At 60.2% G+C, this 57,671-nt stretch carries 49 protein-coding genes and 2 pseudogenes (2 of these 51 running past the window's edge); 27 read left to right on the top strand and 24 right to left on the bottom strand.

The genetic code is table 11. The features are described from left to right. Positions 1-690, top strand: the 3' portion of a protein-coding gene (gene pncB, locus L598_RS13550; protein ID WP_144863232.1) for a nicotinate phosphoribosyltransferase. Its footprint begins 615 nt before the window's first position; the window shows 690 of its 1,305 coding nt (coding positions 616-1,305); the start codon falls outside the window, past its left edge; the stop codon is at positions 688-690. Between the two features lie 49 nt (positions 691-739). Here pncB and L598_RS13545 read toward each other — a convergent pair whose 3' ends face one another. Next, the gene (locus tag L598_RS13545; RefSeq protein WP_144863230.1) at positions 740-3,337 is read right to left on the bottom strand and encodes a PAS domain-containing sensor histidine kinase; all 2,598 of its coding nucleotides are present in this window, start codon (positions 3,335-3,337) and stop codon (positions 740-742) included. A 238-nt stretch (positions 3,338-3,575) separates the two neighbouring features. Here L598_RS13545 and L598_RS13540 point away from each other — a divergent pair, with 238 nt between their 5' ends. After that, the gene (locus L598_RS13540) at positions 3,576-4,529 is read left to right on the top strand and encodes a flagellar biosynthetic protein FliO (protein ID WP_144863228.1); all 954 of its coding nucleotides are present in this window, start codon (positions 3,576-3,578) and stop codon (positions 4,527-4,529) included. A gap of 41 nt (positions 4,530-4,570) precedes the next feature. Here the strand turns inward: L598_RS13540 and dksA are convergent, their stop codons facing one another. Continuing rightward, positions 4,571-4,987, bottom strand: a complete 417-nt coding sequence (dksA, locus tag L598_RS13535; protein WP_144863226.1) for an RNA polymerase-binding protein DksA — start codon at positions 4,985-4,987, stop codon at positions 4,571-4,573. A 280-nt stretch (positions 4,988-5,267) separates the two neighbouring features. Here dksA and L598_RS13530 point away from each other — a divergent pair, with 280 nt between their 5' ends. The 5 genes from L598_RS13530 (at position 5,268) to L598_RS13510 (ending at position 11,035) form a co-directional block, all read left to right on the top strand. Further along, positions 5,268-5,777 (top strand): histidine phosphatase family protein, encoded by a 510-nt coding sequence (locus tag L598_RS13530; RefSeq protein WP_144863225.1) that lies wholly within the window; start codon positions 5,268-5,270, stop codon positions 5,775-5,777. Positions 5,778-5,843: 66 nt separating this feature from the next. Next, on the top strand, positions 5,844-7,313 hold the full coding sequence (locus L598_RS13525; RefSeq protein ID WP_144863223.1) for a YcjX family protein: 1,470 nt from the start codon (positions 5,844-5,846) through the stop codon (positions 7,311-7,313). Continuing rightward, positions 7,310-8,395 (top strand): TIGR01620 family protein, encoded by a 1,086-nt coding sequence (locus L598_RS13520; protein WP_144863222.1) that lies wholly within the window; start codon positions 7,310-7,312, stop codon positions 8,393-8,395. Before L598_RS13525 ends, L598_RS13520 begins: the two co-directional genes overlap by 4 nt. A 118-nt stretch (positions 8,396-8,513) precedes the next feature. Next, entirely contained in the window at positions 8,514-9,068 is a 555-nt protein-coding gene (locus L598_RS13515) for a hypothetical protein (protein WP_144863220.1), read from the top strand. 131 nt (positions 9,069-9,199) lie between these two features. After that, positions 9,200-11,035 (top strand): monovalent cation:proton antiporter-2 (CPA2) family protein, encoded by a 1,836-nt coding sequence (locus L598_RS13510; RefSeq protein ID WP_144863218.1) that lies wholly within the window; start codon positions 9,200-9,202, stop codon positions 11,033-11,035. A 3-nt stretch (positions 11,036-11,038) separates the two neighbouring features. On the opposite strand, the gene folK is transcribed toward L598_RS13510, so the two are convergent. Then, complete coding sequence (folK, locus tag L598_RS13505) at positions 11,039-11,554, bottom strand: 2-amino-4-hydroxy-6-hydroxymethyldihydropteridine diphosphokinase (protein WP_144863216.1); 516 nt, start codon at positions 11,552-11,554, stop codon at positions 11,039-11,041. 22 nt (positions 11,555-11,576) lie between these two features. After that, entirely contained in the window at positions 11,577-12,413 is an 837-nt protein-coding gene (gene folP, locus L598_RS13500; RefSeq protein WP_144863214.1) for a dihydropteroate synthase, read from the bottom strand. Between the two features lie 152 nt (positions 12,414-12,565). Between folP and L598_RS13495 the strand changes: the two genes are divergently transcribed. Beyond that, the gene (locus L598_RS13495; RefSeq protein WP_246658752.1) at positions 12,566-13,180 is read left to right on the top strand and encodes a DUF922 domain-containing protein; all 615 of its coding nucleotides are present in this window, start codon (positions 12,566-12,568) and stop codon (positions 13,178-13,180) included. Here L598_RS13495 and L598_RS13490 read toward each other — a convergent pair whose 3' ends face one another. Next, complete coding sequence (locus L598_RS13490) at positions 13,181-14,212, bottom strand: NAD(P)/FAD-dependent oxidoreductase (RefSeq protein WP_144863210.1); 1,032 nt, start codon at positions 14,210-14,212, stop codon at positions 13,181-13,183. 89 nt (positions 14,213-14,301) lie between these two features. Continuing rightward, a complete protein-coding gene (locus tag L598_RS13485) occupies positions 14,302-14,622 on the bottom strand; it encodes a 2Fe-2S iron-sulfur cluster-binding protein (RefSeq protein ID WP_144863208.1) in 321 nt (106 codons plus the stop codon). A 203-nt stretch (positions 14,623-14,825) separates the two neighbouring features. Between L598_RS13485 and L598_RS13480 the strand changes: the two genes are divergently transcribed. Both L598_RS13480 and L598_RS13475 read left to right on the top strand, forming a co-directional pair. Continuing rightward, the gene (locus L598_RS13480; RefSeq protein ID WP_144863206.1) at positions 14,826-14,987 is read left to right on the top strand and encodes a Thivi_2564 family membrane protein; all 162 of its coding nucleotides are present in this window, start codon (positions 14,826-14,828) and stop codon (positions 14,985-14,987) included. A gap of 376 nt (positions 14,988-15,363) precedes the next feature. Further along, positions 15,364-20,520 (top strand): kinesin, encoded by a 5,157-nt coding sequence (locus L598_RS13475; RefSeq protein ID WP_144863204.1) that lies wholly within the window; start codon positions 15,364-15,366, stop codon positions 20,518-20,520. A 142-nt stretch (positions 20,521-20,662) separates the two neighbouring features. Here L598_RS13475 and L598_RS13470 read toward each other — a convergent pair whose 3' ends face one another. The 4 genes from L598_RS13470 to L598_RS13455 all read right to left on the bottom strand — a co-directional run bounded on the left by L598_RS13470 (position 20,663) and on the right by L598_RS13455 (position 24,780). Further along, positions 20,663-21,262, bottom strand: a complete 600-nt coding sequence (locus L598_RS13470; RefSeq protein WP_144863345.1) for an ABC-type transport auxiliary lipoprotein family protein — start codon at positions 21,260-21,262, stop codon at positions 20,663-20,665. Positions 21,263-21,342: 80 nt separating this feature from the next. Beyond that, positions 21,343-22,737, bottom strand: a complete 1,395-nt coding sequence (locus L598_RS13465) for an MlaD family protein (RefSeq protein ID WP_144863202.1) — start codon at positions 22,735-22,737, stop codon at positions 21,343-21,345. Positions 22,738-22,755: 18 nt separating this feature from the next. After that, complete coding sequence (locus tag L598_RS13460) at positions 22,756-23,586, bottom strand: ABC transporter ATP-binding protein (protein ID WP_144863200.1); 831 nt, start codon at positions 23,584-23,586, stop codon at positions 22,756-22,758. A gap of 9 nt (positions 23,587-23,595) precedes the next feature. Beyond that, positions 23,596-24,780 (bottom strand): MlaE family lipid ABC transporter permease subunit, encoded by a 1,185-nt coding sequence (locus tag L598_RS13455; RefSeq protein ID WP_246658753.1) that lies wholly within the window; start codon positions 24,778-24,780, stop codon positions 23,596-23,598. A gap of 149 nt (positions 24,781-24,929) precedes the next feature. Here L598_RS13455 and dgcA point away from each other — a divergent pair, with 149 nt between their 5' ends. After that, positions 24,930-25,913, top strand: coding sequence for an N-acetyl-D-Glu racemase DgcA (gene dgcA, locus L598_RS13450; protein ID WP_144863196.1), 984 nt, complete (start codon positions 24,930-24,932; stop codon positions 25,911-25,913). 18 nt (positions 25,914-25,931) lie between these two features. Here dgcA and L598_RS13445 read toward each other — a convergent pair whose 3' ends face one another. Both L598_RS13445 and L598_RS13440 read right to left on the bottom strand, forming a co-directional pair. Next, positions 25,932-26,186, bottom strand: a complete 255-nt coding sequence (locus L598_RS13445) for a hypothetical protein (protein WP_144863194.1) — start codon at positions 26,184-26,186, stop codon at positions 25,932-25,934. A 60-nt stretch (positions 26,187-26,246) separates the two neighbouring features. After that, entirely contained in the window at positions 26,247-27,071 is an 825-nt protein-coding gene (locus tag L598_RS13440; protein ID WP_144863192.1) for a UDP-2,3-diacylglucosamine diphosphatase, read from the bottom strand. 257 nt (positions 27,072-27,328) lie between these two features. On the opposite strand from L598_RS13440, the gene L598_RS13435 reads away from it, so the two are divergent. After that, positions 27,329-28,171, top strand: coding sequence for a fumarylacetoacetate hydrolase family protein (locus tag L598_RS13435; protein WP_144863190.1), 843 nt, complete (start codon positions 27,329-27,331; stop codon positions 28,169-28,171). Positions 28,172-28,193: 22 nt separating this feature from the next. Beyond that, entirely contained in the window at positions 28,194-30,518 is a 2,325-nt protein-coding gene (locus L598_RS13430; RefSeq protein WP_144863188.1) for an NADP-dependent malic enzyme, read from the top strand. 9 nt (positions 30,519-30,527) lie between these two features. On the opposite strand, the gene gltX is transcribed toward L598_RS13430, so the two are convergent. From gltX to L598_RS13410, 4 genes are all read right to left on the bottom strand, one after another. Beyond that, positions 30,528-31,901, bottom strand: coding sequence for a glutamate--tRNA ligase (gene gltX / locus L598_RS13425; protein WP_144863186.1), 1,374 nt, complete (start codon positions 31,899-31,901; stop codon positions 30,528-30,530). A gap of 173 nt (positions 31,902-32,074) precedes the next feature. Beyond that, the gene (gene aspS / locus L598_RS13420) at positions 32,075-33,865 is read right to left on the bottom strand and encodes an aspartate--tRNA ligase (RefSeq protein ID WP_144863184.1); all 1,791 of its coding nucleotides are present in this window, start codon (positions 33,863-33,865) and stop codon (positions 32,075-32,077) included. Positions 33,866-34,031: 166 nt separating this feature from the next. Further along, positions 34,032-34,841, bottom strand: coding sequence for an enoyl-CoA hydratase-related protein (locus tag L598_RS13415; protein WP_144863183.1), 810 nt, complete (start codon positions 34,839-34,841; stop codon positions 34,032-34,034). An 18-nt stretch (positions 34,842-34,859) separates the two neighbouring features. Beyond that, positions 34,860-35,546, bottom strand: a complete 687-nt coding sequence (locus L598_RS13410; protein ID WP_144863182.1) for a TetR/AcrR family transcriptional regulator — start codon at positions 35,544-35,546, stop codon at positions 34,860-34,862. Between the two features lie 149 nt (positions 35,547-35,695). Between L598_RS13410 and L598_RS13405 the strand changes: the two genes are divergently transcribed. Both L598_RS13405 and rnd read left to right on the top strand, forming a co-directional pair. Further along, on the top strand, positions 35,696-36,925 hold the full coding sequence (locus L598_RS13405) for an MFS transporter (RefSeq protein WP_144863181.1): 1,230 nt from the start codon (positions 35,696-35,698) through the stop codon (positions 36,923-36,925). Positions 36,926-36,975: 50 nt separating this feature from the next. Continuing rightward, positions 36,976-38,154 (top strand): ribonuclease D, encoded by a 1,179-nt coding sequence (gene rnd, locus L598_RS13400; protein ID WP_144863180.1) that lies wholly within the window; start codon positions 36,976-36,978, stop codon positions 38,152-38,154. Here the strand turns inward: rnd and ppx are convergent, their stop codons facing one another. After that, a complete protein-coding gene (gene ppx / locus L598_RS13395) occupies positions 38,155-39,675 on the bottom strand; it encodes an exopolyphosphatase (protein WP_144863178.1) in 1,521 nt (506 codons plus the stop codon). Positions 39,676-39,680: 5 nt separating this feature from the next. After that, on the bottom strand, positions 39,681-41,888 hold the full coding sequence (locus L598_RS13390; protein ID WP_144863176.1) for an RNA degradosome polyphosphate kinase: 2,208 nt from the start codon (positions 41,886-41,888) through the stop codon (positions 39,681-39,683). A gap of 140 nt (positions 41,889-42,028) precedes the next feature. On the opposite strand from L598_RS13390, the gene L598_RS13385 reads away from it, so the two are divergent. Next, entirely contained in the window at positions 42,029-42,271 is a 243-nt protein-coding gene (locus L598_RS13385; protein WP_144863175.1) for a zinc-finger domain-containing protein, read from the top strand. Between the two features lie 16 nt (positions 42,272-42,287). Continuing rightward, positions 42,288-43,505: an FAD-dependent monooxygenase gene (locus L598_RS13380; RefSeq protein WP_144863173.1), complete on the top strand. Its 1,218-nt coding sequence runs from the start codon at positions 42,288-42,290 to the stop codon at positions 43,503-43,505. A gap of 23 nt (positions 43,506-43,528) precedes the next feature. On the opposite strand, the gene L598_RS13375 is transcribed toward L598_RS13380, so the two are convergent. The 4 genes from L598_RS13375 to L598_RS13360 all read right to left on the bottom strand — a co-directional run bounded on the left by L598_RS13375 (position 43,529) and on the right by L598_RS13360 (position 48,166). After that, positions 43,529-44,332 (bottom strand): amino acid ABC transporter ATP-binding protein, encoded by an 804-nt coding sequence (locus L598_RS13375; RefSeq protein WP_144863171.1) that lies wholly within the window; start codon positions 44,330-44,332, stop codon positions 43,529-43,531. A gap of 19 nt (positions 44,333-44,351) precedes the next feature. Continuing rightward, the gene (locus L598_RS13370) at positions 44,352-45,845 is read right to left on the bottom strand and encodes an amino acid ABC transporter permease (RefSeq protein WP_144863169.1); all 1,494 of its coding nucleotides are present in this window, start codon (positions 45,843-45,845) and stop codon (positions 44,352-44,354) included. Between the two features lie 9 nt (positions 45,846-45,854). Beyond that, entirely contained in the window at positions 45,855-47,039 is a 1,185-nt protein-coding gene (locus tag L598_RS13365; RefSeq protein WP_144863167.1) for an amino acid ABC transporter permease, read from the bottom strand. A 104-nt stretch (positions 47,040-47,143) separates the two neighbouring features. Next, positions 47,144-48,166 (bottom strand): amino acid ABC transporter substrate-binding protein, encoded by a 1,023-nt coding sequence (locus L598_RS13360; protein WP_144863165.1) that lies wholly within the window; start codon positions 48,164-48,166, stop codon positions 47,144-47,146. A 292-nt stretch (positions 48,167-48,458) separates the two neighbouring features. Between L598_RS13360 and L598_RS13355 the strand changes: the two genes are divergently transcribed. Continuing rightward, the gene (locus tag L598_RS13355) at positions 48,459-49,628 is read left to right on the top strand and encodes a cystathionine beta-lyase (protein WP_144863163.1); all 1,170 of its coding nucleotides are present in this window, start codon (positions 48,459-48,461) and stop codon (positions 49,626-49,628) included. A gap of 30 nt (positions 49,629-49,658) precedes the next feature. On the opposite strand, the gene L598_RS13350 is transcribed toward L598_RS13355, so the two are convergent. Then, positions 49,659-49,895: a hypothetical protein gene (locus L598_RS13350; RefSeq protein ID WP_144863162.1), complete on the bottom strand. Its 237-nt coding sequence runs from the start codon at positions 49,893-49,895 to the stop codon at positions 49,659-49,661. Between the two features lie 125 nt (positions 49,896-50,020). Here L598_RS13350 and L598_RS13345 point away from each other — a divergent pair, with 125 nt between their 5' ends. The 6 genes from L598_RS13345 to L598_RS13320 all read left to right on the top strand — a co-directional run bounded on the left by L598_RS13345 (position 50,021) and on the right by L598_RS13320 (position 55,445). Continuing rightward, positions 50,021-50,401 carry a hypothetical protein gene (locus tag L598_RS13345; RefSeq protein ID WP_144863160.1) on the top strand — a complete coding sequence of 127 codons (381 nt, stop codon included), beginning with the start codon at positions 50,021-50,023 and terminating at the stop codon, positions 50,399-50,401. Positions 50,402-50,659: 258 nt separating this feature from the next. Next, positions 50,660-50,962: a DUF982 domain-containing protein gene (locus tag L598_RS13340; RefSeq protein WP_144863158.1), complete on the top strand. Its 303-nt coding sequence runs from the start codon at positions 50,660-50,662 to the stop codon at positions 50,960-50,962. A gap of 110 nt (positions 50,963-51,072) precedes the next feature. Further along, positions 51,073-51,357, top strand: a complete 285-nt coding sequence (locus tag L598_RS13335) for a DUF982 domain-containing protein (protein WP_144863156.1) — start codon at positions 51,073-51,075, stop codon at positions 51,355-51,357. A 25-nt stretch (positions 51,358-51,382) separates the two neighbouring features. Beyond that, on the top strand, positions 51,383-51,763 hold the full coding sequence (locus L598_RS13330) for a DUF982 domain-containing protein (protein WP_186445038.1): 381 nt from the start codon (positions 51,383-51,385) through the stop codon (positions 51,761-51,763). Between the two features lie 330 nt (positions 51,764-52,093). After that, positions 52,094-54,337 carry a glycosyltransferase family 2 protein gene (locus tag L598_RS13325; protein WP_210244997.1) on the top strand — a complete coding sequence of 748 codons (2,244 nt, stop codon included), beginning with the start codon at positions 52,094-52,096 and terminating at the stop codon, positions 54,335-54,337. Positions 54,338-54,626: 289 nt separating this feature from the next. Then, entirely contained in the window at positions 54,627-55,445 is an 819-nt protein-coding gene (locus tag L598_RS13320) for a sulfotransferase family 2 domain-containing protein (RefSeq protein ID WP_144863152.1), read from the top strand. A gap of 175 nt (positions 55,446-55,620) precedes the next feature. Here the strand turns inward: L598_RS13320 and L598_RS21615 are convergent. Further along, positions 55,621-55,834: pseudogene (locus L598_RS21615) on the bottom strand (transposase); the annotation flags it as partial. 62 nt (positions 55,835-55,896) lie between these two features. Between L598_RS21615 and L598_RS13305 the strand changes: the two are divergent. The 3 genes and pseudogenes from L598_RS13305 to L598_RS13295 all read left to right on the top strand — a co-directional run. Beyond that, positions 55,897-56,031 (top strand): annotated as a pseudogene (locus L598_RS13305) (transposase domain-containing protein); the annotation flags it as partial. A gap of 91 nt (positions 56,032-56,122) precedes the next feature. Beyond that, positions 56,123-57,043, top strand: a complete 921-nt coding sequence (locus L598_RS13300; protein WP_144863150.1) for a methyltransferase domain-containing protein — start codon at positions 56,123-56,125, stop codon at positions 57,041-57,043. Positions 57,044-57,202: 159 nt separating this feature from the next. Next, positions 57,203-57,671, top strand: partial view of a sulfotransferase family protein gene (locus tag L598_RS13295; protein ID WP_144863148.1) — the 5' portion only. It continues 1,148 nt past the right edge of the window; only the first 469 of its 1,617 coding nucleotides appear in the window; the start codon lies at positions 57,203-57,205; its stop codon lies off the right edge, out of view.

Below are 57,671 nucleotides of genomic sequence, written 5' to 3'. Positions count from 1 at the left end.
CGCTGGTGCGTGGAGGCGTTGAAGGAAGGTATTGGCGATGCCTTCACCGGCACGTCCAATGTGCTGCTCGCCATGGATACCGATCTGGAGGCCCTGGGCACCAATGCCCACGAACTTCCGATGGTCCTGGCGGCGCTGGCGAATGATGAAAAAGAACTGAAGGCCGCCCCCTATAAGGTGCTGCAGGATTGGCAAAGCTATTATGGCGGCAACCTGCTGATCGTGCTTCCCGACGCATTCGGCACCGAAGCTTTCCTGCGTTCGGCACCCAACTGGGTTGCGGACTGGACGGGCTTCCGTCCGGACAGCTCTCCGCCGATAGAGGGTGGCGAGCGCATCCTCCGCTGGTGGCGCGAGAAGGGCAAGGACCCGCGCGAGAAACTGCTTATTTTCTCGGACGCTCTGGACGTCGACTCGATCGAAAAGACCTACCGGCATTTCGAGGGCCGCGTGCGGATGTCCTTCGGCTGGGGCACCAATCTTACCAACGATTTCGAGGATTGCGCCCCACGCGAAATCGACCGGCTGAAAGCGATCTCGGTCGTCTGCAAGGTGACGAGCGCCAACGGCCGGCCCGCCGTAAAGCTTTCCGACAACCCGGAAAAGGCAACCGGAGACCCGAAGGAGATCGAGCGTTATCTCAAGATCTTTGGCACGGAGAAACGCGTCCGCCAGCCTGTCACCGTATAGCGATGCGAGTTCCTTCGTAGTCCTCGGTGCCGCGGGAAGGGCCTGCTCGCTACTCCTTCTCCAGCATCTCCTTCACGACGGTCGCCAATTGCTTGAGGGAGAAGGGTTTCGGAAGGAAGCCGAATTGCGCATCAGAGGGCAGGTTCTTTGCAAAGGCATCCTCGGCGTAGCCGGAAACGAAGATGAACTTGATGTCCGGCTGAATCTTGCGCAATTCGCTGAGCAGGGTTGGACCATCCATTTCCGGCATGACCACGTCGGAGACCACGATATCGATCTTGCCGTCGAGCTCGCGGAAAATCTCAAGCGCCTCGACGCCGGATGAGGCCTCGTGCACCTCATAGCCGCGGGAGGATAGCGCCCGGACGCCGCCCATACGGACCGCATCCTCATCCTCGACAAGGAGCACCCGGGCGGAGCCGGAAAGGTCGCGATTGACCTCCTTGGTCTTTGCTGCGGGTACGGCATCGCCATTGATCCCGTTTTCGGAAGGCTGGCCATCCTCGGCCGCCGGCTTCACGTCGATCATGTGGCGCGGCAGGAAGATGCGGAAGACGGTGCCTTTGCCCACTTCCGAATCACAGAAGATGAAGCCACCGGTCTGCTTGATGATACCGTAGACCATCGACAGCCCCAGACCCGTGCCCTTGCCCACCTCCTTGGTGGTGAAGAAGGGCTCGAATATCTTCTTCAGCGTTTCGGGGGCGATGCCGGAGCCCGTATCCTCGACCTCGACCAGCACGTAATCCGCCGGCGCGAGCTCACGATAATGGAAGTCTGCGCATGCGTCCGCCGGCACATTGCGGGTGCGGATCGTCAGATCACCGCCGCCCGGCATGGCGTCGCGCGCATTGACCGCCAGATTGACGATGACCTGCTCGAACTGGCCGATATCCGCCTTCACCTGCCAGAGATCCCGGCCATGCTCGATATTGAGCGTCACGTCGTTACCGACCAGGCGTGCAAGCAGCATGCGCAGGTCCGCAAGCACATCGGTAAGGTTGAGCACTTCCGGCCGCAGCGTCTGACGCCGCGAGAAAGCCAATAGCTGCCGCACCAGAGAGGCGGCGCGGTTGGCATTCTGCTTGATGTTCATGATGTCCTGGAAGGACGGGTCGGATGGCCGGTGATTGGTCAGCAGGAGGTCGGAGGCCATTATGATGGCGGTCAGCACATTGTTGAAGTCGTGCGCGATGCCTCCGGCGAGTTGGCCTACGGCCTGCATTTTCTGGCTCTGCGCCATTTGCGCCTCGAGCGCCTTCTGCTCGGTCGTCTCGACGGCATAGACGATCGCCGCCTCTTCCGCCTCCTCGCCGCCGGCATCGGTGACAGCGCTGACATAGAAGCGCACATGGCGCTCCTCATTATCGGGGAGCACGGTGTCGATGGGCAGGATATCGGCCTGGTGCTGCTTGGCCTTTTCGATCGCCGCTGCAAAGGTTTCACGGTCACGCGGGTGGATGACGCTGTCCAGCCGCACATGCCTGTCGACGCCGTCCTGATCCACCAAGCTTGAAAACAGCGACAGGAAGGGCGCGTTGGTACGCAATATGCGCCCTTCTCCATCCACGCCGGCGATCGCCATGGGTGTCGAGTTGAAGAAACGTGTAAAGCGGATCTCCGAAGCGCGCAGATCGGCTGAGGCATCCTCGCCCAGCGTCCTGTTGAGGACGATGGTGCGTGTCTGGCCCGGCGCGCCGTCGCGGGTCGCCGTGACGCGATGCATGAAGCGCACGGGCAGCACTTCGCCCTTTATGGTCGCAAGATCGAGGTCGATGACGGCATTGCGGGCCGTTCCCGGGTCGGCCTTGACGGCGCGCAGCAGCGCCATTCCGTCGCCGGCAACGATCTCGGGCAGCGTCACGGCGCCGGGCACGAAATTGGCGAGATCGATGCCAAGCCATTCGGCAAGGGTGGCATTGACATAAGTGACACGACCGTCTGGATCGGCGGCAAAGAAGCCGGCGGGCGCGTGGTCGAGATGGTCGATCGCCTTCTGCAGATCGAGAAAAAAACGTTCCTGTTCGGCCCGTTCCCCGGAAATATCCGCTATCGACCATGCCGACAACGGGTGGCGGCGACCCGGCACCTTGAAGATGCGTACCCAGACCCGATACCAACGGGCTCCCGGCTCCCCGCCCGGCCGAATCGCTTGCGAAAGACGAAATTCGCCGTCATCGGGCTGGCCGTCCCGCAGGCGGGCGGCGAGTTGTTCGATGATCGGAGCCGCCTCGGAATTGTCCGAAAGCAGATCCTCGACAGTCTTCACATCGGCAGCCGAGGTCGCACCTGTCATCTCCGCATAGGCGCGATTGGCGTAGAGCACCCGCCCTTTCGCATCCGTCACGACCAGACCTTCCGTCATGGAATCCACGAAGGCCTTGGAAAGGTCGTCGCCAGTGGAGCGCGGCGTGATCTGGATGAAGCCTATGGCGGTGGCGAACAGGTAGCCGACACCGATCATGGCCAGTATGCCCAGCATTCCGAGCAGGAAAGGGTCACCCAGCCTCTCGCGGAAGATCGCGAAGACGATCGCGGCCCCCGTCAGCACTATGATGAATATGATGAGCCTGGTGATGGCACCGGGCCGCGAATTCTGGTCGACGATCGGGGCAGTGTGGATTTCGCCGCCGGTATCCTTGGCCATTCGTTTGCTGCCTGTCATGCCGAATAGACGGCGCATCCGCCATTACTGGGTATCCGGCATATATCAAGGCCGCCGATCTCCGCAAGGTTGCCATGAAGTTCGTCCATGGGATTCGCAAAGCGGTTGGTGTCTGATTTGCAAACGGGTTTGTTCGCCTTGGTCGGATTGCCAACTTGAAGGCTCCGGCCCAGGTGCCTAGTTTGACCGGCTAACGAGAATAGCGAGGTGGAGTGACGGAATGCGCGAATGGTTTGTCAACATAGCAGGCGAAAGCTATGCCTCCGCATTGATGTGGACCGTTGCTGCGCTGATCCTGCTCCTGATCCTTCTGATTCTCATCCGAATCGTGCGCAGCTTTACCTTCGGCACCTTCGKGGCGGGRGGCCGCAACCGTCGGCCGCGGCTTGCCGTGACCGATGCAACGGCTGTGGACAGTCACCGCAGGCTGGTATTGGTCCGCCGCGACGATGTCGAGCATCTGATCCTGATTGGTGGCCCGAGCGACATTGTCATCGAACAGAATATCCGGGAAATTTCCGAGGAACCGGCTTTTCGGACAGAAGAGGAGAAGCCGAGACAGGAGCCTGCGCCCGTCCCCGCTCCCGTAGACACGCCAGCCCCTGCAACGCGCGAAGCCCCGCGCGAAGAAATCCGCCCAGTCTCACCATCTGCTCCGGCTCCGGCCCCCGCACCTACCGTTTCCGCACCATCAACCGCGCCCACGGCGCAAAGTGCCACGGTGGTTCCCTTGAAATCAGAACCCGTCCTCGCCGCTCAGACCAAACAGGACAGCCTCAAGCCTCAGGCAGCAAACGTCGCGACCGCAGCGGCGATGACCGCCGCGCCGCGCAGCACCGCACCGGATGATCGCGGTGACGTGGAAATCGACGAATCTGTTTTCGAGCTGGCGGAAGCTGAGATTGCCGCCCCTGCCCGGGAGGGCGTTGCGCAGGGCCGGCAGGTTTCTTCCGAGCCTGTGATCCGGGCGGCACCGGCTGCGGCAAGCGCAGTTGCAGCGCCTGCCGTGGAAGCGGGCCCGGCCCAATCCGACGAGACCGCATATTCCGAACCGATGCTCGACGATATCGATATAGGGACCGAGGAAGCTCGCGAATCGCGGAAGCAATCCGACGAATCGCTGGAAGACGAGATGAGCAGGCTTCTGGAAGAACTCTCGGACAACCGGCGGTGAAGCCGGAAACCCGGGCATCCGGAAAAGGATGCCCTCCTTTCTCAGTCGTCGCGATAGACCTTTTCGCGGCGCTCGTGACGCTCTTGTGCCTCGATTGACAAAGTAGCGATCGGGCGGGCGTCGAGACGCTTGAGCGAGATCGGCTCTCCCGTCTCCTCGCAGAAGCCGTAAGTGCCGTCTTCGATCCGCTGCAGTGCAGCATCGATCTTGGCGATCAGCTTGCGCTGGCGGTCGCGCGCTCTCAGTTCTATGGCGCGGTCGGTTTCCGACGAGGCCCGGTCAGCAAGGTCGGGGTGATTTGCATTTTCGCGCTGCAGTGCTTCCAGCGTCTCGCGAGCTTCCTTGAGGATCTCGTTCTTCCAAGCAGTCAGCTTGGCGCGGAAATATGCCCTTTGCCGCTCATTCATGAAGGGTTCAGTTTCGGAGGGAACATAATCGGCATCAACGAGATCGTTCATCGACTCACCCCAACAACTGACAAGTCGGCGCCTATATATTCGGGCGCCACTGGTCCTACAAGCACAAAGGGCCCAACGCTCACGTTTTTGTTAGCGCCTCCCCTCAACCCTGCGTCGAGAGAAGCACCTCGTCGGCTGTGCTGATAGAACGCAGTTCGTGTCAGAAATTCGACAGAGACGATCTTTCTTGTTGAATTCTGCCTCCCGGCGCCGCGTTGCGCCGCTCCGATTCTGGGGTTAGACGGACAGAACCGACCGTGGAACCCAAGGGAATCTCGCGATGAACCGTCTGTTCCTCCTTCGTCATGCGCAGGCCGGGTGGGCACAGGCGGGAATGCGCGACCATGACCGCCCGCTGACCGCCTCGGGCCGTTCCGATGCCGAGGCCATGGGAAGGCAGATGCAAACAGCAGGCTATCTTCCCGATCTCGTGCTTTGCTCGACCGCCGTAAGAGCCCAGCAGACCTGGGAATGCGTGGCTCCCGCTCTGACTGCCGGTGAGCCCAAGGTGGATTACCTGGAGGCGCTTTACAGCACCGACGCCGCGGGGCATGTGCGTCTCATCAGGGAATTTGCAGACTCGGCAGCTGCGCTTCTGCTCGTCGGCCACAATCCGATGGTGGAGGATCTGGCAATTGCCCTGCCCGCCGGAAAAGGCACAGCCACGGAAGCCATCGCTTCCGGCTTCCCCACATCCGGACTGGCAGTGCTGACATTCAGCGGCGATTGGCAGTCATTGGGTCCGGGAACCGGCACGCTTGAGGCCTTTGTCACTCCTGCCGATCTGTAAGCTGCGGTTTCAAAACGGCAAACAACCCCCTATATCGGAAATTTCCGAAAGCGGGGAATTTCGTAATTGGCTTCGCTGACAACCTTTACCGACGAGGCGCGAATCGCCCTGGATACGCTCGCCGGGCGCGCAGCCGGGCTGGTATCGCCTTCCGTGAGACTGGGGGTGACGGGCCTTTCGCGAGCAGGCAAGACGGTGTTCATCTCTGCTCTCGTCCACAATCTGGTCCATGGSGGCAGGCTGCCGCTGTTCGAGGCGCAGAAATCCGGCCGCATCGCCCGTGCCTTCCTCGAGCATCAGCCGGACGACGCGGTGCCGCGCTTCCAGTACGAAGACCACATCGCCGCCCTTGTCGATGAACGCATATGGCCGGAATCGACCCGTGCTATCTCCGAGCTGCGCCTGACGATTGAATTCGAATCCGCTTCCGGCTGGAGTCGGCTCTTCTCCCGCGGGCGCATATCGCTGGATATCGTGGATTATCCCGGCGAATGGCTGCTCGACCTGCCTCTTCTCGGCAAGGACTACGCGGAATTCTCCCGCGACGCCTTCGAACTGGCCGATCTGCCGGTGCGGCGGGAGCTTTCGGCCGATTGGCGGAAGCTGGCCGCCGAAATCAATCCGGACGCCGATGCGGACGAGATGACGGCGCGTCGCCTGGCGGAGGGTTTTACCGCCTATCTGCGGGCCTGCAAGACGGATTCGACTGCGCTGTCCACGCTTCCGCCCGGCCGTTTCCTGATGCCGGGCGATCTGGAAGGCTCGCCCGCACTAACCTTCGCGCCCTTGCCCGGCCTCGGCGACAAGCATGCCCGCCGGGGATCGCTTCACGCGATGATGGAGCGGCGCTACGAGGCCTATAAGACTCATGTGGTCAAACCGTTCTTCCACGAGCACATCACCAGGCTTGACCGGCAGATCGTGCTGATCGATGCCATGCAGGCCCTCAATGCCGGACCGGCGGCTGTCGCCGATCTCGAAAGGGCGCTGACCGAAATTCTCGCCTGCTTCCGGCCGGGCCGCGGCAATTTTCTGACCGATCTCGTATCGCGCCGGATCGACCGGATCCTGATCGCCGCGACCAAGGCGGATCACCTGCACCATGAAAGCCATGACCGCTTGCAGGCAATCGTACGCAGGCTGACGGAGCGGGCGATTGCCCGCGCCGATTTCTCCGGTGCGACGGTGGATGTCGTCGCAATGGCCGCGGTACGCGCCACCCGCGAAGGCACCGTCAAGCAAGGACGGGAGATTTTGCCGGTCATTATTGGCACCCCATTGGCAGGCGAGACGATCAATGGCGAGACATTCGATGGAAAGACTGAAACTGCCATATTTCCCGGTGACTTGCCGGAAAAACCTCACATGATCTTCAAAGGTGGTGAAGAACCGTCGAAACCCGACGAGCAGATGATCCGCTTCGTACGCTTTCGCCCTCCCAAGCTCGAGCGAACGGCCGAGGGCATCACCCTCTCACTGCCGCATATCCGCCTGGACCGAGCCCTCCAGTTCCTTCTCGGAGACTATCTGGCATGACGGAAAAGCGCCGCCCAGCCGCCTTCCGCCTCGATAAGCCGAAGCCCGAGGCCGAGCCTGAAAAATCCAGGCCGGAAGCTTCCACGCCCCGCAAGCCGCGCGCCGTCCGGGCCGACGACGCGGCCGTGGTCACTCCGGCTGCCTTCGACGTCTTCGACGAAGAGGAACTGGCACTGGCGGAGCCGCCGCCGGCTTCGCCTCGCCGCCGGCCTTCGCGCCTTGGCACGGTCTTCACGGCCGCTTTGGGCATTCTGATCTCGCTTGCAATAGGGCTGTGGGTCGACCAGCTCATCCGCGACCTGTTTGCCCGCGCCGAATGGCTAGGCTGGCTGGCGGCGGGCATTGCTGCGATCGCCCTTGTCGCGCTCCTCGTCATCCTGGCGCGCGAACTGGCCGGCATTATGCGGCTGGCTTCGGTCGAGAAGCTGCAATTGCGCGCGCTCGACGCCATTGCCCGCGACGACCCAGGGGCGGCGCGCAGTCTCGTGGACGATCTCTCCGGTTTCCTGGCTGGGAAACCGGAAACCGCGGCGGGACGTAGAACTCTGGCGGAACTCAAAGACGACGTGATAGATGGCGCCAATCTCGTTCGTTTGGCCGAAACTGAACTTCTCGCTCCCCTGGACGCTGCCGCACAGAAGCTGGTTCTCGATGCAGCCAAGCGTGTCTCCATTGTCACCGCGGTAAGCCCGCGCGCACTGGTTGATGTCGCCTATGTGGTTTTCGAAGCCGGACGGCTCATCCGGCGGCTGGCCGAGCTTTATGGCGGACGGCCGGGGACCCTGGGATTTTTCCGCCTGGCGCGCAGCGTGCTGGCACATCTGGCCGTAACCGGCTCAATCGCTGCCGGCGACAGCCTTGTACAGCAGATCGTCGGTCATGGACTGGCGGCCCGTCTGTCGGCCAAGCTCGGCGAAGGCGTCGTCAATGGCATGATGACGGCACGGATTGGCATAGCGGCGATGGAAACAGCGCGACCCCTGCCCTTCAGTGCGGTAAAGCGCCCAGGCATCGGCGATTTTCTCTTAGCCCTGACGAATTTCGCCTCGAAGCGGCAAGCCTCCGGCGCTTCGAAAGATTGAACTTGAACACTTCCGACACTCGCATATGCTTGCAGTCTGGTCATGATAGCGAAGCATTAACCATTCCGCTTCATGGTCTGGAGAGATTTTCACCCGCGAGTCAGTGGTTGCCGGTAAGATGTTCCAACGCGCACGTCAGTACGCTTTTGTCCCCTTTGTGGCCGTAGCAGCCGCCCTGATCGCGCCGGAGGCCGCTTCAGCATCCGATCGTGAACAGAAGTTCTTCGAATCAGTACAGGGGCAATGGTCCGGCCCCGGCGAGATCGTCGCCGGCAAGTACAAGGGCACGAAATTCGTCTGCAACTTCGAAGGCACCACACCCGAAGGCAAGGTCGGCATGACGCTTGACGGCGGTTGCCGGGTCGGCATGTTCACCCAGAACATGTCGGCAAGCGTCGAGCGCAAGGCGCCGGGAGAGTATCGGGGCACCTTCATGGACGGTGCAGCCGGCAAGGGTCTTGATGTCACGGGTGGTACGGTGAAGGGCAAGAAGGTCGTCTTCTCGCTCGTTCGCAACGCGCTCAACGGCGCCATGCTAGCCCATCTCTCCGACAAAAACACCATGAACATCACCGTTTCTGTACGCGTTGCGGAAGAGATGGTGCCTGTCATCGGAATGAATCTGAAACGGACCGACACCGGCCCGGTCGGTTCCGTGGCGGTTGCACGATAACACTCCTGCTTGCCAGTCCCGCTTATGGCTCCGATAGTGGCATCAAGCCTCCGGTGAGGTCGGCCTTCCATCGGTGATCTCTCCGGAAAGACGCACTTGCGCGGCGGCATGGTGAATTGCGGAGAGACATGATGGCTGCTGAGGCTGGCGGAAGCGATCTGGTGCAGGTGGTGGCGCTTCTTGCCGCCGGCGTCATAGCCGTTCCGATCTTCAAGCGGCTGGGTCTTGGCTCGGTTCTCGGTTACCTGACAGCGGGCCTGATCATCGGTCCCTTCGGCATCGGCCTGTTTTCGGATCCGCAAGCGATCCTGCACGTTGCCGAACTCGGCGTGGTGATGTTCCTCTTCGTTATCGGCCTTGAGATGCAGCCATCGCGGCTTTGGGGACTGAGACGTGAGATATTCGGCCTCGGGGCGGCCCAGGTCGCAATATGCGGCGCGCTCCTGACGGGTGCCGGGATCGTGATGGGATTTTCACCGCTGGTCGCCTTTGTCGCCGGCATGGGATTCGTGCTGTCCTCCACCGCCATTGTGATGCAATTGCTCGACGAGCGCGGGGATGTCGCCACGCCCCAGGGGCAGCGAGTAGTCTCCATCCTGCTTCTGGAAGACCTCGCAATCGTCCCCCTGCTCGCCCTTGTCGCCTTTATGGCCCCTGGATCCCACGAAGGGGATGCCATGTCGCGGCTGAATGCGATCCTGATCGCGCTTGCCTCGCTTGCCGCGCTCGTGGCTGCTGGTCGCTGGCTGCTCAATCCCATGTTTCAGCTTCTGGCGCTGTCGCATGCCCGCGAGGTGATGACGGCTGCCGCATTGCTCGTCGTGCTCGGCGCAGCACTTGCCATGCAACTTGGCGGCCTCTCAATGGCCATGGGCGCCTTCCTCGCCGGCGTCCTGCTTTCGGAATCGACCTTCCGCCATCAGCTCGAAGCCGATATCGAGCCCTTCCGCGGCATCCTGCTGGGCCTGTTCTTCCTCGGCGTCGGCATGTCGCTCGATCTTGGCGTGATCGCCCGCGAATGGCCGCTGATCGCAATGGCGGTCGTGGTCTATATGGCCCTGAAATCGGCCGGCATCTATACGGTCGCCCGTCTTCTGAAGGCCAACCACGCCGAAGCGCTTACCCGCGCTGCCCTCCTTGCCCAGGGCGGCGAATTCGCCTTCGTTCTTTTCGCTTCCGCGGCAAGCGTCGGGATCCTCAACGCATCGACAAATGCGGTTTTGACCGCCACCGTCATCATCTCGATGGCATTGACGCCCTTGCTCATGCTTTCCCTGCGCTGGATCCTTCCCGAGGGCAAGGTTTCCATGGACGGCATCGATGTCGCAGAAGGACTTCAGGGTCGCGTGCTCATCATCGGCTTTGGCCGTTTCGGACAGATCGTCAGCCAACCGCTGCTCCTGCGCGGCGTCGATGTCTCGATCATCGACAATGACGTCGAAATGATCCGCGCCGCGGCGACTTTCGGCTTCAAGGTCTATTATGGCGACGGCACCCGGCTCGATATTCTCCACGCAGCCGGCGCAGACAACGCCGAAGCGATACTGGTGTGCGTCGACAATCCCGACGCAACCCGCACAATCGTTGAACGGATCAAAAGCGAGTTCCCGCTCACTCCGGTGCTGGCACGAGCCTATGATCGCGGCAGCGCCTTGCAGCTCATTAGGGAAGGTATCGATTTCCAGATCCGCGAAACCGTCGAATCCGCTCTGGTTTTCGGTCGGGTCGCCCTGGAGAAGCTGGGCGTGGACCCCGACGAGGCGGCGGAGATCGTGGCCGATGTGCGCCATCGCGACCAGGCGCGTCTGGAGGCACAGCTTGTCGGCGGCATCACCGCCGGCCGGAACTACATGGCGAGCAATATGCCAGTTCCTGCACCGCTGGCACAACCGCGCCGGGCCGGGCGCGCGCTGAACGACGAGACGGCGGGAATGCTGGCCGGGACCGAATCCGAAACTGCGAAATGACGGTCAGCCGCGCCACCAGTCCCGGCCACCGGGCTGCCTGACGATACCCGAGGTATCGAGGGAAGACAGCAACTTGTGCGCCGGCTTTCCGTCCACAAGCTGATCCGGCGCGATTTCGGCCAGTGGCACAAGGACAAAAGCGCGCTCAGCCATGCGCGGATGCGGAATCTCGAGTCCCTCCTCCGATATATTCAGATCATCATATATCAGAATATCGATATCGATGGTCCGGGGCCCCCATCTTTCGCGCCTTATCCGCCGCTGCGAACGTTCGATGTCCAGGCAAAGCTGCAACAGGGCATGTGGTCGAAGATCCGTGCGTATCTCTGCGACTATATTCAGGAAGTCCGGCTGGTCGACCTTCCCCCAAGGAGGAGTTCGGTGGAGGGACGATACCGCTGCAACGCTCGTCCCAAGCGTTGCGTCCAGAGCCTGCAGGGCATCCGCCATGGCGCGCGCCGGATCGCCGATATTGCCTCCGAGCCCGAGAAAGACGCGGGCGCTGTTGTCACTGGACACTGTTACCTCGACATGGGAACGGCTACACCTTGTAGCGCAGAATAGCATCAGCCATCCGGATTGCGTCCCTGTTCGGCGCGACATCGTGCACCCGGAAAACCGAAGCGCCTGCCAGCCGCAAAATGACGCTTGTGGCTGCCGTGCCCATTGCCCGTTCGCCCGCATCCCTGCCCGTCACCTGACCGATGAACCGCTTGCGCGATGTCCCGACAAGCAGCGGGAAATCCAAACCGGCCAGTTCATTGAAGCGGGCCATGAGTTCGAGGTTTTCCTCCGCGGTCTCCTTGGCGAAGCCGAAGCCTGGATCGAGCACGATCTGTTCGTCGGAAACGCCCGCTTTCCGCGCGATTTCCAGGGAACGGCGCAGGAAGGCGAATTGATCCGCGATGACGTCCGGAAGCTTTTCACGCTCACGTCCGGTATGCATGATTACCAGCCCTGCCCCCGTTTCGGCTGCAAGCCTGGCAATTCCGGGCTCGCGTTGCAGACCCCAGACGTCGTTGACGATATGGGCACCGGCCTCCACCGCCTTCCGTGCCGTCTGCTCGCGATAGGTGTCTACCGACAGGATGATGTCGGGCCGGCCGGCAAGGGCGTCTATCACAGGCAGGATCCGGGCCTGCTCCTCCTTCAGGGAAACGGACTTGGCGCCCGGGCGCGTGGATTCTCCGCCGATATCGATGATCGCGGCACCCTCCGCCGCCATTGTCTCTGCTTCGGCGACGGCCTCAGCGACGCTGCTGAACCTTCCGCCGTCGGAGAAACTGTCGGGTGTGACGTTCAGCACGCCCATGATCAATCCCTCCTCTCCGAGGGTGAGTTCACGACCGTGCGCCAGTTTCCAGTTTCGACCAGTCATCATCGCTCCCTGGAAAAAGCTTGTGCTGTTGTTTCAGCACAAAATCAACACACAGTTGATTATCACTCTCATTGGGCCGGGGAACGGCTCGTGCTTTTTTCGTTGCGTCCATCAGACCGATGGCGCAATGTTTGATCGGAGGCACCAGCCAGTTGCACAAGATCCTGTTCGCCCTCATCATAGCAACAACCGCGGTCGCCCCTGCTTCGGGCGCCAGTTTATCCCGCACTTTCAGCTATTTCTCCATTGGCGGAAACACCCTAGAGGAAATCGAGAAGCAGCTTGACGCGCGCGGACCGCATGTGCGCAGCACCGGACGCCGGCATCCCGGAGCTACCCAGATGGAATTCACGACCCGGATCGGCTATGGCGAAGGCAAGGGGCGCTGCCGCATCGTCAGTGCCGATGTGCGCGTCAAAGCCAAGGTGATCCTGCCGCGCTGGCGCAACCGGAAATCGGCCGAACAGGACGTGCGCCTGATCTGGGATACGCTCGAACGCGACATCAAGCGCCACGAGGAAAGCCATCTGAGCATCGCCAAGAATTATGCCCGCAAGATGGAGCGGACACTGCAAAAGCTGAGGTCGATGCCTACATGCGCGGCGATGGCCCAGAAGGCGCAGGAAACCACCCGGCGCGTGCTGGCCGAGCATGACGCCGCGCAAGACCGTTTCGACAGGATCGAAAGCAAGAATTTCGAAAGCCGCATATTGCGGCTTCTGAATTATCGGCTTCAGCAAATTCAGGCAGGCCGACTGCCCGGCTGATCAGCCGGTCACGCCGAGCTTCTTCTGCAGGCTCGTGGAGGATGTCGTGTACTGAAACACGATGCGCTCCCCGGGACTCACGATCCGTTTGGCGGCCTGCGCCATCAGCGCAGCCTCGTGGAAGCCGGAAAGGATCAGCTTCAGCTTGCCCGGATAGTGGTTGATGTCGCCAATGGCGAAGATGCCGGGTTCCGATGTCTCGAATTTCTCGGTATCGACGGGGATGAGGTTTTCATGCAGGTCAAGCCCCCAATCGGCAATGGGGCCGAGCTTCATCGTCAGCCCGAAGAAGGGCAACAGCCTCGTGCAGGGCACCTCGATGTCGCCATTAGGTCCCTTGACCACGGCTGCTCTCAGGTTGCCGTTCTCGCCCTTGAGCGCGCTCACCTGCCCGATCTCGAAGGAGAGCTTCTCCTCCTCCTGCAGCGCGAACATCTTGTTGACGCTGTCCGGCGCGGCGCGGAACTCCGGCCGCCGATGCACCAATGTGAGCCTGCGGGCTATCGGCTGCAGGTTGAGCGTCCAGTCAAGCGCCGAATCCCCGCCGCCGACGATCAGGAGGTCGTGACCGCGGAATTCCTCCATATGGCGGACGGAATAGAAGACGCTCTTTCCCTCGAATTGCTCGATGTCGGGAATGGGGGGCCTTTTCGGCTGGAACGAGCCGCCCCCTGCGGCGATCACCACGACCTTCGCCTCGAAGGTCTCGCCTTCGTCTGTCTTCACCTGAAAAGAACCGTCTTCCAGCCGCTCGAGGCTCGCAACCATGCGATTGAAAGTGAATTCAGGCTTGAAGGGCCTGATCTGCTCCATCAGCCGGTCGACCAGTTCCTGTCCGGTGACGACCGGCAGCGCGGGAATGTCATAGATAGGCTTCTCGGGATAGAGCTCGGCGCACTGGCCACCCGGGCGATCCAGTATGTCGATCAAATGGCATTTAAGGTCGAGCAGGCCGAGTTCGAAGACGGCAAAGAGCCCGACAGGGCCGGCGCCGACGATAAGGACGTTTGTCTTGGTCGCAACAGCGGTCATGGGCCAATCCTTGCCCTTTGTGCAGCCGAATGCTGTTGCAAAACCGGCACCCGATTTCGCGATATGACGCTGCCGGCCCGCAAAATGATCTAACCTTGCCGTTCCGGTACGCGGACGACGAGGCCGTCCAATTCGTCGCGAACCCTGATCTGGCAGGAAAGGCGCGAATTCGGCCGCACGTCATAGGCGAAATCCAGCATGTCCTCTTCCATGGCCTCCGGCTCGCCTACCTCTGCCGTCCATTCCTCATCCACATAGACGTGGCAGGTGGCGCAGGCGCAGGCGCCGCCGCACTCCGCTTCGATCCCCGGCACGCCGTTCTGCACGGCGTTTTCCATGACGGTCGAGCCGTTCTCGGCTTCGACGTCGAAACGCGTGCCATCAAAGGCGATATAGGAAATCTTGGTCATGCCGATGATCCCGAAGTGAAATGGCAGGAGGAACCTTCACGCGGAGATAATCGCTCTTTCGGGCGAGTCAACTGCGGCGGCCGAACGCAGGCAATCCGCGTCAGACCTCGTAATCCTCCCGCACCGGCTGCCGGGCAAGCCGGAACCATTGGGCAGGCGGAACCGTTGTCACCGGTATTTTCCATCGGAGAGGGTTAGTTGCCATGAGCGTACTGATCAGCATTTTGATAACGTTCCTCGTCATCATCCTGGTGCTCTGGCTGGTGCAGCGTCTGCCGCTCGATGCCCGCATGCGTCAGATCGTTCAGGTGATCGTCATCATCATCGGCATCATTTCGCTCTTGCGCTATCTGGCAGTCTTCTGACCCGGCATCAGATAAACCGGAAGATTCCTTCAATTTTTCAACACTTTCTGAGCGAATTTCTCATTAATACGTGAACATGATTCAGTCAGAATCTCCGGCCGGAATTGCCACTCGCCTGTCGAGAGAGCACCGCCATAATGTGTGGACAAACGTTGGCACAGCCGGGCGAGTGGCAGATATCCGGCACAGCCCCCGTTAACCTTATGTTTAAACTTTTACGCATTCGGCCAAATGCGTGTTTTCTTTACCGCCCTGTGCCACTACGATACGGGCGGTCAATTTTGAGCCTTAAATCGCGGGCAACGAGCCACTGAACCGGCGGGGCTTCAATAACCGGCAAACGGACGCTCGCGGATAGTACAGGGTATAGGCGGCAATGGCGCGTAACACAGCGAACAAGCAAGATCTGGACAGCGATTTCGCGAAGGAACTGGAGGATGCGCTCAGCATCGACCTGACCGGCGAGGATCTGGGCGACGACGACTTGGACATCGCAGCCTCCATGGAGGATCTGGAAGCGCAGATCTCCAAGGCGGCAGAAGAGCTCGCACGCGAAGGCCGCCAAGCAGAAGCGGAAGCCCCGGCAGAACCCGAAACCTTGCCGCCCTTCCCTGCGGCCAAGGAACTCCTCGAAACTGTTGCCGAGGAAACAGAGGAAGCGTTCGTCGAGGAGGAAACGGCTGTCGAGCCAGAAAATCGCGCGGTCCAATCGTCCGAAAACGGGACAGCGCCAAAAACCGATGCGCCCGCCCCGCTCACTCCCGCCGAACCTGAAACCTCCCATACGCCGACCACGGCAGCGGTGCCCTTTGCTCCTGCCAACGATGACCGGCAGAAGGACTACCGGATCCTTCAGCAGAGGCTGAACAAGCGTCCGCCGCGCACAATCTACTGGATCGTTGCCGCTCTTTCGGTGGTGTGGGCGCTTGGCGGGCTCGCACTTGCACATCTTCTTTACGCGCCCGCGATCTGGCAGATCAGCTCCGTGGCCGAACTCCTGGCCGCCCCTTACGCCCTCGGAATCGCCGTCGGCATTTTCATTCCTATCGTCCTTTTCTGGGGTTTTGCGGTGATGATTCGCCGCGCGCAGGAAATGCGTATGACCGCCCAATCCATGGCCGAACTGGCGTTCCGCCTCGCCGAGCCGGAAAATCTTGCCCACGAGCGCGTCATGACGGTCGGCCAGGCCATCCGCCGGGAAGTGCAGGCCATGGGCGACGGTATCGAACGCACCCTCGCCCGCGCCGTCGAGTTGGAAACGCTCGTTCACACCGAGGTCAACGAACTCGAACGGGCTTACTCGGAAAACGAATCCCGGATCCGCCTGCTCGTGGATGGTCTCGGCAGCGAACGGGAGGGCATTGTCAACCACGCCGAACGTGTTCGCGCGTCGATCGCTGGAGCCCATGAACTCCTCAAGGAGGAATTGGGGAATGCCGGAAACCTGATTACCGCCAATGTCGAGAATGCTTCGCGTCTGCTTGCTTCGACACTTTCGGAATCCGGCAATGCACTCGTCGAGCGCGTCAATGGATCCAGCAATGCCATTCAAACGGCAATCGACCAGCGTCTGGACGCGATATCGGAGCGCATAACCACTTCGGGCGATGCCTTCGCCAGCCTGCTGGACACGCGCATCGCTACCCTGGCCGAGCGAACGGACGAGGTGGCTGAAACATTCGGCCAGCTTTTCGACAGCCGGATTTCCGGCCTTGCCTCGGTCATCAGCAATGCGACCGACAGATTGAGCGGCGAATTCGATTACCGGATGCGGGAGATGGAGCGGGCACTGGCCGAGCGCGGTCAATCCCTCATCGCCGAATTCCAGACCCGCGCCGAGGCTCTGGACAAGGGCACTGAAAAGCTCAACGCCGCGCTCGAGGCGCGGGCCCGCAGCATCAATGAGGGCCTTGTCGAGCGTACGCGCGAGATCGCCGAGACCTTCATGCGCGGCAAGCAAGATGTCGCAACCGCCATCGAGGAAGGCAAGTCGGCCCTTGACAAGGAACTGGCGAACCTCGTCGCCTCCACCTCCATAATGCTCGAGGAACGCGCCGACGACTTTGCCCGACGCCTCGCCGACGGCCGCACGCAGATGACGGCCGCCCTCGACGAGGATCTGGCCAAGCTCTCCAGCACCGCAGAAGATTTCGGCCGCCGCCTGGCCGACAGCCGGATCGAGGTGATGAACGCGCTGGACGGCGATCTCGAAAAGCTCTCGACTGCCGCTGACGACTTCGCCACCCGCCTCATGGATGGCCGTTCCAAGGTTACCGCCGCCCTTGACGCCGATCTGGAACGCCTCACCTCGACACAGCGGCAGATCGACGAGGCCGTGGAGCGGCAGGTGCAGGCTTTCGCAGATGGGCGCACCCGTCTTGCGGAAGCTCTCGAAGCCGACATTCGCAAGCTGGCGGAAACTCGGGCAAATCTGGAAACCTCCATCGCGGAGCAAATCAGGACGCTTGGCGACAGCGGCGAACGCCTATCGGGCGCCCTGGCGGCGGATTTGGAGAAGCTCGCCGAGAGCCGGTTTGCCATCGAATCCTCCGTCGAAAATCATATTCAGGCGCTTTCTGGAGCACGTGCTTCCTTTACCCAGGCACTCGAAGCGGATCTGGATGGCATAAGCCGCCGCCGCGAGGAAATGACCTCCGCCATTTCGGCCGAAATCGCCCGTATCAACGAGGCCTTCGACCGCCACACCGGTGTGATAGAAGAACGCACAGGGACCATGGAACGTGCGCTGTCCATCGGCATCGGCAATGTCCGCACGACTCTGGAGAACACGGCGGTCGTGGTGGCCGGATCGCTGCGCGACAAGGTGCTCGAAGTCACCACGACGCTGACGGAAGAGACGGCCAAGGTATTCGAGGACGCCGACCAGCGTATTGCCTCCCGCGTCGACCTTGCCGCCCAGACGCTCTCCGCCCGCGTCGAGGAAATCGATCACTCCTTCGACGGTGCTGCTGATCGCCTTGCGATCCGGGTCGAGCAGGCGGCGGAGTCGCTCAGCCAGCGGGTCAGCGAATTCGACAAGTCGGTGGACGGCATCGGCGACCGCATAGCCTCGCGTGTCGAAGAGGCTGCCCAGTCCCTCAGCACGCGCATCAGCGAAATCGACTATTCCTTCGACGGAGCGGCGGATCGCATCGCCGCCCGCGTCGAGGAAGCCGCGCAAGCACTCGCTGCCCGCGTCGGCGAGATCGATCAATCCTTCGACAGCACGGCGGATCGCATAGCCATTCGCATGGAAGAAGCCGCCCAGGTTCTCGGCACGCGGGCCAATGAGATCGACCAGTCCTTCGACGGGACCGCCGATCGCATTTCCAGCCGCATCGAGCAGGCAGCGCAGGCCCTCAGCGCCCGCATCAGCGAAATCGACCAGACCGTCGACGGCGCTGCCGGACGTATCGCGCTTCGCACTGATGCATTCGCCCAGCGCTTCGATGAAATCGACGGCCGCATTGCAGCGCGCATCGCGGAAACATCGGATTCGCTTGCCGAACGCGCAGAGGCGATCGCGCAGGTGTTCGAGAACGTCGATAGCCGCGTGGCTGCCCGCACGAACGAGAGCGCGAATGTCCTTTCGGCCCGCATTGACGAGGTCGCAAAGACCTTTGACGAGGTCGATCAGCGCATCATTGCCCGTACACATCAGACCTCGGCGGAACTCGCCGCTCGTGCGGAGGCCATCGGCCAGTCGCTGAGCGACATAGAAAGCCGCCTTGCCTCCGGTACCCGGGCTGTTGCCTCCGGCATCAGCAGCGGCGTGGAGGATGCCGAGACGCGGCTGCGCCAAAGCGCCGAGTCGCTTGCCCAGCATGTCGGTCAACAGCTTTCGCAGACCCAGGCCGATCTCGTTTCGACCGCCGATACGATCGCCCAGACCTTTGCCACCATCAACGAGCATATCGGCAAGCGCACGAGCGAGACCGTCAATACGCTCGAGGCCCGTACCCGCGAGCTCAACACAATGCTCGCCGGGCGGACCTCGGAAATCTCGCGCATTCTTGATGAGACGGCGCGCCCGCTTGTCGAGCGTTTCGAGGCCAGCGGTGGTGAACTGCAGCATAGCATCGAGGCGATCACGCAAAAGACCTCCGAGCGCCTGCAGGCAGAAAACGCTGCGCTCATAAACGCGCTCGCGAGCCGGACCGCAGAAACCCTGAAGGCTGTCGAAAGCGCCCGTGCCAGCCTCACCGACAATGTCGGGAATCTGCTGGAGCGTCTTGGCGCTTCGACGGAAAATCTCGGAGAGCTCGTTGCCCGTGCCGTGCAGAATCTGTCGGATATCGACACCCGCCTCATCAGCACGACCCAGGAATTCGCCGCGAACGCAGAAAAGGCCGCGGAGACCTTCTCCAATTCGGCAAGCCTCATCAATGCGAATTCCGGCCGGCTCGCGGACCTTTCGGGCCGTACGCTGAAGGAGATTTCCGTGATAGCGGGACGCTTCGACGAACATAGCAAGGTTCTGGAAAGCGCGGCAGAACTCCTGGCGAAGGCGCAGAACAGCATCTCGTCCTCGCTCGAAAACCGGCACGAAGCGCTTGATGAACTTGCGACGGGCCTTGTCCAGAAGTCGGAGAATATCGAACGCATCCTCAATTCGTTCGAGAATTTCGTCGAACGGGTCATCGAGACCGCCGAAGGCCGCACCCGCGATTCCGCGGAAGGAATGCGCAAGGCGATCACCGAGATCGTTGAATCGGCCACAAGCCGCTTCTCCGGCGCGACCGAGGAGATGCGGAGGACGGCCGCTGCGATCCGTGCCGAGCTCGAACAGACCCGCGCCGAAATGAAGAAGGGCGTATTCGAGCTTCCCGAGGAAGCGAAGGAATCGACATCCGCCATGCGCCGCGCCATCACCGAACAGGTGAACGCGCTCAAGGAATTGTCGGAGATCGTCGCCAAATCCGGACGTCTCCATGATGCATCGCAAGGCAAGCGTGACGGCGCACCGTCGTCGCTTTCGGCCTCCGGCGTTGCCCCGAGGGCGCCTTCCGGCAGCAATCCTGCCGCGCCCGAACAGCGTCCTGTTGTTGCTCCGGCACGCCCGGCCCCATCATCCCAGCAGGGCGGTTGGGTGCGCGATCTTCTGCGCGGCGCCTCGCGCGAGGAAGCGGATACGGATCCAAAGCCTGTATCGGCCGGCACGATGCCGAAACCGGATCGTTCGGCCCTCCATGTGGTCGAATCGCTGAACTCTCTTTCCGTGGATATCGCCAGGGCTATCGACCACGAAGCTTCGATCGAGCTTTGGGATCGTTACCGGCGCGGCGAAAGGAACATCTTCACGCGCAGGCTCTACACCCTGAAGGGACAGCAGACTTTCGACGAGATCCAGCGCAAGTACAAAGCGGATTCCGAGTTCCGCAGCGCCGTCGATCAGTATTGCCGCGACTTCGAAAAGCTGTTGAAGGACGTTGCGCGCTCGGATCGCGACAACATCATGACCCAGACCTATCTCACCTCCGATACGGGCAAGGTCTACACCATGCTCGCCCATGCGAGCGGACGCCTGCGCTGATAGGCGAAAGTCGGCAAACGAAAGCGGGGCTTCGGGCCCCGCTTTTTTGTGGGTGGATCGAAATGCGGCACCGATCAACCGCTATATCTGGAGCGGAAATCCGATAATGATGGTGGGGTGCCGCCGAGATTTCAGCAACGGATTATATGACGGAAACGGCCCAGCCCACGATCTCGTTGGCCGCCGCGCCAAAAGCCTGATCGAGCGCGGCAACGAAAGCAGCATTGCCGCTATCGGCGGCCACCGGCACGCTGGCTGTGAATGTGCGAGAGGCCCGGACGACACCGTTGCGGTCGTTGAGGATGCGCACAAACATTTCTATCTGGGCACGAGGCGTACCATCCACGCGGATTTCGAAGGCACGGATATCGGCAATCACCTGATAATCTATTGCAAGCCCCTCGCCCGGCTTGCCAACGCCGCCGACACGGCCGGAGCGCTGGAAAGCTTCCGCAAGCCGCGCCTGCACGATGCGCGGCAGGCGGTCCGACCATCTTGCTCCCTTGAGAAGCTGGATGGCGGACGGTCCGGTCTTGATGACGATGTCCTGTCCGTCCAGGGCTTTCAGTGCCGAGGGTTCCGCGATGAGGATCTGTGTCCGGCTGAGACGCCCGCCGGTCGAGATCGTAGTGGGCGCCGTCAGTTCATATATGTCAACCGGAGCCGGTCCAAGGCCTGGGAGAGCTGCACAACCCGAAAGCGCGACTGCAAGAAAAACACCGCTTGGAAATACGCGCTTCACTTTCACTCGACTATCCCCCGCGCACGTGACACGGCGGTCCCCTTTGAAAGCTACAACCTTTGCGTTCCCCGGCGCCGATGTCAACGCCGGACGCGGCCGTCATACCTGCGAACCTCGCCCTCTCCACCAGTTATGATACGCTGAGGGTTCTGTTCCAGGTCGCTGATGGCCTGCTCGATGCGACTGATGGACCGGCGGCTGTCCCGCACCAGCGATTCCACTTCCCGCAGGCCTTGTCCCGAAAAACGCGCAAGTCCTTCAGTGATCGTGCCCATTCGCGCATTGAGCGTTTCAGCCACCTCGCGGAATGCTGCAAGTGTGGCTCTGGCATCTGCGATGACACCTTCCGCATCGTCGGAACCGAGCAGCCCGTCCAGTTTTGCGAGGACTCCATCCACTCGCGTGGAAGCCTGATTGAGACGCGAGGCCAATTGCTGGGCATCGGTTATGAACTGGTCGATATCCTCCGAGCGCTGTCCTATCGTCTCGGTGACCTTCGAAACGTCATTGGCGGCGCGGTTCACGGTAACGCTCGCCTGCTCGAAATTGGTGAGCGCGGTTTTTACCTGAGCCGAATCAATGCCGTCGAGTATGCTATCGACCTTGCCAAGCGTCTGGTTTGCGCCTTCCGAGAACTGGCCGATGGAACGCACCGTCTGTTCCACACCGGATACAATCGTTTCGAGATTCTGGCTGGCGGTATCCACTCGTCGCGAGAATTCCTCGACGTGAGCCACCGTCTGGTCGATATTGTCCACGACGCGCCGGACCTTTTCCGGATCGACGGAATTCAACAGCTCCTCGGCAGAAGCCAGCGTTCTGTTCAACTGCCCGGAGACCCCCGATAGCGTCTCGGAGAGGGCAGTGACCCCCTCCAGGAACTTGTCGATCCCTTCGGAATTGGCCGCCAGGGCATCGGAGAAGGTCCGGATATTCTCCACCGTCTGGGTGAGCGGTGTGCGGGCATCTCCGACGAAACCTTCCAGTTGCGAGACGACGGTGTCTGCGCGGGTGAGGATCGATTGCGCCGTCTGCAAAAGATTGGTTACCGCCGAGGGGCTCGCGGTGATCTCGGCCACCGTGCCCTGGGCTTCGGCCCGATCCAGAAGGTTCGGCTCGTCGGGATTGCCCCCCTTCAATTCGATATTCGCCTGCCCGGTCAATCCGGCAAGACCGACATCGGCTTGCGTGGAAGGCGTGATCGGTGTCAGCCGGTCGACGGTCGTATCCGCAATCGCCACCGACGGGTTGCTGAGATCGAGATAAACCCGCTGCACGTCGCCCACCTTAACACCGTTGAAGAGTACCGCGCTGCCGCGGCCAAGGCCGGATGCCGAGCCGGGTATGCGTACGCGGAGGGTCGCCACCTCGCCCCTCTCGCCGATCGCAGCCGTCCAGTAAATGAAGGCGAAAGCGGCAAGGATCGCAACAATGGTGAATAGGCCGACAATGACGTAATTGGCTCTGGTTTCCATTTATGCGTCCATGCCTGTCTATGCGTCCGTGCGCGTTCTGGCGTCGATATCGACCCGTCTGGCGCGTTTGCCGCGGAAGTAGGATTTCACCCACGGCTCCTCACTTTGCATCATTGTGCTGACTGGCCCTTCGACCAGAACTTTCTTTTTTCCCAATACCGCGATCCTGTCGCAGGCGGTTAGCAGGCTATCGAGATCGTGGGTCACCATATACACGGTGAGCCCCATCGTATCGCGCAGTTTTGCAACAAGTTCATCGAAATCGGCCGCGCCGATCGGATCGAGCCCCGAAGTCGGCTCGTCGAGGAATACGATATCCGGGTCGAGCGCAAGAGCCCGCGCCAGGGCCGCGCGCTTGATCATTCCGCCGGATAGTTCGGAAGGAAACTTGTTGGCCGCGTCCCGGGGCAAGCCTACCATCTCGATCTTCAGGATCGCGAGTTCGTCCATCAGCTTCCGCGGCAGATCAAGGTATTCGCGCATGGGCACCTGGACATTTTCAAGTACCGTCAGGGCTGAGAACAATGCGCCGTGCTGGAACAGCACCCCGATTCGCGTGTCGAGAAGCAGCCGCTGCGTATCGTCCACCTCGTCCACATCGACACCGAAGAGCTTGATCGTGCCCGATTGTTTGGGGACGAGCTTCAGCACCGTGCGCAGGAGTACCGATTTGCCGGCTCCCGAGGCCCCAACAAAGCCGAGGATTTCACCGCGATAGACATCGAGCGAGAGGTTCTCGAGGATAGTCTTTTCACCGAAGGCGACCGTCACATCGCGAACGGACAAGACGACTTCCCGCTCTTCCTCCTGTCCGGCTTCCACCCGGCTTTCGTTGCCGTTCGTCGTCATCCAGACCCTTCAGAAATCAATTGCCGCATAGAACATGGCAAAAAGGCCATCGACGACGATAACGACGAAAATCGCCTTAACAACCGAAGCCGTCACGTGACGGCCGAGCGATTCGGCGCTGCCTCCGACTTGCATTCCCTCGATGGATGCAATGACGCCGATGATCAGCGCCATGAAAGGCGCCTTGATCATGCCCGCGAAGATTGTCGAAAGGTCAATGCTGTCGCGCAGCCGGTCAATGAAGGCGGTGGGCGTGATGCCTGAATAGAACCAGGCCACCCCCATGGCACCGGCCATCGCGGCAAAATTCGCCACCACGGTCAGGAGCGGTACAGCAATCACCAGGGCAACAAGACGCGGAAAGACCAGGACACCAATGGGATTAAGGCCCATCACCTGGAGCGCATCCACCTCCTCGCGCATCTTCATGGAGCCTATTTCCGCCGTTATCGCACTGCCCGAACGGCCTGCGACCATGATGGCGGTCATCAGCACGCCGAGTTCACGCAGGATCAGAATGCCGACAAGATCGACAACGAATATCTCTGCTCCGAAATAGCGGAGCTGGAACCCACCCTGCTGGGCGATGATAGCGCCCACGATAGCTGACATCAGCACGATGACGGGAATGGCGCCGACCCCCATTCTGTCGATCTGGCTGACGATCGCGGCCGGGTTGACTGCATGTCCGCGCCCGAGCTTCATCTGCGCGCCGCGGATGGTCGCGCCGAGAATGTTGAGACCAAAAAGGATATCGTCGCGGGCCGCATAGACGGAGCGGCCTACCGATTCGAGCATCCGTAAGAAGAACCACGGCTTCGGCTCGGTCTCGACCTTGCCGGATTCTTCTGCCGTGCCTTCCACTTCGGAAAGCAGGATCGATGCGGCTTCCGAGGCACCGGTGAGATTGATGTCAGCGCCGCGTTGTGCCTGCACCTTCGCCGTGCGCTGGATCAGCCATGCACCGGCCGTATCGAGCTTGCGCACGCCGCTTATGTCCAGATCAAGCTCGCGAATATCCCCACGCGCCTCGATCTGGCGCATCTGCGCGTCAACCAGCGCCACGGTGCGCGTGTTCCATATGCCGGAAAGCACGCAGATCAGCTTGTCGCCCTGCTCGGTCGTCTCAAGGCGAGGCTGGTTGGCTCTTTCCTCGCGTCGCGCGGGACTTGCGCGTTTGCCGAGTTTGATCAACATGGACACATCATTAGGCTGCGAGCCTGAAAAAGGGAAGGAAATGGCTTTGCATTCATCAGCGGCAAGGGCGGAATCCTCCGTTTCCTTTGCTATGTGATTCCGTCATCCGCCGCCATTTCGAATCAGCCGACCAGTCAGGACCAGCCATGTCACGCGAGTTATCCGTAGAGTTCGAGCGCTTTCCCATCGCAGGAAAATTCACCATTTCACGCGGCTCCAAGACCGAAGCCGAGGTCGTGACCTGCATCATCCGCGACGGCGACTGCCTTGGGCGCGGCGAATGCGTACCTTATGGCCGTTATGACGAAACGCTGGAAAGCGTGCGCGAGGAGATCGAAGCGCGCCGCCAGGACGTGGCCGAAGGGGCCGGACGGGAAGATCTGCTGTCCCTGATGAAGCCAGGGGCGGCCCGCAACGCCATCGACTGCGCTCTCTGGGACCTCGAGGCCAAGCTTGAGAATGCTCCCGCCCACCTCAAGGCCTGCAGCACCGCGCCGCGTCCTGTCACCACCGCGATGACGATCTCCCTGGACACGCCCGACGAAATGGCCGCGCAGGCTCGCGCCAATGCATTCCGCCCGCTGCTGAAGGTCAAGGTTGGCACGGATAACGATATCGCCCGCATCCATGCAATAAGGGCAGCCGCGCCCAACAGCCGCATCATCCTTGATGCCAATGAAGGATGGACCGAAGCCAATATCCACGACAATCTGGTCGCCGCCGCCGAGTTCCGCATTTCCCTGATCGAACAGCCCTTGCCAGCGGGCAAGGATGGCATTTTGCGCGAAATCCCCCATCCCGTGCCGGTCTGCGCGGACGAAAGCATCCATACCGGGGACGACCTCGACAAGCTCGCCGGGCTCTATGACGCAATCAACATCAAGCTCGACAAGACCGGCGGCCTGACCGCCGCGCTGCAATTGCGAGAGCGCGCCCGCGAGCTTGGCTTTGGCATCATGGTAGGCTGCATGGTGGGAACGTCCCTGGCCATGGCTCCGGCCGTTCTGCTGGCGCAGGAAGCGGATTATGTCGATCTCGACGGTCCCCTGCTGCTCGCGCGTGACCGCCACCCCGCACTTCGTTACCGGGGTTCGCTGGTTTCGCCGCCTTCATCCGCTCTCTGGGGCTGATCGGGCGCCAAAACAGCTTCAGAAGCTGAAGCGCCTGACCGCGGGTTTCCTTCGGCTGCCGTGGGTTGGCTCGGGGCGGGGAATGTCAATCGCCCCCATGCGCTCGGCGCGCGCCAGTGCGGCCTGCCGGCAGCCATTCGGCGTGCCGGACCCTGCCTTTCCCGCCTCCCTTGTGCGCGACATCGGGATCATACCCTGCAAGGGCAGACACAGGTCTGTCTGAGCGGATTCGGCCAGGTCGCGCATGGTTTGCATGGGCAACAGGACTGTCATGATGCAAGGGTCCGCACTTTGACGAGGCGAGGGTGTTTCTATGGCGACGGAAGGAGTTCCTCAGGCCGCCTCGGCTTTCTTGCCATCGAGCCCCGCGAAAGGCGCGGGCTGCTGCGGCATCATCACCGCGCGCGGCGCAAGCTGTGTCCACTGGATGATCTCGAATGAACCGTCGAAATGTTCGACCAGCGCGGTACAGCTTTCCACCCAATCGCCGGTATTCATGTACCGGATGCCGTTCATGTCCTCGATCGTCGCATGATGGATATGGCCACAGATCACGCCGTCGACATTCTGCCGCCGCGCCTCCTCCGCCAGCAGTTCCTGGAAGGCGCTGATGAAGTTGACCGCCTTCTTCACATTGACCTTCGCCCAGGAGGAAAATGACCAGTAAGGCAGGCCCGCCCAGTGACGAAGCCTTGCGACGATGCGGTTGATCACTATGGCCGCGTCATAGGCCTTGTCGCCGAGATAGGCTGCCCAGCGTGCCGAATTGACCACTGAATCGAACTGATCGCCATGAATGACCAGAAGTCGCTTGCCATCGGCCGTCTCGTGGATCACCCGGTCGGCCACAACGATGCCGCCGAAATGCACGCCCTGAAACGGGCGCAGGAACTCGTCGTGATTGCCGGCAAGATAGGTGACCTTCGTTCCCTTTCTTGCCTTGCGCAGAAGCTTTTGGACGACGTCGTTATGCAATTGCGGCCAGTGCCAGGAACGGCGCAGGCGCCAGCCGTCGACAATATCGCCGACGAGATAAATCTGCTCGGCCTCGTGATGACGCAGGAAATCAATCAGGTACTCGGCCTTGGCCGGTTTCGATCCGAGATGGACGTCGGAAATAAATAGGGTACGGTAGGTGCGCGGCTGGTTTCTCGCCATGTCGATCGGCTCTGCCCCTGTTCGTCGCGCCTTCCATGCCTCGATTCATGTCACAGGCTTATGACGGTTGTCTTTTGACAGGCCGGCGGAGTAGATCGGGAATATTGTTTTTGAGGAGAATGCGGCATGGATTTGCTCGGCCTCGGCCGGCTATATAACCGGCCAGAGCCTGTTCCTCGACGGAGGCTTGTACAACAGCGCCTTCTGACAGGGGTAGACTTGATTAATGCACTTTCTTCATTAGAGGAGACAAGATTTTGAAACTGCTTCGTTTTGGAACTCCCGGCGCTGAGCGCCCGGCTGTGTTGGACAAGGATGGCACGATACGGGACGTCTCTTCGCTGGTGGCCGACTATACTCCTGAAAGCATTTCGCCCTCGCTTATCAAGATTCTCGAGACGGCGGACCTTTCCAGCCTGCCAGAGGTGCCGGCCGGCACCCGCATAGGCGCGCCAGTGGCCCGCATCGGCCATTTCATCGCCATCGGCCTGAATTATGCCGACCACGCTGCCGAGACGGGAGCACCCATTCCCTCGGAACCCATCGTCTTCTCCAAGGCGCCGAGCTCGCTCAGCGGACCGAATGACGACGTGATGCTCCCCAAGGGTTCCGTCAAGACCGATTGGGAAGTGGAACTCGCTGTCGTCATTGGCAAGCGCTGTGACTATGTCGACGAAGCGGACGCACTTTCACATGTCTTCGGCTATGCGCTCTGCAATGACGTTTCCGAACGCGAATACCAGGCCGAGCGCGGCGGACAGTGGATCAAGGGCAAGAGTGCGCCCACCTTTGGCCCACTTGGGCCCTGGATCGTCACCCCGGATGAGATTCCGGACCCGCAAAATCTCGACATGTTCCTCGACGTGAATGGCGAACGCAGACAGACGGGCAACACCAGGACGATGATCTTCAGCGTGGCGCATGTCATCTCCTATCTATCACAGTTCATGGTGCTGGAGCCGGGCGACGTGATCACCACCGGCACGCCTCCAGGCGTTGGTCTTGGCCACAAGCCGCCAATCTTCCTCAAGGCGGGAGACGAAATGCATCTTGGCATTGCCGGACTTGGAGAACAGCGGCAAAGGGTGATAGCGAGATAGCCTTTCTCCGAAAGCGATCGTCATGACCGACAACCCGTCCGAGGCCCCTGCCCGCTCCGATCTCGATCAGGCGGCACTGTTTTTCCATCGCCATCCGGTTCCGGGAAAACTGGAAATCCAGGCGACCAAGCCGCTCGGCAACCAGCGCGACCTCGCGCTGGCTTATTCGCCGGGCGTAGCGGCTCCATGTCTGGAAATCCGCGACAATCCGAGGTTGGCCGCCGACTACACCTCACGGGCGAATCTGGTGGCCGTCGTGTCAAACGGCTCGGCGGTTCTCGGGCTGGGGAATATCGGCCCTCTGGCCTCCAAACCCGTCATGGAGGGCAAAGCGGTCCTGTTCAAGAAATTCGCCGGCATCGACGTCTTCGATATCGAGATCGACGCACCCGGCGTCGAGCGCATGGTGGAGACCATCTCCGCGCTTGAGCCCACTTTCGGCGGAATCAATCTCGAGGACATCAAGGCGCCAGAATGCTTCGAGGTGGAGGAACAGCTCAAGGCCCGCATGAGCATTCCCGTCTTCCATGACGACCAGCATGGCACCGCCATCATCGTGGCCGCCGCAATCCTTAACGGGCTGGAACTCGCCGGCAAGAAGATCGAAGACGTCAAGATCGTCAGTTCGGGCGCCGGCGCAGCCGCACTCGCCTGCCTCAATATCCTCGTCTCGCTCGGCGCGAAGATCGAGAACATCTGGGTGACCGACCGCTTCGGCGTGGCCTTTCGCGGCCGTGTCGAGGAGATGGACCGCTGGAAGGAAGCCTATGTCAAGGACACGGATGCCCGCACGCTCGCAGACGTGATCGGCGGCGCGGACGTGTTTCTCGGCCTTTCGGCCGGAGGCGTCCTGAAACCGGAAATGCTCAAGGACATGGCCGAAAAACCGCTGATCCTGGCGCTGGCCAATCCGGTGCCCGAGATCATGCCGGAAGTGGCGCGCGAGGCCCGGCCTGACGCCATGATATGCACCGGACGTTCGGACTATCCGAACCAGGTCAACAACGTCCTTTGTTTCCCTTACATCTTTCGTGGCGCGCTGGATGTCGGTGCGACGGCGATCAACGAGGAGATGAAGCTCGCCGCCGTGCAAGCCATCGCCGGTCTCGCCCGCGAGGAGCCGTCGGACGTGGCTGCGCGCGCCTATACGGGCGAAACGCAGATCTTCGGGCCGGATTACCTTATCCCTTCGCCTTTCGACCCGCGCCTGATCCTGCGCATCGCGCCTGCGGTAGCCAGGGCGGCGATGGAAAGTGGCGTTGCCACGCGGCCGATCGAGGACATGGAAGCCTATCTCGACCGGCTGAACCGCTTCGTCTTCCGCTCCGGCCTCGTCATGAAGCCGGTATTCTCGGCTGCCAAGGCGGCCGGCGCCAAGCGTGTCATCTATGCCGACGGCGAGGACGAGCGAGTACTTCGCGCCGCACAGGTTGTGCTTGAGGAAGGGGTAGCGCAGCCGATCCTGATCGGTCGCCCCAACGTCGTCGACACGCGTCTGCGCCGCTATGGCCTCAAGATCAGGGCCGGCAGGGACTTCGAACTGATCAACCCCGAAGATGATCCGCGCTACCGCCACTACGTGGATCTTCTGATCAATATCGCCGGTCGGCGCGGGGTGACGCAGGAAGCTGCACGCACGCTTGTGCGCACCAATACCACCGTAATCGCGGCACTCGCCATGATGCGCGACGAGGCCGATGCAATGATCTGCGGCCTCGAAGGCCGGTTCGAAAAACACCTACGCTATGTCGACATGATCATCGGCAAGCGGGAAGGCGTCGGTGATCTTTCCACACTCTCCATGCTTATCTCCCAGCGTGGCGTCACCTTCTTCACCGACACCTATGTGACGCTTGACCCCACCGCCGAAGAGATCGCGGAAATGACGCTCTTGGCGGCGGAGGAGATTCGTCGTTTCGGTATAGAGCCCAAGGCCGCCCTGCTTTCGCATTCGAATTTCGGGTCACGCGATTCGGCAAGCGCGATAAAGATGCGCAAGGCGACGGCCATATTGCATCGAATGTCGCCCGAACTCGTGGTGGATGGCGAAATGCATGGGGACGCTGCCCTTTCGGAGCCGATACGGCAGAGGGTCTATCCGCATGCAATTCTCGATGGTGAAGCCAATCTGCTGGTCTTCCCGAATCTGGATGCTGCCAACATAACCCTGACGACCGTGAAGGCGATGACCGACGCTCTGCATGTCGGGCCGATCCTGCTCGGTACAGCCATGCCGGCGCATATCCTGACGGCGTCCGTTACTTCGCGCGGTGTCGTCAATATGAGCGCGCTTGCAACGGTAGAGGCCCTCCAGAAGGCCCAGGTCACCGCCATCACGGCACCGTAAGGCGCAAGGTCAGGGGCGCCGGGCCAATACTCCTTCCCGCCCCAGAAGAGGCAGCAGATCTGCAAGTTCCGGCCCCGAATCGCGCCCGGTAAGTGCCAGCCTGAGCGGCATGAACAGCGCCCTGCCCTTGCGGCCTGTGGCATCCTTTACCGTTCCCGTCCAGGTCTTCCAGGTAGAAGCATCCCAGGGTTCGGGCGGCAGCAGATCGAAGGCGGAGCGGACGAACGCAACATCCTCTTCCGAAAGCTCTGGCTGTTTCTGCGGTCCCTTCCGGACGATCTTCCACCAATCGCCTGCCTCCGCAAAGGTTTCCAGATTGCCCCGCACGGCAAGCCAGAAAGGCTCCGCCGAGGAGCCGCTGATGCCGAGGTTGGCCAGCCGGTCGCGTGCTTCCTCGAAGCTCATTGCGTGCAGAAGCGCGCGATTGAGCGTTTTGAGTTCGGCCGGATCGAATTTCGCCGAAGATTTGGATGCGGAGGCCGGATCGAAGAGCTCGGCCAGTTCCTCCATCGAACGGGCAGCCGAAACGCTTTCCGACGTACCGAGCAACACGGCAAGCGATGCGACGGCCATCGGTTCGATTCCCGCCTCGCGCAGGATGCCGAGGGAAAGTGCCCCGCTGCGCTTGGAAAGTCCCTCACCAGATATGGTGGTCAGCAAATTGTGATGGCCGAATGCCGGTTCCTTCGCCCCCAATGCCCGGAATATGGCGATCTGCGCGCCCGTATTGGTCACATGGTCGTCACCGCGAATGACGTGAGTAACACCCATTTCGATATCGTCTACGACTGACGGAAGCGTATAGAGATAGGTGCCGTCTTCACGCACCAGCACGGGATCGGAGATCGAAGCGAGGTCCACGGTCTGCGGGCCGCGCACCACATCGTCCCAATGGATTTCGGTTCGCTCTGGCTGGAAGGGATCGGAGGAAAAGTTCGGTAGCAGAAAGCGCCAATGCGGCCTGCGCCCTTCCGTCTCGAATTTCGCTCTCTCCTCATCACCAAGCTTCAGCGCCTCGCGGCCATATACGGGCGGCAAGCGGCGCGACAGCCTGATCTTGCGCCGGCGCTCCAGTTCGTCCGCCGTCTCGTAGCAGGGATAAAGAAGACCAGCTTCCTTCAGCCGTTCCACCGCCGCGTCATAGGTTTCGAACCGTGCCGACTGATGCACTGTCACGTCCGGGTCGATTCCGAGCCAGTGCAGGTCTTCCTGTATGCGATCGGCGTATTCCTGGCGGGAGCGCTGCGTATCCGTATCATCGAAGCGCAGGATGAACTTGCCGCGGTTCTTGCGGGCGAAAAGCCAGTTGAACAGCGCGGTTCGGGCATTGCCGATATGGATTGCGCCCGTCGGGGACGGCGCGAAACGGACGGTGACACTCATGCGCGGGGCGTAGCGGATGCGCGATTTCTTGGCAAGGCTGAGAGCAGCGAGAACCGCTGCCCTCCGTGTATGTCGCCCAGGCCCGTCAGCGTCAGTTCCCGATGCTCGAAGGGGCGATCGGGCGACCGACGCGACCCTGTGAGCAGGTCAACTCAACGCCTTGTGGCCGTCGGTCACTCTTCCTTCTTCGGCACAGCTACGCGCAGGGAAAGTTCGCGTAGCTGCTGCGGCGTCGCCTCCGAAGGTGCATTCATCAACAGATCCATGGCCTGCTGGTTCATCGGGAACATAGTGATCTCGCGCAGGTTCTTCGCGCCGCAAAGCAGCATGACGATGCGGTCGATGCCGGCAGCCATGCCGCCATGGGGCGGCGCGCCATACTGGAATGCGCGATAGAGGCCGCCGAAACGCTCCTCCACCGTCTCGCGCGTGAAGCCGACGATCTCGAAGGCCTTGACCATGGTCTCGGGCAGATGGTTGCGGATGCCGCCGGAGGCGATCTCGAAGCCATTGCAGACCATGTCGTACTGGAAGGCCTTAATGGAGAGCGGATCCTCGCTCGTCAGGGCATCCAGCCCGCCCTTTGGCATGGTGAAGGGGTTGTGGCCGAAATCAATCCGGTTCTCCTCCTCGTTCCACTCGTAGAAGGGGAAATCCACGATCCAGCAGAGCTCGAACCGGTCGCGGTCGACGAGGTTCAGCTCCTCACCAGCGCGGGTCCGAGCGGCACCGGCAAAGCCGGCGAACTTCTTCGGGTCGCCCGCCACGAAGAAGCAGGCGTCGCCATCCTCCAGACCGAGCTGCGTGCGGATGGCTTCGGTGCGTTCTTCACCGATATTCTTGGCGATCGGGCCAGCGCCTTCAAGCTTGTCGCCTTCCTTGCGCCAGAAGATATAGCCGAGACCGGGCTGACCTTCCCCTTGCGCCCAGGAATTCATGCGGTCGCAGAATGCGCGGGAACCGCCGGTCCTGGCAGGAATGGCCCAGACCTCGGCCTTCTCGTCATTGGCAAGGATGTTGGCGAAAACCTTGAAGCCGGAGCCGCGGAAATGCTCCGAGACTTCCTCCATGACGATCGGATTGCGCAGGTCCGGCTTGTCGGTGCCATATTTGCGCATGGCTTCGTCGTAAGGAATGCGCGGGAATGACTGCGTCACCGGCTTGCCGCTTGCGAAGGCCTCGAAGATGCCGCGCATGACCGGCTCCATGGTGGAGAACACGTCCTCCTGCTCAACGAAGCTCATCTCCAGGTCAAGCTGGTAGAATTCGCCCGGCAAGCGGTCGGCGCGCGGGTCCTCGTCGCGGAAGCAGGGCGCGATCTGGAAATAGCGGTCGAAGCCCGACACCATGATGAGCTGTTTGTAGACCTGCGGGGCCTGCGGCAGCGCGTAGAACTTGCCGGGGTGGATGCGTGACGGCACCAGGAAGTCACGGGCGCCTTCCGGCGAGGATGCCGTCAGGATCGGCGTGGAGAATTCCGTGAAGCCCGCTTCGCCCATGCGTTTGCGCATTTCGGCGATGATCCTCGTGCGCGTGACGATGTTCCTGTGCAGCGTCTCGCGGCGCAGATCGAGGAAGCGGTATTTGAGGCGGATGTCCTCAGGATAATCCGGCTCACCAAAGACCGGCAGCGGAAGTTCCCTGGCCTGGGACAGGATCTCCATCTCGCGGGCGAAAATCTCGACCTCGCCTGTCGGCAGGTTGGGGTTCACGGTCTCGGCTGTGCGCGCCTTCACCTCGCCGTCGACACGGATCACCCATTCGCCGCGCACCTTTTCGGCTGTGGAGAAACAGGGCGAATCCGGATCGGCGACGATCTGCGTGATCCCGTAATGGTCGCGCAGATCGATGAAAAGCAGGCCTCCGTGATCGCGCACCCGATGGACCCAGCCGGAGAGGCGGACTGACTGCCCGACGTCGGATTTCCTCAATTGTGCGCAGTTATGGCTGCGATAGCGGTGCATTTTGCGGGTCTTTTCCGTTGTTCTGAAATCGAAAAGGAGGCGCGCGTCGGCGCCCTGAAAATCGGCGCGAAAAGCGCATGGGAGCCCGCATTTGTCAAGGTTGCTGCGGAAGTCCTAGCGGATGCTGCCCTCGCCGTGCGTCGGAAGCGGATGCAAGACGGCAGATTTACAGAGGCGTACCATTGCGGCCGGCCCTCCCCGTATCGGACTTTTCGTAGAATTCCGACAAACGTTCGCGCACCGGCGGATTCGCCGCGCCAGAATAGCCGGTCATCGCTTCATAGGCGAGTTGATCCTCCAGAGGCCGACCGATGACGTTCAGAATCGTCTCCTTGGCCGAGCGGACCGCCCATTGATCGTTGCGCAGGATTTGTCTGGCGACCTTCTCCGCCTCCTCCATCAGCTTTCCGTGCGGCACGACCTTGGACACCATGTTGCAGCGAAGCGCCCGCTCGGCATCGATCGGCTCGCCGGTGAGCAGCATTTCCAGCGCAATGCCGGAGCCGCAGATATTCACCAGCCGCACGATGCCGCCGTCGCCATGGTGAAAGCCGCGGCGAACCTCGAAGGAGCCGAATTGTGCACGTTCCGACGCGATGCGGATGTCGCAGGCAAGAGCGTTTTCGAAGCCGCCTGCCAGCGCCCAGCCATTCACGGCGGCGATGATCGGCTTGTAGATGCGATGCAGGCCCCGCGTGATCCCGCCGAGGCCATCCCTGATCTTGCGGCGCGGCAGGAGGGCATCGGCATTGGCAACCCAATAAGGCAGATGCGTCTTCAGGTCGGCGCCGGCGCAAAATGCCTCATCACCCGCCCCGGTAAGGATCGCCACCTCCACGGCATCGTCGTCGCGGAAATCCCGCCAGATCTCCCAGAGTTGCTCGTGCATTTCCAGGTCAATCGCATTCATCGCCTCCGGCCGATTGAAGGTGACGTAGGCGATACGGCCTTTTTTCTCATAAAGGGCCTTGGGCATTAAATCCTCCAGGAAAAGTCATCTGTCTTGTGTCCCCAAGCCCGCAGCAGCAGAAATGAAGCCCCACAAGTCTTCCACCAAGCGGTCGCGGTCGCGTGGAACATGCCCCGCCAGCACCTGGCCGACGGCCTGCCTCAAGCCGCCCATGATCATCCCCACAAGCAGGCTGGCATCCGGCCCCGCAGGCAAATGACCCTTGCGGCGCGCGCCCTCGACATTACGGGCAGCCAGCTTGATATGCCGCGCTATTCGCTGCGCATCGACCGCCGCAACCTCCGGCTCCATGGAAAGCCTTGCAAGCACCAGCGGCGCCAAAGGCTCACGCAAATAGAAATCGACCATCAGTTCGACGCGGCGGCGCTCGCGGGCTGCCCAGTCATGTCCAGGCAGCGGATTGAGGTCGATCACCTCAGCGTCATAACGGTCGTAGAAATCTTCGACCACGGCCGCGATCAGCCCGGCCTTGGAGCGGAAATAATGATAGCTGAGGCCGACGGAGACACCGGCCCGTGCGGCGACCGAGGCCATTTCGAGACGCCCGCCGTTTTCCACAAGCTCGGCGGCTGCCATCATCAGACGTTGCGGAGGGGTTTCGGCCACCGACGATTGCTGTGACGAGCCGTTATCATGTCGGCGGCGGTTTGAGGCCGCATATTCCAGCCTCTCTACCTTCTTGCGCACAAGCAGCGGATAACGTCTCTTCATATGGCATATTGAATTGAATTCAATTCAAATGTCAATATACAATCCTCGCAAACAAACTGGGACCATCACCGCCGCGAGTTGGCTCATGGCGCATCGAGAAAAGGCCTCTATAGAAGGAAGCGATTCCGCCGGGGACCTGCCCATTTTTCATGTCGAGCCTCCGTCCGCTTGTCCCTCTCCTGATCGCAGCCGGCATCCTCCTTGGCGGGAACGGGCTTCAGGCAACCCTGGTGGCATTGCGCGGCGGACTGGAAGGATTTTCCCCTGCCCTGATCGGCCTGATGGGCACGGCCTATTTTGGCGGCTTTCTGCTTGGCTGCCTCTACATCACTCAACTGATCCGCTCGATCGGCCATATCCGCGCCTTCGCCTCTCTTGCCGCACTTGCAGCTTCGGGCACCCTGCTGCTGGTTCTGGTGATCGACCCGATCATGTGGCTGATCATCCGCTTCCTGACCGGGTTCTGCTTTTCCGGGCTCTTTACCGTCATGGAAAGCTGGCTCAATTCCGGCGCATCGAATACCGACCGGGCGCGGGTGCTTGCGATATACCGCATCATCGACATCACTTCCGTGACGGGCTCGCAATATCTCGTCCCGGTTTTCGGGCCGGAAGGCTTCACGATCTTCGCCGTGATGGCGATCATGATAACGCTATCATTGGTGCCTGTTTCGATGGGCGACCGCTCCAATCCGAAGCCGCCCGACGAGTTCCGTCTGGATCTGGCGAGCGTGTGGCGCATCTCGCCGCTTGCCTCGATTGGCTGCATCGCCATTGGCACGACAAACGGCGCCTTCCGCATTGTCGGGCCTGTCTATGCCGAGGAAATCGGACTTTCGGTAGCCGATATCGCGACTTTCATAAGCGCCGGCATCATTGGCGGAGCGATCATGCAATATCCGCTCGGCGCCCTGTCGGACCGTTGGGACCGGCGCTATGTGCTGCTTATTTCGACCGGTGCCGCCATGGCCTCCGCGCTCGCCATCGTTTTTCTCGCAGGCAGCGGCGCGCTGTCGAATTTCCTCTGGGTCTTCCTGTTCGGCTCCTTCGCCATGCCGCTCTACTCGCTGTCCGCAGCGCATGCCAATGACTACGCCAAAAGCGGTGAATTCGTGCAGGTTGCCGCTGGCCTGATGTTTTTCTACTCCGTCGGGGCAATCATCGGCCCGCTCGCCTCGTCCTATCTGATGGAACGCTTCGGACCGCCCGCGCTGTTCAGCTTCACAGCGGTGATTTACGCCGTCTTCATTATCATCACGCTTTATCGAATGCGCGCCCGACCGGCTGTGCCGGCCGCGGAACGCGGACGGTTCATCGCATTGCTGCGCACATCTCCCGTTTTCGTGCGGCTGGCCCGCCGCGGCAAGGAGCGGAAGTGAAGCTTCTATGTGCTCTTCTCTCCAAAAGGGAAAGCCTCTAAAGAGACCCTATGGAACTGATAAAAACACGAAAAGAACTCGAAGCCGTTACGGCTGAACTTGCAAAATCCAATTTCGTCACCGTCGATACCGAATTTATCCGCGAGACGACGTTCTGGCCGGAGCTTTGCCTGATCCAGATGGCAGCGCCCGGGGTCACGGCGCTCGTCGATCCGCTGGCCGACGGCATGGATCTCGCTCCCTTCTTCGATCTCATGCGCGACGAGACCGTCACGAAGGTTTTCCACGCGGCCCGGCAGGATATTGAAATCATCTTCCATCTCGGCGGCCTTATTCCGCACCCGGTCTTCGATACCCAGGTTGCCGCCATGGTATGCGGCTTCGGCGACAGCGTCTCCTACGACCAGCTCGTCCAGAAGGTGACCGGCAACCGCATCGACAAGTCATCCCGCTTCACCGACTGGCGGCATCGTCCCCTGTCGGAAAAGCAGCTGGAATATGCCCTGGCGGATGTCACTCATTTGATAGACATCTATCTTTACCTGCGGGAAGAGCTCGAGCGCGAGGATCGCGCTCATTGGCTCACCGAGGAAATGAACGTGCTGACGGCGCGCGAGACCTACGACCCACATCCGGACGACGCCTGGAAGCGGCTGAAGATGCGGGTGCGCAAGCCGATCGAACTTGCTGTGCTCCAGCATGTGGCGGCATGGCGCGAGCGTGAGGCACGCGAACGCAATGTACCGCGCGGCCGCGTCATCAAGGACGATGCCATCTACGAGGTCGCTCAGCAGCAGCCACGCGATCAGCAGGCGCTCGCCCGGCTTCGCTCCATTCCCAAGGGCTGGGAGCGTTCGGCAACGGCGGCATCCATGCTGGAAGCAGTCAACAGGGCACTGGCCATCCCCAAGGAAGAGCTGCCTCCCCTGCCCCGCCCCGCGCAGATGCCCGAGGGGACGAGCGCAGCCGCCGAGCTTTTGAAGGTGCTGCTCAAGCTGGTGGCTGAAAAGCAGGGTGTGGCGCCGAAAATGCTCGCCTCGAGCGACGACATCGACAGGATTGCGGCTGAGGGCGAGAATGCGCAAGTGCCAGCGATGACAGGCTGGCGGCGCGAAGTCTTCGGCGAAAAGGCGCTGGAACTGGTGCGCGGCGAGATAGCCCTCAAGTTCCACAAACGCAGGATCCAGATCTTCCCGCTTAGCGAGAACCTGCCCAACGCGGCGGAGTGATCAGCCGTCCGCCACAGCCAGCGCAAGTTCCCGCCCTGCCACTTTGGCAAGCTGCGCCATGCGGCCATGCGGCCGCTCACCCATCAGGGCCGCATGGGATTTCGGTACAAGCAGGGTCAGCGAACCGTCCGGGTCTTCCCGCCATTTCAGCTGTGGGATGATGCCCGGCATCGAAGCTGTAAGCAGATAGACGACGCGCAAAAGACCGCCCAGCAGGCGTGCGCGCTCGACATAATGCGGGGTTGCCAGCCGGCGCATTTCGGGCGAGAGGTCGTTGGCGAAGAGCCCTTCATGACGGAACAGGTTGGCGAGCGCGATGAAGGCGCGGCCAGGATGGTCGATGCCTATGAAGGAGGCATGAGCAATGATGTTAAGCGACTGCGTGCCTCGATATTCCGGATGGGCGCGCCAGCCGATATCTGCGAGCAGACAGGCGGCGCGGCGGTAGCGGGCATCGTCCTCCGTCTCCTCGATGCCGAGCGCCTCAAAGAAGGTACCACTCCACTCCGCCAGTTCGTGAGCATGAGTGACGGAGCGAGAGCGCAGCAGGGCCAGTTCCTCAGCCGCCGAAATCAGCGGGTCTACCCCGCGATCTTCCTCCGAAAGCAGCGAATAGAGAAACCCCTCGCGCACGCCGAGCGCCGAAACGAGCAGCTTGGACGGTTTCATGGCGGCGATGATTTCCTGCAACACGACCGCGCCATAGGGAAGTAGGGCACGGCGGCTCTTGGATATCCGGCCGATGCCTTCCAGCTTGTCGATATCGCCCTTCGCGACCTGTTTCAGGAAAGCCGCCGAACTCGCGATATCGAGTTCATAATGGTGCATGACGCTCAGCGGATAGTCTGTCACCATCATGTGGAGCCTGGCGAGGTTTCGCCAGGTACCGCCCACGCAATAGAAAGGCCGTCCTTTGCCTTCCTTCAGCCAGCCCGCGCGGGACAGCTCCTTTCGGGCGATGGCCGCCGCCTCGGAAAGTGATCCTTTTGCCATGTCCTGCAGGCGCAGGCCGCCGAGCGGCAGCGTGATGCCATCGCCGATATGCTGATCCTTGACGTCAACGAGTTCGAGGCTGCCGCCGCCCAGGTCTCCGACAATGCCGTCCGCTCGGTAAAAGCCGGAAATGACACCAAGGGCGGAATAGCCTGCTTCCTCCCGTCCCGACAGGACTCGGATCCTGGTGCCGAGAATCTCTTCGGCGCGATGAATGAAATCGGGGCCGTTTTCAGCATCTCGCGCCGCCGCAGTTGCAAGCACGTCAAGCGATTTGGCTCCCGCCTGCTCGGAAAGCGCACGGAACCGGCGGAATTCCTCGACGGCACGGCGCACGCCATCGGGATCGAGCTTGCCGGTGGTTACGATGCCGCGCCCAAGACCGGCGAGCATCTTTTCATTGAACAACACGGTGGGAGAGCGCGCCACGCCCTCATAGATCACCAGACGGATAGAATTCGACCCTATATCGATGACCGAGACAGGCCGCCGATCCTGAAGTCGTCCTTGAGACGCCGAGATTGTCACTTGTATTAGCCGGTGCCAGCAGTCGCCTTCTTGCGCCGCTTGTAGGCGGCGATCCGCTTCGGCGCATGGGACTTCAGGGCATGCCCACGGCCTGAGAGGCTGGGATTGGTCATGAAATATTCCTGCGCGTTGAACGGTTCCTCACCTTCCTCCGGCAGCATGCGCCGCGAAGTTCCGTCCGGCAATACTTCGAAACTCTGCTGGTTGTCCATGATATTTCCGAGCATGATCTGGCCCAGCACCTGTTCATGCACAGTGGCGTTCGTGATCGGCACCATCGCCTCGACGCGCCGATCGAGATTGCGCGGCATGATGTCCGCCGACGAGATGTAGACGATTGCCTCGTCCGAAGGCAGGCCATGGCCGTTACCGAAGCAATAGATGCGACTATGCTCCAGGAAACGGCCGACGATGGACTTGACCCGGATATTCTCCGAAAGCCCGGGCACCTGGGGACGCAGGCAGCATATGCCGCGCACCACCAGATCGATCTCCACGCCGGCGCGGCTTGCCTCATAGAGGGTATCGATGACAATCGGATCGACAAGCGAGTTCATTTTCATCCAGATCTGCGCTGGGCGGCCGGATTTCGCATGCTCGATCTCGTCTCGGATATGGCCGAGCAGACGATCGCGCAAGGTGAAAGGCGAGATGGCTAGCCGCATTTCGGTATCCGGTTCGGCATAGCCAGTGATGAAATTGAATACCTGCGCGACATCGCGCGCGATCACCGGATCCACGGTGAAATAGGAGAGGTCCGTATAAATGCGCGCGGTGATCGGGTGGTAGTTGCCGGTGCCAAGATGCACGTAGTTGCGCAGCTTGCCCTCCTCGCGTCTGACGACGAGCGACATCTTGGCGTGAGTCTTCAGTTCTATGAAGCCGAAGACGACCTGCACGCCGGCGCGCTCCAGGTCACGTGCCCAGCGGATGTTCGCCTCCTCGTCGAAGCGGGCCTTGAGCTCGACCAGGGCGGTTACGGACTTGCCTGCCTCGGCGGCATCGATCAGAGCGCGCACGATGGGACTGTCGTTGGAAGTACGGTAAAGCGTCTGCTTGATGGCTACGACTTCCGGATCAGCGGTCGCCTGCCGCAGGAACTGCACCACGACATCGAATGATTCATAAGGGTGGTGAACGACGATATCTTTCTCGCGGATGGCTGCGAAGCAGTCCCCGCCATGTTCGCGGATGCGTTCCGGAAAGCGCGGATTATAGGGCGGGAATTTCAGATCGTCGCGCGGCAGAGACACGATTTCGGAAATCTGATTGATGGCGAGAGGGCCGTTCAGCACGCTGATGCGGCTGGCCGAAACTTCCAGCTCGCTCGCCACGAAATCGCGCAGGGCCTCCGGCATCTCGCTGTCGAACTCGATGCGGGTAACCGAACCGCGGCGGCGGCGCTTCAGCGCCGTCTCGAACAGTCGAACCAAGTCCTCGGCTTCTTCCTCGACCTCGATATCGCTGTCGCGGATGATACGGAATGTGCCTGAGCCTTTGACCTCATAGCCGGGGAAAAGCTTGCCGATAAAGATACCGACCACGTCCTCAAGCCGGATGAAACGAACGGCCGCCTTCCTGTCCGGCAACCGCACGAAACGCTTCAATGCCACCGGAAGACGCAAGAGAGCTGTCATTTCCTGGCCATCGCGGAGGTTGCGCAATTGCAGCGCGATGGAGAAACCTAGATTGGGTATGAACGGGAACGGATGCGCCGGATCGATCGAGAGGGGTGTGAGCACCGGATAGATCGATTCCAGGAAATGGTCTTCCAGCCATTTCTTGTCCTCGCGGTTCAACGCATCGGCGCGAATGACCTCGATTCCTTCCTTGCGCAGGAGATCGAACAGCAGCGAAAGACTGCGTTCCTGCTCGACCTGCAAGCGTCCGACCTCGCGCAGCACCTGCTCGAGCTGTTCTTCGGGGGTGCGGCCATCCGCGCTCTTGGTGGCGATCCCTGCCCTCACCTGTCCTGCAAGACCGGCGACGCGAACCATGAAGAACTCGTCCAGATTGTCGGCCGAGATTGAAAGGAAGCGGACGCGCTCCAGAAGGGGATGATTGGGATTCTGCGATTGCTCGAGGACACGGCGGTTGAACTGCAGCCAGGAGAATTCGCGATTGACGAAGCGGTCGGGATTTCCCTGCGCGATTTCGCCCTGCGCATTTGCCGCAGCCGTGAATTCGGTCAGAACCGGTTTCAGTTCATTCATCTTGCGTCGTTTCGCTCCCTGGCACCTTTCGGCTGGATTTTAGCTCCTGACACGCTTTTGCGACAGTTTGATATCACAGGCTTGCAAAGAGCCCCTTTATGTTCCAAACGCAATCGCAAACGACCACGCGGGAGACAGTGATGGCGGGAGACACCATACCGCATTTCCACAACAGCGCGGGATATCGCTCGATCGAGATCGGCGTGAAGGAATTCATGTGCATGGGTGCCTTGCCCCCGAACGACCATCCGCATGTCTTCCTGGACATGGGCGACGAGGTCGAGCGGGTCTGCCCCTATTGCTCAACGCTCTATAAATACAATCCGAATCTCAAGGCGACCGAGACCGTCCCCGAGGGCTGTCTTTATCTAGAAGCCGTCTGACGCAACTCAAATCCAGATGGAAGCGGCTACCAATGCCCGGCCTGTTATCATTGCAGGGGCAGGCATTGCCGGATTAACCGCGGCTCTGGCATTCGCGTCGAAGGGTTTTCCCGTCAAGCTGTTCGAACGCGCACCGGCGTTGGAAGAGGTCGGCGCGGGGCTGCAGCTTTCTCCCAATGCGACACGCATCCTCGACAGGCTCGGAGTCCTCGCGCGATTTCGCTCGAAAGCCGTGCAACCGGAAGCCATCGAGCTCAGGCGTGCAACGGATTTGACGGTGATCGCCCGCATGCCGCTTGGCGCTGGCGCGGAAGCGCGCTGGGGCGCACCCTATCTCGTTGCCCACCGTGCGGACCTTCAGGCAGCTCTCCTGGAACAGGTGGCGACCAATCCCGCAATAGCCTTGAGGACCGGGGCCACCGTCGAAGGGATTGCGTTCACGGATAGCGGCATTACCGTCTCCACCCCGCAGGAAAATGCGGCAGAGCAAGTACAGGCGGCGCTGGTTGTCGGAGCCGATGGCGTGTGGTCGCGCCTGCGCGGGGTGATCCACCCGTCCGGCGGAAGCCGTTTCACCGGTTATGTGGCCTGGCGGGCGATCCTACCCGCTACGCCTTTGCGGGGAGCCATACCTGCCGACCGGGTGAGCGCCTTCCTCCATCCGCGATTTCATCTCATCGCCTATCCTGTCCGGGCAGGAAGCCAGATCAATCTGGTCGCCTTCACGAAGGGCGGATCGCTGTCCCGTGGCTGGGACAATCAAGCCGATCCCGCTCCCCTCAAGGATGCGCTTGAGCGCGCCGCCCCTGCCCTCGCCCGGTTGGTGGAAGGCGCCGCGCCTTGGACGGCCTGGCCGCTGCACGTCGTCGATCGGAGAAGCGCCTGGTTCGATTCGCGCGGCATGGTGCTGGTCGGCGATGCTGCCCATGCCATGACACCCTTCGCGGCACAGGGAGCGGCCATAGCCATCGAGGACGCCGCAGTGCTTGCCGATCAGATCTCCGGTCAGCCAGGAGACATTGCAGTAGCGTTGTCACGATACGACAAGCTGCGCCGGCCCCGCATCAAGCGCGTAGCAAGGCGAGGCGCCTTCAACCGCTTCGTCTGGCATGCCTGGGGTCCGATCGCCATGAGCCGCGATCTGGTGCTTCGGCTGAGATCGGAGGAACGCCTGATGTCCGATTTCGACTGGCTCTACGGCTGGGATGCCTCCGCACCTCGGCAAATTTCCTGAATCTTTGCAGATATTGCTGTCAATCAGTGCAATATCTGGCTGAGGAAGAGCTTGGTCCGCTCATGCTGGGGATTGTCGAAGAATTCCGCCGGCGTGTTCTGCTCGACGATCTGCCCCTGATCCATGAAGATGACGCGATTGGCCACCTGCCGGGCGAAACCCATTTCATGGGTCACGCAGATCATGGTCATACCTTCCTCGGCGAGCGTCACCATCGTCTCCAGCACTTCCTTGATCATCTCGGGGTCGAGGGCCGATGTCGGCTCGTCGAACAGCATGATGCGAGGATTCATGCAGAGCGCACGGGCGATCGCCACACGCTGCTGCTGACCGCCGGAAAGCTGGCCGGGATATTTGTTCGCCTGCTCCGGTATCTTGACCCGCCGGAGAAAGTGCATGGCCGTTTCCTCGGCCTGCTTCTTCGGTATCTTGCGCACCCAGATCGGGGCCAGCGTGCAGTTTTCCAGAATCGTCAGATGCGGGAATAGGTTGAAGTGCTGGAAGACCATGCCGACTTCACGGCGCACCTCGTCGATCTTCTTCAGGTCGTTGGTGAGCTCGATGCCATCGACCACCACCTTGCCCTTCTGATGCTCCTCAAGCCGATTGATGCAGCGGATCATGGTCGATTTGCCCGATCCAGAAGGTCCGCACACGACGATGCGTTCGCCGCGCATGACCTTGAGGTTTATGTCCTTGAGGACATGAAAGTCGCCATACCACTTGTTCATGTCGCGGATCTCGATCGCGACATCGGTGGAGGAGACCTGCATCTTGGAGCGGTCGACCTGAATCTCGCTGCTGTCGATGGCGTTTTCGGTTGCCATTATCAAAATCCCCTACGGCTTATCGTTTGTGGCCGGTATCGAGCCGGCGTTCCATGTATATGGAATAACGCGACATGCTGAAGCAGAACACCCAGTAGACGAAGGCCGCGAAAACGAGACCGGTCGCAGCGGTGGTCGGCGTGATCCAGTTCGGGTCGGAGAAACCGCGCCGCACGGTGCCCAGAAGATCGGCCAGGCCGATGATATAGACGAGGCTCGTATCCTTGAAGAGCCCGATGAAGGTGTTCACGATGCCGGGTATGACGAGCTTCAGCGCCTGCGGCAGAACGATCAGCCGCATCATCTGCCAGTATCCCAAACCCAGGGCCTGAGCCGCTTCGTGCTGGCCCTTTGGTATGGCCTGCAAGCCGCCGCGGATGACCTCGGCCATATAGGCTGCCGAGAACAGCGCAACGCCGATCAGCGCGCGCAGGAGCTGGTTGAAATTGACCCCGTCCGGCAGGAAAAGCGGGATCATGAAGGCCGACATGAAAAGTACCGTGATGAGCGGAACGCCGCGCCAGAACTCGATGAAGATGATCGAGAACAGGCGGATCGCAGGAAGGTGCGAGCGTCGCCCCAGCGCCAGCAATATGCCGAGCGGCAGCGAAGCGGCGATTCCGGTGAGCGCCACGACGAGCGTCACCAGAAGTCCGCCCCACAGATTGGTGGGCACATGGGTCAGCCCGAAATCGCCGGAAAGAAGCACGATAATGGCCGCGACCGCGAGCGGCGGTATCAGCACGCGAATGGTCCATGCCCCGGTCCTCTCCGTTCCCCGGACAGACAGCAGACTTGCGACGACAGAAGCCAGCGCCGCCAGGAGCGCCAGCAACGACAGAAGTGAAAAGCGGAATGCAAGCAGATCCACCCGAGCGCTTGAAATAATATTGGACGCCAGCAGAAATGCCAGCGACAGGACTGCCATCGCGGTAGCGGCCTTCAGCAGGCGCGGAACGGCAGCGGCATTGCCTGCCGCAAGCACAGCCGACACGAAGGCTGCCAATGCAAAAAGGAAGGCTACCCAGCCGCCGCTGATGTTGAACCGCCCGCCGGTGAGCAGGACAAGCGCGACGAAGGGAAAGACGACGACAAGCAGAATGACGTTCAGCCGCTTGTAAGGCACGCGGGGAATGGCGAACGGCAGGACCAGAGCGACCAGCAAAAGGAGCGTAATGTCCACCCGCCAGCGTTGGCCTATGGGGTAAAGCCCGTAGACAAACTGCCCGAACTTGGCGCGGACGAAGGCCCAGCATGCACCGACCGCACCGCCCTCGCCTGCCAAGCAAGCCTCGCGATTCGCACCGGTGAAAACCGCCGTGGTCAGCCCCCATTGGACCAGCTTCCACACCGCCCATACAGAAAAGAGGCCGAGCACGACGGTGACGATGGCGTCAAAGGGGGTGGCAAAAAGGTTCTTGCGCAGAATTCCCGGCAGCCCCGCCTCGCTCGGGGGCGGAGGCAGGGGTTGTTTATATTCCCGGGCGACATAGGCCGCGACTTGCTCTTCCATAGCGGTCTCCTATCGCTCCACCAGCGCCATGCGAGCGTTGAACCAGTTCATGAAGGCTGCAACCAGGACGCTAAGGCCGAGATAGACCACCATCCAGACGGCAACCACCTCGACTGACTGACCGGTCTGGTTGAGCACCGTCGAGCCGACAGCGACCAATTCGGGATAGCCTACTGCAAGACCGAGCGAAGAATTCTTGGTCAGATTGAGATACTGGCTCGTCAGCGGCGGGATGATGACCCGGAAGGCCTGCGGCACGATGACCAGACGAAGCGCTTTTCCCCGCGACAGGCCGAGCGCCGAGGCTGCCTCGGTCTGCCCCCGCGACACTGACATGATGCCGGCCCGCACGATCTCGGCGATGAAAGCTGCCGTATAGAAGGACAAGGCGAGGAACAGCGACAGGAATTCGGGCTTGATCTGCCAGCCGCCAACGAGGTTGAAGCGGGTGGCTTGCGGAAACTCGAAGGTGACGGGAAACCCGGTCAGGATAAAGACGACCAGTGGCAGGCCGATAATGAGACCCACGCTAGGCCAGAAGGTAGGCCGAAATTGGCCCGTCTGCATCTGCCTGCGTCTGTTCGCCTTGGCCAAAATCACCGCCCCGGCAATGCCGACGACGAGGGCCGCCAAGGTGAGAATGGCCATGGGTTCGAAGATCGCCGCCGGAGTCTGAAGTCCGCGATTGGACATGTACGCACCGAACGGCAGGTCGTAGGCCTGACGCGGATGGGGCAGCAGCGACAACACGCCGAAATACCAGAAAAGGATGACCAGAAGCGGCGGGATGTTGCGAAAGGTCTCGACATAGATGGTGCAGAGCCCCCGCAGCAGGTAATTACGCGAGAGCCGGCCTATGCCGACAATGAAGCCGATGATCGTCGCCAGGACGATACCGGAGATGGCCACGAGCACCGTATTGGTGATGCCGACCAACAGCGCGCGGCCATAGCTGGAATTGGCCGTATAGTCGATCGGGACCTGGCCTATGTCGAAGCCGGCCCGAGTCGAGAGGAAGCCGAAACCGGAGGCTATCCGAGCCTGCGCCAGATTGTGGACGGTATTGTTGATGAGCCACGCCGCGAAGGCCAGAATGGCGATGATCATCACAATCTGGATGATCAGGCCGCGCATCCTGGGATCGCGCATGGGCGATACGCGCGGCTCGGAAATGGTTTGAACGTCAGCCGTCATATGATCCGCCATGCACAGCAAGGCCCGGCTTTATCGGCCAGCCCCCCGCTGCTTTCTCGTGCGAGAAAGCCGCACCTCCTGGAAGTGCGGCTTGCGAATTCCGATCAGCGGACCGGCGGCGCGTATTGCAGGCCGCCCTTGGTCCAAAGGGCATTCTGCCCGCGCTGGATCTTCAGCGGCGTATCAGGGCCGACATTGCGGTCGAAGATTTCGCCGTAATTGCCGACCGCCTTGATGACGTGGACCATCCAATCATTGGTGAGGCCGATGTCCTGCCCGAAGGTACCGTCGGTGCCGAGCAGGCGGCGGATATCAGGGTTCTCGGAGTTTTTCATCTCCTCGACATTGGCCTGAGTGACGCCGAGTTCTTCCGCATTCAGCAAGCCGAAATGCACCCATTTGACGATGTCGAACCACTGCTCGTCACCTTGGCGGACGGCGGGGCCCAGCGGTTCCTTGGAGATGATTTCAGGCAGCACGACATGCTCGTCCGGATTGGCAAGCTCCAGTCGGCTGGCATAGAGGCCGGAGGCATCCGTGGTCAGGACATCGCATCGGCCCTGCTCATAGGCAGCGTTGACGTCCGACTGCGATTCGATGACCACCGGGTTGAATTCCATGTTGTTGGCACGGAAATAGTCGGTAAGATTCAGCTCGGTCGTGGTGCCAGCCTGCACGCATACCGTAGCGCCGGAAAGCTGGAGCGCAGAAGTCACGTTCAGATCCTCGCGCACCATGAAGCCCTGGCCGTCATAGTAGTTGACCCCGACGAAGTTCAGGCCGAGCGCGGTGTCGCGGTTCATCGTCCATGTGGTGTTGCGCGCCAGCAGGTCGACTTCATTGTTCTGCAATGCCGGGAAACGCTGCACCGCAGAAAGCGGCGAATAGCGGACCTTGCTTGCATCGCCCTCGAAAACCGCGGCCGCGACGGCTTTGCAGTAGTCGATGTCGAGACCCTGCCATTCGCCCTGGTCGTCCTGCGAAGCGAACCCTGGAAGGCCGGTATTGACGCCACATCTGAGCATGCCGGCATTCTTGACATCGTCGAGGGTCGCAGCCGACGAAGCGGAGACTGCAGCCACGGTGAGCGCCGCCGTTCCCAGCAGGATCTTAATCATCTTATTCATGTGAACCCCTTTAGTGTGCTCAGGGTGCCCCCTGAATTCCCGTTTGGAAGCACGCCACGGCATTTCCCGACGTCAAGCCTGGAAACAATGCCAAAGCAAAAGCTTCTCTCCCATTCGCAGGCGCTATCGAAGGGCATTCTGCGGCTTTGGTCAAGCAGGAATGCCGCTTGTCGACAAAGCATCAGCAATCAAGGTTGACGCCGCATCTCCTATGCCGTTCCATCCGCTCGCCGCAGCGGCAGTCCTGATATGAAGAGCGAATGGCGATGCTTCGCCTGATCCAAGAGGTCCCATGAGCAAGAACGGAAAGAACGAAATCGGCACGAACACGCGCCTGGCGCATGCGGGATATGCCCCGCGCGACTTCTTCGGTTTTGTCAATCCGCCGGTCGTCCATGCTTCGACGGTGCTCTTTCCCGATGCGGCGACCATGAGCAAGCGCGATCAGAAATACACCTATGGCACGCGCGGGACGCCAACCACGGACGCGCTGGCCTCGGCGATGGATGAACTGGAAGGCTCTGCCGGCACCATAATCGTGCCTTCCGGACTTGCCGCGGTCACCGTTCCGCTGCTTGCCTTCCTCTCCTCCGGCGATCATGTGCTGATCGTCGATTCGGTCTATAACCCGACCCGCCGCTTCGCAGACACCATGCTGGCGCGGTTTGGCGTCGAGGTGCAGTATTACGACCCGCATATCGGTGCGGGCATATCCGATCTGATGAAGCCGAATACCAGAGTGGTCTTCACCGAATCGCCCGGCTCCAACACTTTCGAGATGCAGGATATTCCGGCAATCGCAGAAGCGGCGCATGCCGGCGGCGCCGTGGTGATGATGGACAATACCTGGGCAACCCCAGTCTATTTCCGCCCGCTCGATTTCGGCGTCGATGTTACCATCCATGCCGCCACGAAATATCCGGCGGGGCATTCGGACGTGCTTCTGGGCACGGTGTCGGCCAATGAAAAATGCTGGAGCCAGCTGCACGAGACATTTCTGACACTCGGGACCTGCGCCGCGCCGGACGACGTCTACCAGGTGCTGCGCGGCCTGCGCACGATGGGCGTTCGCCTGGAAAGGCATCAGGAAAGCGCGCTTGAGATCGCGCGCTGGCTGGAGGCGCAGGACAGCGTGGCGCAGGTGCTCCATCCCGGCCTCGAATCACATCCCGGGCATGCCATCTGGAAGCGCGACTTTTCCGGCGCCAGCGGAATCTTCTCCTTCGTGCTGAAGGGCGGCGGCGAGCGCGAGGCTCATGCCTTTCTCGATGGCCTCGAAATCTTCGGTCTCGGCTATTCCTGGGGCGGGTATGAAAGCCTTGCCGTGAACGTCTTTCTTGGCGATCGCACCATAGCCAAGGGCGATTATGCGGGACCCGTCATCCGGCTGCAGATCGGTCTGGAGGATGTTGAAGACCTGAAGGCCGACATCGCACGCGGCCTCATCGCGACTGCCCGGTAGATCCCCTGCTTGGCGGTCAGATAGCGGCGATCAGTCGTCGTTGCTGGCATTCAGATCCTCGGGCTGGATGGATTGCTGGCTTTGCGGCAGATAACCGTGCTCGCTCGCCCATTCACGCAGCACCGCCAGCAGCGCCTCCTTCCGCGTCAGGCCCGGTTCCCGTTCGGCGATGAACCGATCAAGCGCTTCACAAAGTTCCGGCGGAACATGAAGGTCGGACGAGATCGCCTCGGCTGCACCGGGCGGCGGAGAATAATCTTTGATCATAAACCCTGTCCGTACATTTTCTGAGCCGAGCCTCCACCGCCGGACAACAGAAAGCAAGGAATCTTTCTGCCTTACAATTGCCAGCAGCCGGCACTATTCCATATGCCTGATCTGGAGGTAGAAATATGTCCATCAAGTCCTTGGTCATTTCGGCGGTGATCGGGATCTCCGGGATCGCGCTTTCGGGCTGCGTCTATGATTCCGGCTCGTACTACTATGACGGCTATGGCAGTTACGGCCCCTATTACGGGAGGGGCTATTATGCCGGCAGCGCCGTCGTCATAGGGCCCAGCTATCCCCGCCATTACAGGCATCATCGCCCCTATCGGGACCATGTGCACTATCGCGGCCATCGCGACTACCGTGACCATTACCGGCATCGCCATCGCGAGCGCGTGGATCGGGACCGCCGCCGGGATCGGGGCGACTGGGAACGGCGACGGGACCGCCGTTCGGACCGAATGATCTGGCCAACACCCAGGAGTGAATGGGGAATAAATCCCTGACCGGTATTGTGGATTGCCGTGCGCACGACCACGACTCCCTATCCCTTTGCATGCACCGGTCTCAAATGCAGGACACCGGTGCGGCACCTCCCCGGCGAAGCCATCAGGATATCGCAATGTTCAATCCCTGAATTGGCATTCCCTTCCCGCCGCGGCCTCTTGAACAACCCCGACTCCGATCACAAATCTGTCCTGTCGCCCCTTCTGGTGGCAGTCCTTTCCAGGTTGCTCAACGCGTTCAAAGTTTTGGAGGAACTGATGAACGAGAAGATGTTCAATAGTCCGATATTTGTAAGGGACGGGAGTTATCTTGTTCAGGAGATCGCAACACTCGAAGACGCGATCGATTTCCTGGAGAGTTGGCCAGAGCGCAAACGCGACCTCATTCATGAACGCGCTCTTGATTCCTGCTATGCAGCGTTTGACGGCCGCAAGCCACTGGTCGCGGCCTACATTGCCTTTACCGGCTTCGCCAAACGTGCCGATATCCTTGAAGATTACGATGCGGTCATGCCCTGGCTTGCCGCCAGCCAGGAGGGCACAGGGAGAGTGCCGGCTTAGGTTGGCCGGCACCACCTTCGGATGGGGGCGGTGCAACTGATGGCCGACTGCTGCGTTGTTGTCCCGCCCTTTACACTTCCCATGAAATTCCCCGCAGCCCGGAGATTGGCATGACCACCTTCACAAGACCCGTATCCATATTCGTTGGCCTTGGCTTTCCGCGTGACGTGGAAACCGTACAGGAAGCATGGGAAGTTCTTCACGAATGGAACGGGGCACGCGGACCGACCTATGCCGCGGCGCTTCTCGCCTGTCGATCCGCTCTGGCTGGCAAACTCACGACAAAAAAAGCCCGCGACGCGTTCGTGGCATTTGCCAAAGCCGCGGGCATTCTGGCGCCCGATGCGTTGGAGACGGCAACTACCCGAGCTGCACAGGACTGGTTGGCTGCGTGAGCGGACTATTCCTACGGCGTCAATCATGGCGCCGCGCTGCTCTCTCAGGCGAGGCCCATGGAAACTTCTTCCGCCGAAGTGCGTTCATCTGAAAACAGACAGGGATAATCAGATGGATGCCGCTCAATTCCAGGTTCCGGTGCGCCTAAAACTGGCCGCTGAGGCAGACATTCAGGAAATTTACAGCGCCGAGGACGCTGTGGAGCTTCTGTTTGGTTGGCCGCAACAAGAGGGGCCAATTTACGAGGACGCCCTGGCGGAGTGCCTCGTCGCAACTGTTTCTCCGGAGAATGTCGAGGAAGCCAGGCGCGCCTTCGTTGCCTTTGCGAAGGTCTCAAACATCCTTGCCAAGGATCCTGCCACGGCAATCATCCGGGAAATGACGGCATCCTGGGTCCGTCACTAAGCACTCATCGTTTCTCATCGGCCACAAATGGAACCGGCCCAGGGTGGTTTCCGTGCTCACTCCGGCGTTGGTCTATCGGTAATCCCGGATCGGCCGTCAAAAGCCGTGCTGTCAGGGTGAAGCAGGATCGAAAGTTGGATTTCTGCCGGATGCCTTGGACATATTGGAAAAAGTCAATTGGAATACGCAACTCAGAAGGAAGAACCCCAGCCACATAAGGCTCTCGGTTGCAGTCCCATCCTTCCCGATATAATCACGGTCCGGCGCAAAGGATTTGCGCGCCGCGTTAGCGCGATGGTGGGGGCATCATGGCGAACTGCACGAGGATTCATGGCTCAGATCGAGTTTCTGGACGAGAGCGTCTCCAGGGAATTTGTCAATGTAAGAGCCACCGGCGAGACGTTTGAAACCCTTGACCTCAAAGCGCTCAACAAAGTCCCACAGATCATCTTCAAGCCTGAAAGCGCACTGCCAACCGGCTGGCACCGTATCGAACTCGAGATGGAAATCGCGAGCGAAATCCGCCCGCAAGTCTTCTTCGATTTCGGCGGCGGCTTCAACGAGGTCTTCTCCACCCGTCTGAAGCGGCAGGGAAGCAGCCGCTTTTTGGCGGACATCAAACTCCCCTTTCCCGCCACGATCGTACGGCTGGACCCAGCCAACACCGCCTGTTCCTTCAAGCTCAATTCCTTTCGCATGCGCCGGCTCTCGGCTCCGGAAGTCGCGCTCGCCCTTGGCTGGCAGGGACTCAGGGTGCTGCGCCACGATCCACGAGGCTTCATTCGCCGCCTGCCGACCTTTCTCGACGCGCTGCGCCGCCCGTATTTCCTCCAGCTTCGCGAGAATGTGCAAACCGGCGGCGCAGTAACCTATGCCGATTGGATCAAGCGCCACGATTTCGATCCCACGCGCGATACGGAGGCGGTCGCCGCTGCGGTCGCTGCGCTCGATGAGAAACCGCTGATCAGCGTAGTCATGCCGGTCTACAACACGCCGGCAAAACTGCTCGAGGAGGCGATCGCCTCCGTGGTCGGCCAAATCTACCCGAATTGGGAACTGTGCATTGCCGACGACTGTTCGACGGAGCCTCATGTCCGCCCGGTCCTGGAGCGGTGGCTGAAGAATGACCGCCGCATCAAGGTCGTATTCCGCGAGGAAAATGGGCATATCTCTTTAAGCACTAATTCTGCGGCAGAGTTGGCTACCGGTGACTGGATTGCGCTGATGGACCATGACGACGTCATGCCAGCAAATGCACTGGCAGAAGTCGCGCTTGCAATCAGTGACCATCCCTTCGTGGATTTTGTCTATTCCGACGAAGACAAACTAGATCCTGATGGACGACGGGTGGGGCCTCATTTCAAGCCTGACTGGAATGAGGAAATGTTCCTTGCTCATAACTATATTAATCATCTAGCAGTGTATCGAGCTTCACTCTTCCGCGAGGTCGGGGGACTTAGGGCAGGCTTCGAAGGGAGCCAGGATCATGATCTCGGACTGCGGATAGTAGCAAGAACCAGTCCAGACCGGATTCTCCACATTCCAAAGGTACTTTACCATTGGCGTGCCTACGAGGGCTCAGGATCATATTCTGACAAGGCCCTTCGCAAAGCCATCAGCGCCAGACAGCGCGCCGTGCAAGAATACCTATCGTCAAAGGGAACTCTTGCGCGAGTTGCCGAGGGATATTTTGGCCGAAATAGAATTATATATGATCTTCCCAATCCCGCACCGAAAGTAAGTATAATAATACCAACGCGCGATAGAGTTGATTTATTGAAGAGATGTGTTAGTGGAATTTTATATAATACAGATTATCAAAATTTTGAAATAATTATCATGGATAATGACAGTGCTCTTCCGGAAACAGAAGAATTTTTTAGGAATATAGGAAAGAATTCAAACATAAGAATATTATCGTTTTCTGGTGAGTTTAATTTCTCAGCGATCAACAATACCGCGGCAGAACTTGCGACGGGCGAAGTTTTGTGCTTCCTCAACAACGACACCGGGGTTAAGCACCCTGATTGGCTCCGAGAAATGGTGAGTCTCGCGGTCCAGAAGCAAAACGGCGCAGTAGGAGCAAAGTTACTATACGAGGACGGTCGCGTTCAGCATGCCGGTGTTATATGCGGAATTACCGGTGTAGCGGGGCATGCCTTCCGTTTCTTCGATCCCAATGCCGAAGGTTACCACGCGCGGTTAAATGTTACCCATCAGATAACCGCGGTAACTGCCGCATGTATGGTAGTAGAAAAGCATAAATTCTTCGAGGTCGGGGGATTCGATCAAGAGCGGTTGAAGGTGGCATTCAATGACGTTGATCTCTGCCTGAAGCTGGACTCTTGCGGATATAGAAATATCTACACGCCATATGCAGAGCTTTACCATTTTGAATCGGCTTCAAGAGGGAGTGATCATGCTGCAGAACACATCGCGCGATTTTCCAGCGAAATCTCCCACATGGAAATGGTGTGGGGAAGCAAACTCAAGAATGACCGCTTCTATAATGTGAACCTTACCCGAACTGCTGAAGACTTCTCTCTAAGGTCGGATTCTGCACGAGAAGTTTAGTGCCGCTTTGCAGACGAGTTTGGAGCTTTGGGAAGGCAGCGTATTTTTATCGCTCGTTGCCGAAGGGGGTACGTCGATATCTGAATTGCGCCGTATTTTGAATTGTACCGTCACGATCTATATCGAGGAAGTTGCAAAGTGAGGTCGACACATTATGCACCTCTCTCTATTCAACCCAATCTAGGTTGCAATTCGCAGAGGCTACAATCGACAGCGTTCTGTCTTCCACTTCACGGCTAATGACAAAATCGATCTGTGCGCTGAAATCCCGATTTGGAATCATGGCTGAATGTTAGGCGAAAGCGCCACATACTATTCGGATTCTCGAAGCAGCATCAAGGTAAACAGAAGGCAATTAAATACAGTGGATAGGCCGATATTTTTCTGTCATCTGCCGAAGACCGGCGGAACTTCGCTTAGGCTGGCACTAGAGGCATCCGTACGCCCACATGAAATTATACCCGACGCGTACATGATGGCCCGGTCTGGGGGGCACTATCCCGACATTGCGCTTGTCATGGAGAACGTTGTCCGTCAGAGGTCATCTGTTCGATTGCTGCGCGGTCACTACCACCTTTCTGTGCGCAAGCTTTTGACAAACCCAATCACCATTGCCGTACTACGTGAGCCCGTCAGCCGGGTGATTTCAAACCTGAAACACAACATCCAATATAATGGCCACACCGCAGAAGCGATTTTGGAGGATTTAAGTAAGGGTATCACACGTGGCGTCGCCACAAACGCAATGACTAGATACCTCAGCGGGGATGTAGGCTTAATGCACCCAAGCAACATCAACCAACTGCACCACCATCTGCTCTACGGCCCCATTGGTAATGAGCAAGCCAGACTTAAATCTGCAATAGCTGCGTTAGAGACGATCGATGTGCTTGGCTTAGCCGAAAATCTTGATGAAATTTCTCTCAAACTTGCCAAGCTCGGACTCTCAATACCGCCCACCAGGCGAGCGAATGTGTCCAAATCTGGCCTTCTGAAGCTGAATGATAATCATAAAGAGCGCATCCGAGAAATGAACTTACTGGATGTCGCCCTTTATGAAGAAGCGAAGAAACGTTACGCTAACACCTCAATATTGGATCGCGGTTGAAAGCTGCAACAGCCGGTGCATATGAGGTTTATCGAACCATCCGATTGCCGATCCGGCTCATGAAATCGCGCAGCCAGTCGTCATTGTGATCAACGCCGGAGGACTGGCGGTTGTGACGTGCTCTGGACCGCTCCCCAACGCGCCCTCGGTTGGCGCTGGAGTTTTCCGGCCTTGATCAGCAACACGGGCTGGCTGCGTGTGCGGATTTCATGAACGCTGCGGGGACCTTGTTCCCGATCGCGCCGCCTGGCTGTTGCTCGTTAGTCTCTGCGCCAAACCTCCAACTTTTCCGCCGCATCCGTTAGGCTCAAGAACCCGTGAGCGTTCAAACATTCCGCCCGCAGCCGGGTATTGAACGCTTCGATGAAGGCGTTATCAATGCGTTTCCCAGCCAAGAAAATGGTGCGGAAAACTCTAACCCGATTCGAGGGCACTTAGCCGGAAGCAGACCATGAACAACGTCGAGCCGCTCGGTTACCTCGCCGACGTGCCCACCAGAATCGTCAACGGCCACCCAAACAGCCAGCTCGACGATCTCCTGCCCTGGACCTACATCGCCGCTCCCGAGATCAAGGCCGTGGCCTGAGAACACCGCTTACGCTACATTGTACCGATCGCATGGTGATTGCGGGGCGGGCCTTGGTGTGGTTTTAAGTTGCCCCAAATGGAGACAACCGATGCGCCTTTTACAACCGAAAAAGCTCCTAAAAAGCGTTGATCGGATTACCGTCTTGGATGGTGCCATCGTTGCCGTTGGCTGGTGCGACGGCAGAAATCCATTGTTGGTCGTAAACGGCAGCCCGGTACAAGATCAGGTGTGTTCACGTTTTCGCCGAATGGATGTAGCTGCAGTACACGGTCAGGATTTCGAATTTTCTGGATTCCGCATGGCGGCCGTGGTCAAAGATGTGATCACCGACAATTCAACAATAGGCGTTCGGTTCGAAGATGGAGATATAGTGGGAAGCTCTGGAATCTCCGTCGAAGCTCGCCTCGTTAAGGTGCGCAATAGCTTTCTCGAACAAGTCGCAAAAAGGCGAAATGCTTCCCTAATCGAAATCGGATCGCGCTCTCGGTCAGGCAATAGCTATCGCCATCTGTTCCCTACAATTGCAAAATACGTTGGCATGGATATCTCGGCCGGTCCAAATGTCGATCTCGTAGCTGATGCACACACGCTTTCACACCGCGTTTCTGAACAGTTCGACTTCGCTTTCTCCATTTCCGTTTTCGAGCATTTGATCATGCCGTGGGTTGCAGCCTATGAGCTTAACAAGGTGCTTAAAACTGGTGGTCTCGCCTATATCCAGTCGCACCCAGCATGGCCACTCCACGAAGAGCCATGGGACTTCTTCCGGTTTTCGCGAGAGGCATGGAGTGGGCTATTCAACAAGTTCACAGGCTTTGAAATCGTTGACAGCGCTTATGATCATGAGGCCTCAATTGTTCCGAGGTCAAAAAACAACGGCCCCCTCCAAGGGATCGACACACAGAAGACATTTCTCTTGAGCGCATGCATTGCCCGGAAAATCGGCGAACCTCTTGTTAACTGGTCCGCCGATCCGTCCGAAATCTACAATATCCAATACTCGCACTAGGTGTGTAGTCTCAGAGTGTGATGGTGCATCATCGAGTCTTAGTCGTCAGGATGACGATGCCCTATGGCAAGTGTTCTTCAGGCGGCGGACTCATGCAGCGACGGGACGTTGTCTATCGCCTGTGCCTTGCCCGAGTGGAATGAGCAACCAGAGGCCATGATGAAGAAAATGCCTGGAGACGTGTCATCCGAAGACGCCAGCATGCTGGTTCCGGACGAGATCGGGCGCACATGCGTGCTTGTACTGGGCATGCATCGCTCGGGCACCAGCGCAGTGACACGTATCTTCAGCCTGCTGGGCTGCGACCTGCCGGCCAATCTCATGGGCGCCAATAAGTCGAACGAAGCAGGCCATTGGGAATCTGTCCCTATCTGCCAACTCAATGACCGACTGTTGGAATCGGCCGGCTCATGCTGGCACGACTGGCAGGCCTTCAATCCCGGCTGGTTGCGCTCGCCGAAAGCACAGACCTTCCGTGAGGAAGCGCTCAGCGTTCTCGAGCAGGAGTTCGGCAACTCCCGACTCTTTGTTCTGAAGGATCCGCGTATCTGCCGTTTGGTGCCGTTTTGGCTCGATGTGCTGGCCGGGGCCGGCGTCCGTCCGCTTGTCGTCCTGCCGCTGCGAAATC

Origin of the sequence: Mesorhizobium sp. J18 (assembly GCF_007829525.1) — a bacterium.
Lineage (GTDB): Bacteria > Pseudomonadota > Alphaproteobacteria > Rhizobiales > Rhizobiaceae > VLJP01.
Note: the sequence above shows the minus strand (reverse complement) of the source record. Positions and strands in the feature narration are given on the sequence as shown.

Bases quoted from the DNA above. Each gene is read 5' to 3' on its own strand.
- L598_RS13545 (WP_144863230.1), bottom strand. From the start codon at position 3,337: ATGGCCAAGGATACCGGCGGCGAAATCCACACTGCCCCGATCGTCGAC.
- dksA (WP_144863226.1), bottom strand. From the start codon at position 4,987: ATGAACGATCTCGTTGATGCCGATTATGTTCCCTCCGAAACTGAACCC.
- L598_RS13530 (WP_144863225.1), top strand. From the start codon at position 5,268: ATGAACCGTCTGTTCCTCCTTCGTCATGCGCAGGCCGGGTGGGCACAG.
- L598_RS13520 (WP_144863222.1), top strand. From the start codon at position 7,310: ATGACGGAAAAGCGCCGCCCAGCCGCCTTCCGCCTCGATAAGCCGAAG.
- L598_RS13515 (WP_144863220.1), top strand. From the start codon at position 8,514: ATGTTCCAACGCGCACGTCAGTACGCTTTTGTCCCCTTTGTGGCCGTA.
- L598_RS13510 (WP_144863218.1), top strand. From the start codon at position 9,200: ATGGCTGCTGAGGCTGGCGGAAGCGATCTGGTGCAGGTGGTGGCGCTT.
- folP (WP_144863214.1), bottom strand. From the start codon at position 12,413: ATGACTGGTCGAAACTGGAAACTGGCGCACGGTCGTGAACTCACCCTC.
- L598_RS13490 (WP_144863210.1), bottom strand. From the start codon at position 14,212: ATGACCGCTGTTGCGACCAAGACAAACGTCCTTATCGTCGGCGCCGGC.
- L598_RS13485 (WP_144863208.1), bottom strand. From the start codon at position 14,622: ATGACCAAGATTTCCTATATCGCCTTTGATGGCACGCGTTTCGACGTC.
- L598_RS13480 (WP_144863206.1), top strand. From the start codon at position 14,826: ATGAGCGTACTGATCAGCATTTTGATAACGTTCCTCGTCATCATCCTG.
- L598_RS13475 (WP_144863204.1), top strand. From the start codon at position 15,364: ATGGCGCGTAACACAGCGAACAAGCAAGATCTGGACAGCGATTTCGCG.
- L598_RS13465 (WP_144863202.1), bottom strand. From the start codon at position 22,737: ATGGAAACCAGAGCCAATTACGTCATTGTCGGCCTATTCACCATTGTT.
- L598_RS13460 (WP_144863200.1), bottom strand. From the start codon at position 23,586: ATGACGACGAACGGCAACGAAAGCCGGGTGGAAGCCGGACAGGAGGAA.
- dgcA (WP_144863196.1), top strand. From the start codon at position 24,930: ATGTCACGCGAGTTATCCGTAGAGTTCGAGCGCTTTCCCATCGCAGGA.
- L598_RS13445 (WP_144863194.1), bottom strand. From the start codon at position 26,186: ATGACAGTCCTGTTGCCCATGCAAACCATGCGCGACCTGGCCGAATCC.
- L598_RS13440 (WP_144863192.1), bottom strand. From the start codon at position 27,071: ATGGCGAGAAACCAGCCGCGCACCTACCGTACCCTATTTATTTCCGAC.
- L598_RS13430 (WP_144863188.1), top strand. From the start codon at position 28,194: ATGACCGACAACCCGTCCGAGGCCCCTGCCCGCTCCGATCTCGATCAG.
- gltX (WP_144863186.1), bottom strand. From the start codon at position 31,901: ATGAGTGTCACCGTCCGTTTCGCGCCGTCCCCGACGGGCGCAATCCAT.
- aspS (WP_144863184.1), bottom strand. From the start codon at position 33,865: ATGCACCGCTATCGCAGCCATAACTGCGCACAATTGAGGAAATCCGAC.
- L598_RS13415 (WP_144863183.1), bottom strand. From the start codon at position 34,841: ATGCCCAAGGCCCTTTATGAGAAAAAAGGCCGTATCGCCTACGTCACC.
- L598_RS13410 (WP_144863182.1), bottom strand. From the start codon at position 35,546: ATGAAGAGACGTTATCCGCTGCTTGTGCGCAAGAAGGTAGAGAGGCTG.
- L598_RS13405 (WP_144863181.1), top strand. From the start codon at position 35,696: ATGTCGAGCCTCCGTCCGCTTGTCCCTCTCCTGATCGCAGCCGGCATC.
- rnd (WP_144863180.1), top strand. From the start codon at position 36,976: ATGGAACTGATAAAAACACGAAAAGAACTCGAAGCCGTTACGGCTGAA.
- L598_RS13390 (WP_144863176.1), bottom strand. From the start codon at position 41,888: ATGAATGAACTGAAACCGGTTCTGACCGAATTCACGGCTGCGGCAAAT.
- L598_RS13385 (WP_144863175.1), top strand. From the start codon at position 42,029: ATGGCGGGAGACACCATACCGCATTTCCACAACAGCGCGGGATATCGC.
- L598_RS13380 (WP_144863173.1), top strand. From the start codon at position 42,288: ATGGAAGCGGCTACCAATGCCCGGCCTGTTATCATTGCAGGGGCAGGC.
- L598_RS13375 (WP_144863171.1), bottom strand. From the start codon at position 44,332: ATGGCAACCGAAAACGCCATCGACAGCAGCGAGATTCAGGTCGACCGC.
- L598_RS13370 (WP_144863169.1), bottom strand. From the start codon at position 45,845: ATGGAAGAGCAAGTCGCGGCCTATGTCGCCCGGGAATATAAACAACCC.
- L598_RS13365 (WP_144863167.1), bottom strand. From the start codon at position 47,039: ATGACGGCTGACGTTCAAACCATTTCCGAGCCGCGCGTATCGCCCATG.
- L598_RS13360 (WP_144863165.1), bottom strand. From the start codon at position 48,166: ATGAATAAGATGATTAAGATCCTGCTGGGAACGGCGGCGCTCACCGTG.
- L598_RS13355 (WP_144863163.1), top strand. From the start codon at position 48,459: ATGAGCAAGAACGGAAAGAACGAAATCGGCACGAACACGCGCCTGGCG.
- L598_RS13350 (WP_144863162.1), bottom strand. From the start codon at position 49,895: ATGATCAAAGATTATTCTCCGCCGCCCGGTGCAGCCGAGGCGATCTCG.
- L598_RS13345 (WP_144863160.1), top strand. From the start codon at position 50,021: ATGTCCATCAAGTCCTTGGTCATTTCGGCGGTGATCGGGATCTCCGGG.
- L598_RS13340 (WP_144863158.1), top strand. From the start codon at position 50,660: ATGAACGAGAAGATGTTCAATAGTCCGATATTTGTAAGGGACGGGAGT.
- L598_RS13335 (WP_144863156.1), top strand. From the start codon at position 51,073: ATGACCACCTTCACAAGACCCGTATCCATATTCGTTGGCCTTGGCTTT.
- L598_RS13330 (WP_186445038.1), top strand. From the start codon at position 51,383: ATGGCGCCGCGCTGCTCTCTCAGGCGAGGCCCATGGAAACTTCTTCCG.
- L598_RS13325 (WP_210244997.1), top strand. From the start codon at position 52,094: ATGGCTCAGATCGAGTTTCTGGACGAGAGCGTCTCCAGGGAATTTGTC.
- L598_RS13320 (WP_144863152.1), top strand. From the start codon at position 54,627: ATGTTAGGCGAAAGCGCCACATACTATTCGGATTCTCGAAGCAGCATC.
- L598_RS13300 (WP_144863150.1), top strand. From the start codon at position 56,123: ATGCGCCTTTTACAACCGAAAAAGCTCCTAAAAAGCGTTGATCGGATT.